Origin of the sequence: Streptomyces sp. NPDC056296, from assembly GCF_042268605.1 — a bacterium.
Classification (GTDB): domain Bacteria; phylum Actinomycetota; class Actinomycetes; order Streptomycetales; family Streptomycetaceae; genus Streptomyces.
Window position 1 is genome coordinate 1 of the sequence record NZ_JBHJRX010000046.1, and the last position, 54,029, is coordinate 54,029.

58 protein-coding genes (1 of these 58 running past the window's edge) are annotated in these 54,029 nt (G+C 70.8%); 22 read left to right on the forward strand and 36 right to left on the reverse strand.

Annotated features, from left to right (window positions below):
* Positions 1–45: 45 nt before the first annotated feature.
* From ACFCZF_RS29230 to ACFCZF_RS29255, 6 genes are all read right to left on the reverse strand, one after another.
* Positions 46–1,779 carry a DoxX family membrane protein gene (locus ACFCZF_RS29230; RefSeq protein WP_376674173.1) on the reverse strand — a complete coding sequence of 578 codons (1,734 nt, stop codon included), beginning with the start codon at positions 1,777–1,779 and terminating at the stop codon, positions 46–48.
* Between the two features lie 367 nt (positions 1,780–2,146).
* The gene (gene rlmB / locus ACFCZF_RS29235; RefSeq protein ID WP_376674174.1) at positions 2,147–3,088 is read right to left on the reverse strand and encodes a 23S rRNA (guanosine(2251)-2'-O)-methyltransferase RlmB; all 942 of its coding nucleotides are present in this window, start codon (positions 3,086–3,088) and stop codon (positions 2,147–2,149) included.
* Between the two features lie 156 nt (positions 3,089–3,244).
* The gene (cysS, locus tag ACFCZF_RS29240) at positions 3,245–4,645 is read right to left on the reverse strand and encodes a cysteine--tRNA ligase (RefSeq protein WP_376674175.1); all 1,401 of its coding nucleotides are present in this window, start codon (positions 4,643–4,645) and stop codon (positions 3,245–3,247) included.
* Between the two features lie 308 nt (positions 4,646–4,953).
* On the reverse strand, positions 4,954–5,499 hold the full coding sequence (gene ispF, locus ACFCZF_RS29245) for a 2-C-methyl-D-erythritol 2,4-cyclodiphosphate synthase (protein ID WP_376674176.1): 546 nt from the start codon (positions 5,497–5,499) through the stop codon (positions 4,954–4,956).
* Complete coding sequence (ispD, locus tag ACFCZF_RS29250; RefSeq protein WP_376674177.1) at positions 5,489–6,265, reverse strand: 2-C-methyl-D-erythritol 4-phosphate cytidylyltransferase; 777 nt, start codon at positions 6,263–6,265, stop codon at positions 5,489–5,491. The genes ispF and ispD overlap by 11 nt, the downstream gene beginning before the upstream one ends.
* A gap of 348 nt (positions 6,266–6,613) precedes the next feature.
* Positions 6,614–7,096, reverse strand: a complete 483-nt coding sequence (locus ACFCZF_RS29255; protein WP_003953493.1) for a CarD family transcriptional regulator — start codon at positions 7,094–7,096, stop codon at positions 6,614–6,616.
* 668 nt (positions 7,097–7,764) lie between these two features.
* Between ACFCZF_RS29255 and ACFCZF_RS29260 the strand changes: the two genes are divergently transcribed.
* A complete protein-coding gene (locus ACFCZF_RS29260) occupies positions 7,765–8,538 on the forward strand; it encodes a DUF461 domain-containing protein (protein ID WP_376674178.1) in 774 nt (257 codons plus the stop codon).
* A gap of 94 nt (positions 8,539–8,632) precedes the next feature.
* On the opposite strand, the gene ACFCZF_RS29265 is transcribed toward ACFCZF_RS29260, so the two are convergent.
* Both ACFCZF_RS29265 and ACFCZF_RS29270 read right to left on the reverse strand, forming a co-directional pair.
* Complete coding sequence (locus tag ACFCZF_RS29265) at positions 8,633–9,313, reverse strand: response regulator transcription factor (protein WP_310872655.1); 681 nt, start codon at positions 9,311–9,313, stop codon at positions 8,633–8,635.
* Positions 9,310–10,581 (reverse strand): sensor histidine kinase, encoded by a 1,272-nt coding sequence (locus ACFCZF_RS29270; RefSeq protein WP_376674179.1) that lies wholly within the window; start codon positions 10,579–10,581, stop codon positions 9,310–9,312. The genes ACFCZF_RS29265 and ACFCZF_RS29270 overlap by 4 nt, the downstream gene beginning before the upstream one ends.
* 223 nt (positions 10,582–10,804) lie before the next feature.
* On the opposite strand from ACFCZF_RS29270, the gene phoU reads away from it, so the two are divergent.
* From phoU to ACFCZF_RS29300, 6 genes are all read left to right on the forward strand, one after another.
* The gene (gene phoU, locus ACFCZF_RS29275; RefSeq protein WP_375924736.1) at positions 10,805–11,494 is read left to right on the forward strand and encodes a phosphate signaling complex protein PhoU; all 690 of its coding nucleotides are present in this window, start codon (positions 10,805–10,807) and stop codon (positions 11,492–11,494) included.
* Positions 11,495–11,643: 149 nt separating this feature from the next.
* Positions 11,644–11,799: a hypothetical protein gene (locus ACFCZF_RS29280; RefSeq protein WP_375924738.1), complete on the forward strand. Its 156-nt coding sequence runs from the start codon at positions 11,644–11,646 to the stop codon at positions 11,797–11,799.
* 89 nt (positions 11,800–11,888) lie between these two features.
* Positions 11,889–12,137, forward strand: coding sequence for an SCO4226 family nickel-binding protein (locus ACFCZF_RS29285; protein ID WP_375924740.1), 249 nt, complete (start codon positions 11,889–11,891; stop codon positions 12,135–12,137).
* 112 nt (positions 12,138–12,249) lie between these two features.
* Positions 12,250–12,609 carry an SCO4225 family membrane protein gene (locus ACFCZF_RS29290; protein ID WP_376674180.1) on the forward strand — a complete coding sequence of 120 codons (360 nt, stop codon included), beginning with the start codon at positions 12,250–12,252 and terminating at the stop codon, positions 12,607–12,609.
* Positions 12,610–12,745: 136 nt separating this feature from the next.
* A complete protein-coding gene (locus ACFCZF_RS29295; protein ID WP_376674181.1) occupies positions 12,746–14,224 on the forward strand; it encodes an ATP-binding protein in 1,479 nt (492 codons plus the stop codon).
* Positions 14,225–14,336: 112 nt separating this feature from the next.
* Positions 14,337–14,726: a RidA family protein gene (locus ACFCZF_RS29300; protein WP_376674182.1), complete on the forward strand. Its 390-nt coding sequence runs from the start codon at positions 14,337–14,339 to the stop codon at positions 14,724–14,726.
* 7 nt (positions 14,727–14,733) lie between these two features.
* On the opposite strand, the gene ACFCZF_RS29305 is transcribed toward ACFCZF_RS29300, so the two are convergent.
* The 7 genes from ACFCZF_RS29305 to ACFCZF_RS29335 all read right to left on the reverse strand — a co-directional run bounded on the left by ACFCZF_RS29305 (position 14,734) and on the right by ACFCZF_RS29335 (position 19,818).
* On the reverse strand, positions 14,734–15,156 hold the full coding sequence (locus ACFCZF_RS29305; RefSeq protein WP_376674183.1) for a PIN domain nuclease: 423 nt from the start codon (positions 15,154–15,156) through the stop codon (positions 14,734–14,736).
* Entirely contained in the window at positions 15,153–15,368 is a 216-nt protein-coding gene (locus ACFCZF_RS29310; protein ID WP_375912409.1) for a type II toxin-antitoxin system VapB family antitoxin, read from the reverse strand. The genes ACFCZF_RS29305 and ACFCZF_RS29310 overlap by 4 nt, the downstream gene beginning before the upstream one ends.
* Before the next feature lie 57 nt (positions 15,369–15,425).
* Positions 15,426–16,538, reverse strand: a complete 1,113-nt coding sequence (locus ACFCZF_RS29315; RefSeq protein WP_376674184.1) for an ABC transporter substrate-binding protein — start codon at positions 16,536–16,538, stop codon at positions 15,426–15,428.
* A gap of 810 nt (positions 16,539–17,348) precedes the next feature.
* Positions 17,349–17,669, reverse strand: a complete 321-nt coding sequence (locus ACFCZF_RS29320; protein WP_376674185.1) for a hypothetical protein — start codon at positions 17,667–17,669, stop codon at positions 17,349–17,351.
* A complete protein-coding gene (locus ACFCZF_RS29325; protein WP_376674186.1) occupies positions 17,669–18,151 on the reverse strand; it encodes a hypothetical protein in 483 nt (160 codons plus the stop codon). The genes ACFCZF_RS29320 and ACFCZF_RS29325 overlap by 1 nt, the downstream gene beginning before the upstream one ends.
* Positions 18,152–18,730: 579 nt before the next feature.
* A complete protein-coding gene (locus ACFCZF_RS29330) occupies positions 18,731–18,919 on the reverse strand; it encodes a hypothetical protein (protein ID WP_376674187.1) in 189 nt (62 codons plus the stop codon).
* A gap of 257 nt (positions 18,920–19,176) precedes the next feature.
* Entirely contained in the window at positions 19,177–19,818 is a 642-nt protein-coding gene (locus ACFCZF_RS29335; RefSeq protein ID WP_376674188.1) for a hypothetical protein, read from the reverse strand.
* Positions 19,819–20,443: 625 nt separating this feature from the next.
* On the opposite strand from ACFCZF_RS29335, the gene ACFCZF_RS29340 reads away from it, so the two are divergent.
* A complete protein-coding gene (locus ACFCZF_RS29340; protein ID WP_376674189.1) occupies positions 20,444–21,277 on the forward strand; it encodes a DUF6602 domain-containing protein in 834 nt (277 codons plus the stop codon).
* An 859-nt stretch (positions 21,278–22,136) separates the two neighbouring features.
* Here the strand turns inward: ACFCZF_RS29340 and ACFCZF_RS29345 are convergent.
* On the reverse strand, positions 22,137–22,862 hold the full coding sequence (locus tag ACFCZF_RS29345; RefSeq protein WP_375912604.1) for a 5-formyltetrahydrofolate cyclo-ligase: 726 nt from the start codon (positions 22,860–22,862) through the stop codon (positions 22,137–22,139).
* 20 nt (positions 22,863–22,882) lie between these two features.
* On the reverse strand, positions 22,883–24,049 hold the full coding sequence (locus ACFCZF_RS29350) for a helix-turn-helix transcriptional regulator (protein ID WP_376674190.1): 1,167 nt from the start codon (positions 24,047–24,049) through the stop codon (positions 22,883–22,885).
* 179 nt (positions 24,050–24,228) lie between these two features.
* On the opposite strand from ACFCZF_RS29350, the gene ACFCZF_RS29355 reads away from it, so the two are divergent.
* From ACFCZF_RS29355 to ACFCZF_RS29375, 5 genes are all read left to right on the forward strand, one after another.
* Positions 24,229–24,780, forward strand: a complete 552-nt coding sequence (locus tag ACFCZF_RS29355; RefSeq protein ID WP_376674191.1) for an ATP-binding protein — start codon at positions 24,229–24,231, stop codon at positions 24,778–24,780.
* A gap of 134 nt (positions 24,781–24,914) precedes the next feature.
* The gene (locus tag ACFCZF_RS29360) at positions 24,915–25,058 is read left to right on the forward strand and encodes a hypothetical protein (protein WP_375912430.1); all 144 of its coding nucleotides are present in this window, start codon (positions 24,915–24,917) and stop codon (positions 25,056–25,058) included.
* Positions 25,059–25,073: 15 nt separating this feature from the next.
* Entirely contained in the window at positions 25,074–26,258 is a 1,185-nt protein-coding gene (locus ACFCZF_RS29365) for a cupin domain-containing protein (RefSeq protein ID WP_376674192.1), read from the forward strand.
* A 38-nt stretch (positions 26,259–26,296) separates the two neighbouring features.
* On the forward strand, positions 26,297–27,151 hold the full coding sequence (locus ACFCZF_RS29370; RefSeq protein ID WP_376674193.1) for an aldo/keto reductase: 855 nt from the start codon (positions 26,297–26,299) through the stop codon (positions 27,149–27,151).
* A 187-nt stretch (positions 27,152–27,338) separates the two neighbouring features.
* Positions 27,339–28,004 (forward strand): phosphotransferase, encoded by a 666-nt coding sequence (locus tag ACFCZF_RS29375; protein ID WP_375912437.1) that lies wholly within the window; start codon positions 27,339–27,341, stop codon positions 28,002–28,004.
* An 81-nt stretch (positions 28,005–28,085) separates the two neighbouring features.
* On the opposite strand, the gene ACFCZF_RS29380 is transcribed toward ACFCZF_RS29375, so the two are convergent.
* Positions 28,086–28,847 carry a phosphoglyceromutase gene (locus ACFCZF_RS29380; RefSeq protein WP_375912440.1) on the reverse strand — a complete coding sequence of 254 codons (762 nt, stop codon included), beginning with the start codon at positions 28,845–28,847 and terminating at the stop codon, positions 28,086–28,088.
* A 161-nt stretch (positions 28,848–29,008) separates the two neighbouring features.
* Between ACFCZF_RS29380 and ACFCZF_RS29385 the strand changes: the two genes are divergently transcribed.
* Positions 29,009–30,292 (forward strand): MDR family MFS transporter, encoded by a 1,284-nt coding sequence (locus tag ACFCZF_RS29385; RefSeq protein ID WP_376674194.1) that lies wholly within the window; start codon positions 29,009–29,011, stop codon positions 30,290–30,292.
* 60 nt (positions 30,293–30,352) lie between these two features.
* Here ACFCZF_RS29385 and ACFCZF_RS29390 read toward each other — a convergent pair whose 3' ends face one another.
* The gene (locus ACFCZF_RS29390) at positions 30,353–30,805 is read right to left on the reverse strand and encodes a DUF2000 family protein (RefSeq protein ID WP_376674238.1); all 453 of its coding nucleotides are present in this window, start codon (positions 30,803–30,805) and stop codon (positions 30,353–30,355) included.
* A 58-nt stretch (positions 30,806–30,863) separates the two neighbouring features.
* Here ACFCZF_RS29390 and ACFCZF_RS29395 point away from each other — a divergent pair, with 58 nt between their 5' ends.
* A complete protein-coding gene (locus ACFCZF_RS29395; RefSeq protein WP_376674195.1) occupies positions 30,864–31,679 on the forward strand; it encodes an AraC family transcriptional regulator in 816 nt (271 codons plus the stop codon).
* Between the two features lie 7 nt (positions 31,680–31,686).
* Here the strand turns inward: ACFCZF_RS29395 and ACFCZF_RS29400 are convergent, their stop codons facing one another.
* Together ACFCZF_RS29400 and mshA are read right to left on the reverse strand one after the other, a co-directional pair.
* Positions 31,687–32,190 (reverse strand): YbjN domain-containing protein, encoded by a 504-nt coding sequence (locus tag ACFCZF_RS29400; RefSeq protein WP_375912451.1) that lies wholly within the window; start codon positions 32,188–32,190, stop codon positions 31,687–31,689.
* Positions 32,183–33,556 (reverse strand): D-inositol-3-phosphate glycosyltransferase, encoded by a 1,374-nt coding sequence (gene mshA, locus ACFCZF_RS29405; RefSeq protein WP_376674196.1) that lies wholly within the window; start codon positions 33,554–33,556, stop codon positions 32,183–32,185. Before mshA ends, ACFCZF_RS29400 begins: the two co-directional genes overlap by 8 nt.
* Positions 33,557–33,744: 188 nt before the next feature.
* Between mshA and ACFCZF_RS29410 the strand changes: the two genes are divergently transcribed.
* The 3 genes from ACFCZF_RS29410 (at position 33,745) to ACFCZF_RS29420 (ending at position 37,585) form a co-directional block, all read left to right on the forward strand.
* Entirely contained in the window at positions 33,745–34,557 is an 813-nt protein-coding gene (locus tag ACFCZF_RS29410) for a class I SAM-dependent methyltransferase (protein ID WP_376674197.1), read from the forward strand.
* A 174-nt stretch (positions 34,558–34,731) separates the two neighbouring features.
* Positions 34,732–35,886: an NlpC/P60 family protein gene (locus tag ACFCZF_RS29415; RefSeq protein ID WP_376674198.1), complete on the forward strand. Its 1,155-nt coding sequence runs from the start codon at positions 34,732–34,734 to the stop codon at positions 35,884–35,886.
* Positions 35,887–36,157: 271 nt separating this feature from the next.
* Positions 36,158–37,585 (forward strand): PP2C family protein-serine/threonine phosphatase, encoded by a 1,428-nt coding sequence (locus ACFCZF_RS29420; RefSeq protein ID WP_376674199.1) that lies wholly within the window; start codon positions 36,158–36,160, stop codon positions 37,583–37,585.
* 145 nt (positions 37,586–37,730) lie between these two features.
* On the opposite strand, the gene ACFCZF_RS29425 is transcribed toward ACFCZF_RS29420, so the two are convergent.
* The 5 genes from ACFCZF_RS29425 to ACFCZF_RS29445 all read right to left on the reverse strand — a co-directional run bounded on the left by ACFCZF_RS29425 (position 37,731) and on the right by ACFCZF_RS29445 (position 40,762).
* The gene (locus tag ACFCZF_RS29425) at positions 37,731–38,066 is read right to left on the reverse strand and encodes a DUF2516 family protein (protein WP_376674200.1); all 336 of its coding nucleotides are present in this window, start codon (positions 38,064–38,066) and stop codon (positions 37,731–37,733) included.
* Positions 38,067–38,183: 117 nt separating this feature from the next.
* Positions 38,184–38,795 carry a hypothetical protein gene (locus ACFCZF_RS29430; RefSeq protein ID WP_375912468.1) on the reverse strand — a complete coding sequence of 204 codons (612 nt, stop codon included), beginning with the start codon at positions 38,793–38,795 and terminating at the stop codon, positions 38,184–38,186.
* Positions 38,796–38,871: 76 nt separating this feature from the next.
* Positions 38,872–39,372, reverse strand: a complete 501-nt coding sequence (locus tag ACFCZF_RS29435) for a helix-turn-helix domain-containing protein (RefSeq protein WP_376674201.1) — start codon at positions 39,370–39,372, stop codon at positions 38,872–38,874.
* Between the two features lie 140 nt (positions 39,373–39,512).
* A complete protein-coding gene (locus ACFCZF_RS29440) occupies positions 39,513–40,178 on the reverse strand; it encodes a maleylpyruvate isomerase family mycothiol-dependent enzyme (protein ID WP_376674202.1) in 666 nt (221 codons plus the stop codon).
* A 224-nt stretch (positions 40,179–40,402) separates the two neighbouring features.
* Positions 40,403–40,762 (reverse strand): winged helix-turn-helix transcriptional regulator, encoded by a 360-nt coding sequence (locus ACFCZF_RS29445; protein ID WP_376674203.1) that lies wholly within the window; start codon positions 40,760–40,762, stop codon positions 40,403–40,405.
* 50 nt (positions 40,763–40,812) lie between these two features.
* Between ACFCZF_RS29445 and ACFCZF_RS29450 the strand changes: the two genes are divergently transcribed.
* A complete protein-coding gene (locus ACFCZF_RS29450; protein WP_376674204.1) occupies positions 40,813–41,706 on the forward strand; it encodes an NAD(P)-dependent oxidoreductase in 894 nt (297 codons plus the stop codon).
* A gap of 121 nt (positions 41,707–41,827) precedes the next feature.
* On the opposite strand, the gene ACFCZF_RS29455 is transcribed toward ACFCZF_RS29450, so the two are convergent.
* The 5 genes from ACFCZF_RS29455 to ACFCZF_RS29475 form a co-directional block, all read right to left on the reverse strand.
* Complete coding sequence (locus ACFCZF_RS29455; RefSeq protein ID WP_376674205.1) at positions 41,828–44,053, reverse strand: HelD family protein; 2,226 nt, start codon at positions 44,051–44,053, stop codon at positions 41,828–41,830.
* A gap of 45 nt (positions 44,054–44,098) precedes the next feature.
* Positions 44,099–44,728, reverse strand: a complete 630-nt coding sequence (locus tag ACFCZF_RS29460; protein ID WP_376674206.1) for a TetR family transcriptional regulator — start codon at positions 44,726–44,728, stop codon at positions 44,099–44,101.
* A 10-nt stretch (positions 44,729–44,738) separates the two neighbouring features.
* Positions 44,739–45,845 (reverse strand): phosphotransferase, encoded by a 1,107-nt coding sequence (locus tag ACFCZF_RS29465; RefSeq protein WP_376674207.1) that lies wholly within the window; start codon positions 45,843–45,845, stop codon positions 44,739–44,741.
* Positions 45,846–46,004: 159 nt separating this feature from the next.
* Entirely contained in the window at positions 46,005–46,760 is a 756-nt protein-coding gene (locus ACFCZF_RS29470; protein WP_376674208.1) for an HAD family hydrolase, read from the reverse strand.
* Positions 46,760–47,608 carry a winged helix-turn-helix domain-containing protein gene (locus ACFCZF_RS29475; RefSeq protein WP_376674239.1) on the reverse strand — a complete coding sequence of 283 codons (849 nt, stop codon included), beginning with the start codon at positions 47,606–47,608 and terminating at the stop codon, positions 46,760–46,762. The genes ACFCZF_RS29470 and ACFCZF_RS29475 overlap by 1 nt, the downstream gene beginning before the upstream one ends.
* Positions 47,609–47,783: 175 nt before the next feature.
* Here ACFCZF_RS29475 and ACFCZF_RS29480 point away from each other — a divergent pair, with 175 nt between their 5' ends.
* On the forward strand, positions 47,784–47,972 hold the full coding sequence (locus ACFCZF_RS29480) for a hypothetical protein (RefSeq protein WP_345635879.1): 189 nt from the start codon (positions 47,784–47,786) through the stop codon (positions 47,970–47,972).
* Positions 47,973–47,995: 23 nt separating this feature from the next.
* Here the strand turns inward: ACFCZF_RS29480 and ACFCZF_RS29485 are convergent, their stop codons facing one another.
* A complete protein-coding gene (locus tag ACFCZF_RS29485; RefSeq protein ID WP_376674209.1) occupies positions 47,996–48,907 on the reverse strand; it encodes a winged helix-turn-helix domain-containing protein in 912 nt (303 codons plus the stop codon).
* A 153-nt stretch (positions 48,908–49,060) separates the two neighbouring features.
* Between ACFCZF_RS29485 and ACFCZF_RS29490 the strand changes: the two genes are divergently transcribed.
* Positions 49,061–49,246: a hypothetical protein gene (locus ACFCZF_RS29490; protein WP_003974784.1), complete on the forward strand. Its 186-nt coding sequence runs from the start codon at positions 49,061–49,063 to the stop codon at positions 49,244–49,246.
* 180 nt (positions 49,247–49,426) lie between these two features.
* Here the strand turns inward: ACFCZF_RS29490 and ACFCZF_RS29495 are convergent, their stop codons facing one another.
* The 3 genes from ACFCZF_RS29495 to ACFCZF_RS29505 all read right to left on the reverse strand — a co-directional run bounded on the left by ACFCZF_RS29495 (position 49,427) and on the right by ACFCZF_RS29505 (position 53,119).
* Complete coding sequence (locus ACFCZF_RS29495; protein ID WP_376674210.1) at positions 49,427–50,719, reverse strand: GNAT family N-acetyltransferase; 1,293 nt, start codon at positions 50,717–50,719, stop codon at positions 49,427–49,429.
* Positions 50,720–51,367: 648 nt separating this feature from the next.
* A complete protein-coding gene (locus tag ACFCZF_RS29500) occupies positions 51,368–52,408 on the reverse strand; it encodes an asparaginase (protein ID WP_376674211.1) in 1,041 nt (346 codons plus the stop codon).
* Positions 52,409–52,498: 90 nt separating this feature from the next.
* A complete protein-coding gene (locus ACFCZF_RS29505; protein ID WP_375912501.1) occupies positions 52,499–53,119 on the reverse strand; it encodes an aerial mycelium formation protein in 621 nt (206 codons plus the stop codon).
* Between the two features lie 183 nt (positions 53,120–53,302).
* Here ACFCZF_RS29505 and dtd point away from each other — a divergent pair, with 183 nt between their 5' ends.
* Positions 53,303–53,728, forward strand: coding sequence for a D-aminoacyl-tRNA deacylase (gene dtd / locus ACFCZF_RS29510; RefSeq protein ID WP_376674212.1), 426 nt, complete (start codon positions 53,303–53,305; stop codon positions 53,726–53,728).
* Positions 53,729–53,813: 85 nt separating this feature from the next.
* Here dtd and ACFCZF_RS29515 read toward each other — a convergent pair whose 3' ends face one another.
* On the reverse strand, positions 53,814–54,029 hold the end of the coding sequence (locus tag ACFCZF_RS29515) for a YgfZ/GcvT domain-containing protein (protein ID WP_376674213.1). 750 nt of this gene lie beyond the right edge of the window; the window shows 216 of its 966 coding nt (coding positions 751–966); the start codon falls outside the window, past its right edge; the stop codon is at positions 53,814–53,816.

The window sequence follows — 54,029 nt, forward strand, 5'->3', positions numbered from 1 at the left end:
CTCACCGCCTGTGAGTGGCCACAACTTCCCGGCCCTGGATCGGAGTCAGCCCAGGAGGCCGCCCACGAGGCGGCTGCCGGGCTCTCCGGTCGACGAGGATCCGCCGCCGTCGCCGTCGCCCGCGGTACCGCCGGTCGAGCCGCTGCCGCCGCCGGTCGTGCTGCCGCCGGCGGTCGGTCCGGCCGTGACACTAGGCGCCTGGCCGACCGGGGAGGACTGCTGCGGTGGGGCCTGGCCCGTGCTGCCCCGGGTCTGGCTGGGCGTGGTGCCGCCGGGAGCGGTGCCGCTGTCGCGGGTCGCCCCGGACGTGGCCGCGGCGTCCTCGGAGGGTGTGGCCGCGCCGCTGGTGGCGCCCTGGGTGGGTGAGGCGGAGGCCGAGGGGGTCTTCGGCTTCCGGGTGCCGGGCTCCTGCGGGAGCGGGGTGCCGGGCAGTTCGTTGCGCGGCGCCTCACCAGGGCCGGGGACGACCACGCGGTCGGCGTCCCGGACCGCGCCGCCGAGCAGCGAGCCGACGAGGAGGGTGACGCCGGTGACCAGGAACGTGATGAGGGCGCCGCGCCGCAGGACGTAGCGGCGCAGGTCCCAGATGTCGGCGCGGGGGCCGAGCCGGCGCCAGGCACTGCCGGCGAGCCGGCCGTCCACGGAGTAGACGGGGGCGCCGGCGATGATCAGCGGGGACCAGGCGGCGAGGTAGATGATGTCGGGCGCGTCGTAGACGGGGACGCTCTTCCAGCTGACGGTGACGAGCAGCGCGGCGGACAGGCCCGCGCCGATGATGGCGCCGACGCGCTGCCAGCAGCCCAGGACGGTCAGCACGCCCACGATCACCTGGAGGAAGGCGATGACGAGCCCGGCGCCGACGGGGTGGGCGAGGGCGAACTGACGCAGCGGCTCGGCGACGTCCCAGGGGTGCAGGGTGTTGAGCCACTTGACCATCGAGCCGCGTTCGCCGCCGTCGAAGTAGACGGGGTCGCAGAGCTTGCCCATGCCGGCGTAGATGGAGATGAAGCCGAGGAAGACGCGCAGCGGCAGCAGCACGACCCCGAGGTTCATGCGGCGGCCGGGGAAGTAGGCGTGCCGCGCGGGGTCGTCGGCGTGGCGCCTGGTGCGCGGCTCGGCCGGCTCCGCCTCGTCGTCGTAGCCGTCGTAGTCGTCATAGCCGTCGTGACCGGGGCCGGAGCCGAAGTCGTCGCCGGTGTAGGCGGGTTCGTCGTAGGTGCTGCCGACGGTGCGCATGGCGGGCAGCAGCCGGGTGCCGTCGGGGACGGGGCCGCGCTGGGCGCCGACGAGCGGGGTCTCCAGGGTCTGGGTGGCGGGCCCGTCGTCGTAGCCGTCATAGCCGTCGTGGCCCGGGGCGCCCCCGTCGATGTCGACGCGGGGGATGACCTGCGTGGCTCCGGCGTCGGCGACCGGGTCCTCGGCGTGGTGACCGGCTCCGGCCCGCACCGCCTGGAGCAGCCGGTGTGCGCCGGTGTCGTCCGGGTCGGACCGCCCGCTCCACACGAGGGCGCGACGGCGGGCGGCGGCCGGGGCGGCGGGGCCCGCGGCACCTGCTACGGGCATGCGGGCGGTGTCCTGGGTGGCGCTCAAGTGCCGCGCGATCCGCGGGGATTGGGTCCGCCGCGCGGAGGCACCGAACTGCACGCGGAAGCTCGCGTGATTGACGATGACCTGGGCCGGATCGCTCGGCACCTTCACCATGCTCAGCGCGGGAGCGTCGTCGATTCCCGACGAGCGGTCCCCCGTGGGTGTGCGGGGTGTTCTGGTGTCCACACTCATCTAACCGAGTGATGTGTCGTTAGGACACTGCCTTGACCGCCCTGAACTGTCCGGACCGCGTCAAGCCTGCCCGGACCGCCCGGAACACCCCGTGTGGGGGACCGAGTCGAACACTCGCTCCCCCTACGGCGACCGGCGGGACCTCGCGCCCCGCGCCCGCGTCAGCTCCGCCGACGCGCCGCCTCGTACAGCACGATCCCCGCCGCCACACCGGCGACCCCTCTGCTCTGCCGCACTCGCACGCTGCGCGGCTTCGCACGGCTGCGCCGGCCTCCGACCGGCGGGACACCGCGCCGCGCCCCACACCGACCCGAGGTCAGCTCCGACCCGAGGTCAGCTCCGACCGGGGGTCAGCTCCGACCGGGGGTCAGCTCCGCCGACGCGCCGCCTCGTACAGCACGATCCCCGCCGCCACACCGGCGTTCAGGGACTCGGCGCCACCGGGCATCGGAATCCGCACCCGGAAGTCGCACGTCTCCCCGACGAGCCGCGAGAGCCCCTTGCCCTCGCTGCCGACCACGATGACCACGGGGCCGTCGAGGGCCGACAGCTCGCCGAGCTCGGCCTCGCCGTCGGCGGCGAGGCCCACGACCGTGATGCCGGCCTTCTGGTACGACTCCAGCGCGCGCGTGAGGTTGGTGGCGCGGGCGACCGGCGTACGGGCGGCCGTACCGGCGGACGTCTTCCACGCGCCCGCCGTCATGCCGGCCGCGCGCCGCTCGGGCACGACGACGCCGTGACCGCCGAAGGCGGAGACGGAGCGGACGACGGCACCGAGGTTGCGCGGGTCGGTCACGCCGTCGAGGGCGACGATCAGCGGGTCCGCGCCCTCGTCGTGGGCGGCGGCGACCAGGTCCTCGGGGTGCGCGTACTCGTACGGCGGGACCTGGAGGACGAGACCCTGGTGGTTGAGCCCGTTGGTCATCCGGTCCAGCTCGGGACGCGGCGCCTCCATCAGGTTGATGCCGCCGCGCTCGGCCGCGAGCTGGAGCGCCTCGCGCACCCGCTCGTCGTTGTCGATGAACTGCTGGACGTAGAGCGTCGAGGCGGGCACGCCGTCGCGCAGCGCCTCGAAGACGGGGTTGCGGCCGACGACGAGCTCGGACGTCGACCGTCCGCCGCCACGCCGCTGCGGGGCGCGTCCCGTGGCGCGACGCGCCTTCGCGTTGGCGACGCGCTGCTTGGCGTGCCCCTTGCGCATCTCGGCGGGAGGCGTCGGCCCCTTGCCTTCCAGGCCCCGGCGTCGCTTGCCGCCGCTGCCGACCTGCGCGCCCTTCTTGCCGGACATGCGGCGGTTGTTCGCGGCCATGAGTTACCTGTCTCCGCTCTCTACGGGAGTGTGCGTAAAACGTGCGTCTTATCGTGCGTCTTATGCAGTGTGCCGCCCGGGAGGCCGGGCGGCACAATCGATCTACGGAACCCGCGCGACCGATGGGCCCCGGGCTTCGGTGAACCGGGCGGGGGATCAGCGGGAGCCGAGGCTCCAGCGGGGCCCCTGCGGACCGTCCTCGATGACCAGACCGGACTGTCCCAGCTGGTCGCGGATGGCGTCCGCGGTGGCCCAGTCCTTACGCCCCCGCGCGGCCTCCCGCTGGTCGAGGACGAGGCGTACGAGGCTGTCGACGACGTGCCGCAGATCCTCGCCCTGCTCCTGCTCCCCGGCCCAGTGCGGGGCCAGCGGGTCGAGGCCGAGCACCCCGAGCATCGCACGGACCTCGGCGAGGCGGGCGACCGCGGCCTCCTTGTCGTCGGCGGCCAGCGCGCTGTTGCCCTGCCGGACGGTGGTGTGCACGATGGCCAGCGCCTGCGGCACGCCCAGGTCGTCGTCCATCGCCTCGGCGAAGGCGGGCGGCACCTCGGCGCAGGGCTCGACGGCCTGGCCGGCCAGCTCGGTGACGCGCTGCACGAAGCCCTCGATGCGCGCGTACGCCGACTCGGCCTCGCGCAGGGACTCCTCGCTGTACTCGATGGTGGAGCGGTAGTGCGGGGTGCCCAGGTAGTACCGCAGCACGACCGGGCGCCACTGCTTGACCATCTCGCTCACGAGCACGCTGTTGCCGAGCGACTTGGACATCTTCTCGCCGCTCATGGTGACCCAGGCGTTGTGCACCCAGTACCGCGCGAACGCGTCGCCGAACCCCTTGGCCTGGGCGATCTCGTTCTCGTGATGCGGGAAGATCAGGTCGATCCCGCCGCCGTGGATGTCGAACTCCTCGCCCAGGTACTTGTGCGCCATGGCGGAGCACTCCAGGTGCCACCCCGGGCGCCCCCGCCCCCACGGCGTCTCCCAGCTCGGCTCCCCGGGCTTGGCCGCCTTCCACATGGCGAAGTCCCGCGGGTCCCGCTTGCCGACCTCGCCCTCGCCCGAGGGCTGGCGCAGCTCGTCGAGGTCCTGGTTGGACAGCGACAGGTACCCGGGCAGGGACCGTACGTCGAAGTAGACGCTGCCGTCGGCCTCGTAGGCGTGCCCGCGCTCGATGAGGCCGCGCATCATCTCGACCATCTCGGTGATGTGGCCGGTGGCGCGGGGCTCGTAGGTGGGCGGCAGGCAGCCGAGGGCGTCGTAGGCGTCGTTGAACGCGCGCTCGTTGTCGTACCCGATGGACCACCAGCGGCGTTCCTGCTCGGCCGCCTTCCAGATGATCTTGTCGTCGATGTCGGTGACGTTGCGGATGAAGGTGACGTCGTAGCCGCGGTACGCGAACCAGCGGCGCATGATGTCGAAGTTCAGCCCCGACCGGATGTGCCCGATGTGCGGGGCGGCCTGCACGGTGGCACCGCACAGGTAGATCGAGACGCAGCCCGGCGTGAGGGGGGCGAAGTCACGAATCTGCCGGGCGCTGGTGTCGTACAGGCGAATAGTCACGACTCCAGGGTAGTAGGCGGCGGGCAGTGCCACGGGCGCACGTGCCCGCTTGTTACCGCGTCCTGCCCGACCGAGCCCGCGAGACAAGCCCGGCCTCTCGCCCGACCGAGTCCGCGAGACAAGCCCGGCCTCTCGCCCGACCGAGCCCGCGAGACAAGCCCGGCCTCTTGCCCGACCGAGTCGGGTGGTGGGTGGGCATAGGCCGGGGTCCAGGGGCGGAGCCCCTGGCGGGGTGCGGGGCGGAGCCCCGCGCGGCACGCCCGACGCCGGCGCGACACACCCCCGGCCCAGGACACACCCCACCCCGCTCACCCCACCCGCACGACCAACGCCGTGGCCACCGCCATCAGCCCTTCCCCCCGCCCAGGAAATCCCAGCCCGTCCGTCGTGGCCCCGGACACCGACACCGGCGCCCCCACCGCCTCCGACAAGACCTTCTGCGCCTCGTCCCGCCGCTTGCCGATCTTCGGCCGCGCTCCGACCACCTGCACCGCGACGTTCCCGATCCGGAACCCCGCCGCCCGCACGATCCGCGCCGCCTCCGTCAGCAGCGTCACCCCGGACGCCCCGGACCACTCCGGCCGTCCGGTACCGAAGTGCTGCCCGAGGTCGCCGACCCCCGCCGCGGAGAACAACGCGTTGCACGCCGCGTGCGCGACGACGTCCGCGTCGGAGTGCCCGGCCAGTCCGGCCCCCTCGCCCTCCCACTTCAGCCCGGCGCACCACAGGTCCCGCCCGTCCTCGAAGGCGTGGATGTCCGTACCGATGCCAACCTGGGGCAGCACGGGCAGCCCGTCCGTATCAGAAGTGCCAGTGTCAGAAGTGCCAGCAGTGCCATAAATGTCAGAACCCATCGTTCAGCCTCCTGCGCGCCAGCACGGCCTCCGCCAGCACCAGGTCGAGCGGCCGCGTCACCTTGAACGCCTCCTCGTGCCCCGGCACCACCATCACCGTGAGCCCGAGTTGCTCGACCATGCTCGCGTCGTCGGTGACATCGCCGGTCACCGTCTCGTGGGCGCGCACCAGCGTCCCCCGGTCGAACCCCTGCGGCGTCTGCACCGCGCGCAACCGCGCCCGCTCCGGTGTCGCCACGACCGGTTCCGGTTCACCCGGCACGGCGGCGGGCTCGACCTGCTTGACCGTGTCGGCGAGCGGCACCGCGGGCACCACGGCCGGCGCGCCCTCCCGTACGGCCTCGATCACGGCGTCCACCGTGTCGACCGGCACCAGCGGCCGGGCGGCGTCGTGCACGAGGACGGTGTCGTAGTCGGCCGGCAGCGCGTCCAGGCCGAGCCGTACGGACTCCTGCCTCGACTCGCCGCCCGGCACGACGAGGAAGTCCGTCCGCTCCGGCAGCGCGTGCGCGTCGAGCAGGCTCTTGACCTCGGCGGCTCCGTCGGGCGGGGCCACGACGACGACGAGGGAGACCGCGCGGGAGGCGGCCATCGCCCGGACCGCGTGGACGAGCATGGGCGTGCCGCCCAGCGCGCGGAGGGCTTTCGGAGCGCCCGGACCGAGCCGAACGCCCCGGCCGGCGGCCGGAATCACGGCCGCGGTTCGGGTGTTCGCACGGGTACCGGCGGGCATCTCGGCGGGCGAGGGACGCGATTCGTCAGACATCGGTTCCTGTCAGGTTTGTGTGCTCGACCTAGTTGGGTATGGCCTCACCGTGCCGGGCGCGACGCCTTGACCGGACCCTTCCGTGACCCTGGTCGAGCCAGCAACCCGGGCCCGGCACGCCAAGACCACTCAGGCCCTGGACCACGCAGACCCAGGACCACGCGGACCCGGGACCACGCGGACCCAGGACCGCGCAGACCGGGGGAAGTCTCCCGGAGTGATCGTACGAGGACTCGATCCGGGTACGAACATGCCGCAGCGCCCGGCGACAGCAAAGGATGTCATCGGGCACCGCGGCATGTCAGTGCGCTGAACCGAGCGGGCGGGTCTGCGCCTCGCCTCAGAGCCTCAGGAGGCGAGCACCTCGTCGAGCAGGGCCTCCGCCTTGTCCTCGTTGGTGTTCTCCGCGAGAGCGAGCTCGCTCACCAGGATCTGGCGGGCCTTGGCGAGCATGCGCTTCTCACCGGCGGAGAGTCCACGCTCGCGCTCACGACGCCACAGATCGCGTACGACTTCCGCGACCTTGATGACATCGCCGGAGGCGAGCTTCTCCAGATTTGCCTTGTAACGACGCGACCAGTTCGTGGGCTCCTCGGCGTACGGCGCGCGCAGCACCTCGAAGACCCGGTCCAGCCCGTCCTGACCAACCACATCACGCACGCCGACGAACTCCGCATTGTCCGCTGGCACACGTACCGTCAGATCGCCCTGGGCGACCTTCAGCACCAAGTAGGTCTTGTCCACGCCTTTGATCTGGCGAGTTTCGATAGCCTCGATCAGCGCGGCCCCGTGATGGGGATAGACCACGGTGTCGCCAACCTTGAACGTCATGTGACAGGTACCCCTTCCGTGGCTATCCAGGGTAACACGGATACGGCGTCTTCTGAATGGCGTTTTCGCAGGTCAGGGCATATCTCGGGGCTTGACAACAGCGACAGGAACGTGCTGCGCCGGGCGAGCGGAAGAAAGAATTCGCAGGTCGGAGCAGCTCTTCAGGCCGGACGAAACGCGCACGTCACACACATCCGGAGGCCCTCCCACCTGTCCGAAGATCCCCATATGTCCGGTTCCAGGCGTGCGACTTCCGCTACTCCGTTCGGTGACCGTGGCGGGCTTCCGGACGAATCCGGAATTGATCACGAGGTGCCCCGACCGACCCTCCGATGATCAATTTCCTGGCCGCCCGCGCATTCCTTCACGGAAAATTCGTGCGCCGATCGACCACCGGTATGCCAGTCGGCTTCTTATGTGAATGACGGACGAGTACGAGCCACAAAGCGACACGGGAACCGGTCACGGAACGAGCGCGCCGCCCACCCCGTCCGCGCACCCCGTCCGCGCGCCGGCCCTACCGCCTGCCGGGCGAAGCGGGGCGTCTTGGGGGAGGGTCGGGTGCGGCGGCCCGGGAACGGCTCGGTAGCCTGAAGCCGCTGACAGACACTTAGGGCGGCTTTATCCGTTGCCGCCACCCCGCTCGAGTCCAAGGAGTTGCCGCCGCCGTGAGCAGCAGCCTTCGACGCGGTGCCCTCGCCGCCGCCGCCATCGCGTTCTCGATCGCCTCGCTCGCCGCGTGCGGTGCCGGTCACAACGCCCAGACGCTGGAGATCAAGCCGGACAACGCCGCGACGACCGTCGGTGACCTCCAGATCCAGAACGCGATCGTCATCACGCAGCCCGACCTGGAGTCGACCGGCCCGGCCGTGGTCTCCGCCACCCTGTTCAACAACGGCAGGTCCGACCAGACGCTCGAGTCCATCACCGTGGCCGGCACCGGCAAGTCCGCCGAGCTGAAGCCCGCCGAGGGCGAGCAGGGCGGCAACGGCGGCCTGACCGTCCCGGCCGGCGGTTCCCTGGTCCTCGGCGGCGAGGGCAACGCCTCCGCCGTCCTGCCCAGCAGCCGCGAGGCCATCCAGGACGGCAACGCACAGAAGATCACCTTCACCTTCAGCAAGACCGGCGAGGTGAGCCTGCGCGCCTTCGTCGTCCCCGCCGAGAGCTACTTCTCGAAGTGGGGCCCGAGCGACGTCCCGGCGGCCCCCGGCGCGTCGGCGGAGCCGTCGCAGGAGGCCTCCGGCGAGCCGTCCGACGGCCAGACCTCCGGCGCCCCGACCGACGGCACGACGGACCCCGCGACCGGCGAGTCCGCCGATGCCGGGGACGGGACCGATGCCGGGGACGGGACCGAGGCCGGGGACGGGACCGAGGGCGGCACCGACGCCGGTACGGCGACCGACGGCACCTCGCAGGGGACCGGCACCGACGCCGGCCACTGAGCACCGTACGACGAAGGGCGGGACCTCTCCGGAGGTCCCGCCCTTCGTCGTACCACGTGCCGTCGAGGGCGCAGGCGACGCGCGCCCGGCCGCTCTACGGCTCGAACTTGTAGCCGAGCCCGCGCACCGTCACCAGGTACCGCGGCGCGCCCGGGTCGGGCTCGATCTTGGCGCGCAGCCGCTTGACGTGGACGTCGAGGGTCTTGGTGTCACCGACGTAGTCGGCACCCCAGACCCGGTCGATCAGCTGCATGCGGGTCAGCACGCGGCCGGCGTTGCGCAGCAGCATCTCCAGCAGGTCGAACTCCTTGAGCGGCAGGTCGACCTTCGTGCCGCCCACCGTCACGACGTGCCGGTCGACGTCCATGCGGACGGGGCCGGCCTCAAGCGCGGCGGGGGTGACCTCCTCCGGCTCGCCGCGGCGGCGCAGTACGGCGCGGATGCGGGCGACCAGCTCGCGGGAGGAGAAGGGCTTGGTGACGTAGTCGTCGGCCCCTATCTCCAGCCCGACAACCTTGTCGATCTCGCTGTCCTTGGCGGTCACCATGATCACGGGGACGTTGGAGCGGCCGCGCAGCTGGCGGCAGACCTCGGTGCCCGGCAGGCCGGGCAGCATCAGGTCGAGGAGCACGAGGTCGGCGCCGTTGCGCTCGAACTCGTCGAGTCCGTCGGGGCCGGTGGTCGCCACGGCGACCTCGAAACCCTCCTTGCGGAGCATGTACGACAGGACGTCGGAGAAGGACTCCTCGTCCTCGACGACGAGCACACGGGTCACGGAAGGACCTCCGGGGCGGGAAGCGTTTCGTACGGGGAAGTATGGGGGGATGAGGGGGACCGCTCGGTCTCGGCACTGAGTCCGGCGCGGTCGGGGCGCCGCTGTGCGCGGTCGCGGGCGGGGCCCGACTCCGGCAGTCGCAGCGTAAAGGTGGAGCCCTGGCCTTCGGCACTCCACACCGTGACCTCCCCGCCGTGCGAGGCGACCACGTGCTTGACGATCGCGAGACCCAGACCGGTGCCTCCGGTGGCCCGGGAACGGGCCGGGTCGACGCGGTAGAAGCGCTCGAACACGCGCTCCTTGTCCTTCTCCGAGATGCCGATGCCCTGGTCGGTCACGGCGATCTCGATCTGATCGCCGCCGGGGGCGTTGACGCGGCGGGCGGCTATGCCGACGCGGGTGCGGGCGGGCGAGTAGTTGACGGCGTTCTCGACGAGGTTGCCGAGGGCGGCGGCGAGCTGGCCGCGGTTGCCGCGTACGTGCAGATCCGCCGTTCCTCCGGCGGCCATGGTGATCTGCTTGGTGCCGGCCGCGTGCCGGCAGCGGTCGATGGCCTCGGCGACCAGCTCGTCCACCCGGACGGGCTCGGCGTCGTCGAGGGGGTCGTCGTTCTGGACCCGGGACAGGTCGATGAGCTCCTGCACCAGGTTGGTCAGCCGGGTCGCCTCGATCTGCATGCGCCCGGCGAACCGCTCCACGGCCTCCCGATCGTCGGAGGCGTCCATCACGGCCTCGGACAGCAGCGAGAGCGCGCCCACCGGCGTCTTCAGCTCATGACTCACATTGGCGACGAAGTCGCGGCGTACGGCCTCGATGCGGCGGGCCTCGGTGAGGTCCTCGACCAGCAGCAGCACCAGCCGTGACCCGAGGGGCGCGACGCGTGCGGAGACGGCCAGCGCCTCCCCCCGCCCGTTGCCCCGCCTCGGCAGATCCAGCTCGACCTGCCGTATCTCCCCGTCCCGCCGGGTGTCCCGGGCCATCTGCAGCATGGGCTCGACGGCGAGCTTGCCGCCCCGGACCAGGCCGAGGGCGTACGCCGCCGAGCTGGCCTTGACCACCGCGTCGGCCTCGTCGAGGACGACCGCGGAGGAGCGGAGCACCGACAGGACGGTGTCCACGCCGGGCGGCAGCACGGGGTCCGTGTGCAGCGAGGTGCGCGTGGGGCGCTTCTGATCGCGCTCGCTCCAGCGGAACGCCAGCATGGCGATGACGCCGGTGAGTACTCCGGCGATCGCTGCCGCTGCGGCGACCGCCGCGTTCACGTCCATGCATCCAGGTTAGGCATGCCGAACGGCCCCGCCCCAGCCATCGGACTGCGACCTCGAACACTCGTCGCCCAGAGTTCACCTTGGAGCCAGGGATGGTTCATTTGTGATGCCGGAAACGGACGCGTACAGGCCGGAACGTGTAAGCGTGGGGGCACGGCAAGGGGTGCGAGCCGGTTGCGAGCAAGTGCGAGCCCCCTAAACGGACGTACGAGAGGGAACCCTGATGCGGGACGCGTACCACGAGGAACTGGACTCGATCGGCGACAGCCTGGTGGAGATGGCCCGGCTGGTCGGGTCGGCGATCGGGCGCGCCACGACCGCCATTCTCGACTCGGACCTGAAGCTGGCCGAGAACGTGATCGAGGGCGACCAGAAGGTCGACGAGCTCCACCACGAACTGGAGGCCCGGGCGATAGCCCTGCTGGCCCGGCAGCAGCCGGTCGCCACCGACCTGCGGATCGTCGTCACGTCGCTGCGGATGTCGGCCGACCTGGAGCGCTCGGGCGACCTCGCCCAGCACGTGGCCAAGCTGGCCCGGCTGCGCTACCCGGAGCGGGCGGTCCCGAGCGACCTGCACGCGACCATCCTGGAGATGGGCCAGCTCGCCCAGCGCCTGATGGCGAAGGCGGCCGAGGTGATCATCACCAAGGACGTCGACCTGGCCCTCCAGCTGGAGCAGGACGACGACGCGATGGACCTCCTCCACCGCACGCTCTTCCAGCACCTGATGGACGACCGCTGGAAGCACGGCATCGAGACGGCCGTCGACGTCACCCTCCTCGGCCGCTACTACGAGCGCTACGCCGACCACGCGGTCTCGGTCGCCAAGCGCGTCGTCTACCTGGTCACGGGCGAGCACGTGAACGACCTCCAGGCGGACATCCAGCCGCCGACGCAGGTCGAGGGGGCCTAGCACCCCTCCGGGCGGGAGGGGCCCGGCGTGGGACAGGGGCGCGCGCGGTCACCCCAGTGCGCCGTTGATGCGACGGCCACCGGGGGCGTGCAATGGGCCCAGGCACCAGCCGTGCAACGGGCCCAGGCACCAGCCTCCAGGAGGAACCCATGGCCGATTCCCCCAGCACCAAGCCCGCCCCCACCGAGGAACGCCGGACCGAGCAGCCCGCCGAGCCCCGCAGCCTGCCCCTGATCGCCGCATGCGGCTGCGGCTCGGGCTGCGGCTGCGGCTGCCAGTCGGGCAATCCGTGCCAGTGCGGCTGACGCACCGGCAGCACTACGGCGGCCGGGTTCGCCCCGGCCGCCGTACGGGCGCACCCTGGAGGAAAGACCCTCGAAGGGGGTGCGAGGCCATGGCTCACTTCATGGACGTGCACCACGGGATGCACGGCATCACTTCGGACCAGCTCCACAAGGCCCACCAGGCGGACCTCGCCATCGAGAAGGACGAGGACGTCCACTTCGAACACGCGTGGGCGGACCCGGACTCCGGCACCGTCTACTGCCTCTCCGAGGCCCCGTCGGCCGACGCGGTCCAACGCGTCCACGAACGCGCGGGCCACAAGGCGGACGAGATCCACGAGGTCCCGCTGACGGTATAGACCATCCCCTGGGTGTCGCGTCGCCCGACTTGAGTACGGGTACTCAGGCCTGGGCGCCCGCCCCCGTCCGACCCTGGGACACAGGACGCCGACCAAGGGGAGACGACACCCGATGAAGACCAACCGGACCAGCCGGATACGCACCCTCACTCGCCTGACCGTCGCAAACCGCGCCTCGGCGGCCTACCTGACCCTGGTCGGCGGCGCGATGACCGTCGCCGCACTGGAACCCCTCTTCACGTCCGCCCCGGACGCGTCACTCATCTGGGTCTGGCCGGCCCTGTTCACCTTCCCGGCCTTCGGCTTCGTCGCCTGGCTCGGCGAGGCGGGCTGGGGCGGCGACGCCCCGACGTGGTTCTTCATCGGCGGCATCGTGCTCTCGGCCCTGGTCCAGTCGCTGGCGCTGGGCGCCACCTGGAGCGCCCTGCGAGGGCGGCGGGAGCGCCGGGGGCGGCTGACGACGGCGAGCTGACGCGGGGCGCCGGGGCAGCCGGGCTAGGTATACGCACGGCGGGCCGAGGCTGCGCCAGGCCGCTCACCGCTCGCCGCTCGCCGCAATATATAGGGGTACAGTTTATAAAAACGTACCCCTATAACTTGAGGCGCGGATGAAGAAGCCCGTCGACATGTTCGACCGCGACTACGAGTGGGCGGCGCTGACCCGGTTCGTCACCGACACCCAGCCCGGCGCGACGTTGGGTGTGGTTTCCGGAAGGAGACGACAGGGCAAGACCTTCCTGCTCGAGGCGGCCTGCGAAGCGGCAGGCGGGTTCTACTTCGGCGCGACGGAGGCTGCCGACGCCGAGTCACTGCGCCGACTGAGCGCGGCCCTCACCGCACATGTCCGGCCGCCCAGCCCGTACCACTTCGCCGACTGGCACGAAGCGGTGGACGCGCTGCTTGCGCTGGGCGCCGAGCGGCCAGTACCGGTCGTGATCGACGAGTTCCCCTACCTGGCCAAGGCCAACCCGGAGCTGCCGTCGATCATCCAGAACGCGTTCCGGCCGCTCCGGGAACAGCGCACCGGCTCCCGGGCTCGCCTGCTGCTCTGCGGTTCCGCGCTGTCGTTCATGGGCGGGCTGCTGTCCGGAAACGCGCCGCTGCGCGGCCGGGCGGGCCTTGAACTCGTCGTCCGCCCCCTGGACCACCGGCTGGCCGCGGACTTCTGGGGCATCACGGATCCACGCCTCGCCCTGCAAGTGCACGCCATCCTCGGAGGAACCCCCGCCTATCGCAGGGAGTTCGCACGCGGTGACAGCCCGTCCGGCCCGGACGACTTCGACGACTGGGTCGTCCGTACCGTGCTGAACCCGGAGACCCCCCTCTTCCGCGAAGCCCGCTACCTACTGGCCGAGGAACCCGACCTGCGCGACACCGCGCTCTACCTCTCGGTACTCGGTGCGGTCGCGGAGGGCAACACCACGCGTGGCGGCATGGCCGGATACCTGGAACGCAAGGCCACCGACATCGCCCACCCGATCAACGTCCTGGAAGACGCGGGGCTGCTCCAGCGCGAGGCGGACGCGTTCCGCACCAACCGCTCCACCTACCGCATCGCCGAACCCCTGATCGCCTTCTACCACGCGGTGATGCGACCGGTCTGGCCCCAACTCGAACGCCCCGGCAACGCCGCCCGAGTCTGGCAGGCCGGCCGCCGGCGCTACGTCGCCAACGTCCTCGGCCCCCACTTCGAACAGGTCTGCCGCGAGTGGGCGCTGCACCACGCCGACCCCGACCTGCTCGGAGGCCTCCCCGCACACGTCGGCCAGGGCGTCGTCAGCGACCCGTCCGCACGTACGTCGCACGAGGTCGACGTCGCCGTCATCGGCGTGGCCGACGGAACCAAACCTCCGCTGCTGGCGATCGGCGAGGCCAAGTGGAACGACACCATGGGCATCGCCCACATCGACCGACTCCGCCGCATCCGGGACGTCATCACCCGCACCGGCCGTTACGACACCAGCCGCACCCAACTCCTCTGCTTCAGCGGCGCCGGCTTCAACGACAAGGCCCACCACGCCGCCGCCACCTCACCGGACGTCCAACTCATCGACCTGTCGACGCTGTACGGCGGCACCGGGGCCTGACCGACCCCGCGTTGCGCTCGATACCATCCGGGACCCAACCGACGGTCGGCCCCAGTCGATGACCAGGGAAAGACCTGCCAGCGCCGGCCGCGCACCCCTTAATGTGCCGTGCATGACAGAGCGACGTTCCATCCTCAGCGGCTCGACGTTCGAAGAGCAGATCGGCTACGCCTGTGCCGTGGTCGACGGCGACTGGGTGCACGTGTCGGGCACCACCGGCTTCGACTACACCACGATGACGATCTCCGAGGACGTGGTGGAACAGGCCGAGCAGTGCCTGCGCAACATCGAGGCCGCCCTGACCGAGGCGAAGTGCACCTTCGCCGACGTGGTCCGGGTCCGCTACCTGCTCCCCGACCGCACCGACTTCGAGCCCTGCTGGCCGGCACTGCGCCGCGCCTTCGGCGAGGTCCGCCCGGCCGCCACCATGCTGATGTGCGGCCTCGCCGACCCCCGCATGAAGATCGAGATCGAGGTGTACGCACGGCGGCGCACCGCGTAGCGCGCCCTTACTTGCCGGCCTCGGGCCCGTACCACTGGAGCGCTTGACCGGTGACGGCGGCGACGCACTCGAAGTCACGGTCGCGGTGGAGGAGGGTCAGCCCCTGCAACTCGGCGGTGGCGGCCACCACGAGGTCGACGGGACCGGCACTGCGGTGCTGCCCGCGTCGGGTGAGGATCTCCTGGACCTGCCAGGCCCGGTCGTAGGCACGGTCGTCCACCGGCACCGACCCGAAGAGCACGCGCAGGTCCTCGACGCCCTGCGTACGGTCCGCGGCGGAGCGCGCGCTGTAGAAGAACTCCAGCTCAGTGATGGGACAGGTGGCGATGAGCCCGGCGGCGGCCGCCTGGTCCCATCCGTACTGCTCGGCGTCGCCCCGCAGCAGGCGGGCGAGTGCGCTGGTGTCGATGAGGAACTGCGCGGCGTTCACCGACGGTAGTTCCCCTTCTCATCGAAGAGATCCAGGTCGAAGGCGCCCGCCGCCGCGGCGGAGCGCAACCGGGTGAGCGCCAGCGCACGACGCCTGTTCTCCAGCACTTCACGCAGGGCGGTGTTGACCGTCTCCTTCTTGGTGCTGGTGCCCAGCGCTTTGGCCACGTCTGCGACCAGTTGATCATCCAGGTCGATCACGGTCCGGCTCACCGGCGACACCTCCACGTATATCAAAGATGCGCTCCAGTATATACGCCCGGTAGTCGCTCAGCCGGCGTGGAGGACCCGAAGGCGATCCGGCTCCGCCGGGTCCCGGTCGACGACTCGGACGGGCGTCCAGGCCCACTGCCAGACGCTGATGTCCGGCGTGCGGGAGAACCGGATCGGCCCACGGGTGCCCTCGACCTCCACGCGCGGCCATGACCCGGCGATGGCCGCCCGGTCCGTGCCGTGGGAACGCAGCACCTCGGCGAGGACGGCGACGGTGTCCCAGCCCTCATAAGCGACGAAGGAGGGCGCCTCGCCCAGCCGTTCGTGGAGTTCCTTCCCGACGCGTTCGCCGAGCGGACCGAGGCACTCGGGCAGGTAGCGCAGGAACGGGATCCCGGCGCCGTCCTCGCCCAGCTCCGCGGCCCATTCGGCGAACTCCGGCTGACCGGCCGGAGCGCCGATCAGGAGCCCCGCGAGCCGCCGGTCGCCCCGGACGGCCCTGACGATCGACACCGCCGGCTCCGGGTGGCCGACCAGCAGGAGGAGTGCCGTCGCGCCCTGTTCGACGAGCGCGTCGCTCAGGGCCTCGGGGGTGAGCGCGTTCGTGTCGAGTTCGACGACGGTGCCACCGCGGGGAGCGAGATGGTCCCGCAGGACGCGGGTCCCGGACGCCCAGTAGACGCTCGGCTGGGTCGCCACCGCGATCCGGCCCCGGCCGGCGCCGAGGAGGAAGTCCGCATAGATCCGCCAGCCGTGGGACTGGGCCGGGGCCAGGCGCGCGACCCACTCCGTCGGCTCCTCGGTGAGCGCGTCGAGCACCGCGGACGAGCAGAGGAACGGCACCCCAAGGGCATCGGCCCGGGCGGCGGCGGCGCGGGCGACGACACTGTGGTACTCGCCCGCCACAGCGGCCACGCCCAGGCCGGCCAGTTCCTCCACGGCCGCCGCGGCCCGCTCAGGATCGGCCGCGGTGTCCCGGACCACCAACTCCAGCGGCCTGCCCCCGATCCCACCGGCGCCGTTGACCTCGCGCACACCCAGCTCGAGTCCCGCGAGCAGATGCCGACCCGCCTCGACCCAGCCGGGCCGCGTCAGCGGGACGAGAGCGCCCAGCCTGACGGACGACCCGCCCGCGTGCTCGGCTCCGGACGGCGATGGTGGCGTATTCATGAGTGGCGTCTCCCCTGGGACGATGCGGTCACGGCCCGCCCGGACCGCTCGCCGGCCGGGGCCGGCCGAACGTGCCCGGGGGACGCTCAACGCCCCCTTACCCGAGCCCAAGGGCGCGGGTAAGGGTCGTTATCGGAGAACCTACTTCTTCTTGCCCTGGGTCTTGTCGGGGATCTTGGTGGCCCGCGTCTTCGCTGTTCAAGGGAGGTGGTCTCGTGCGCCTGGTGGTCGTCGTTGGTCGTCATCGGCCACTGTCGAGCGTCTTCGGACGGCCCAAAGACGGCCCAGCCAGCACCGTCATGAGCGTCGGCTTACCGCGTTACGCAGCGCCTCGAACCAACCCATGAAGAGCCACCTCAGCCACCAGAACCACCCTCTGCGCCTGCGTCGCGGCTGTGGTTCCGGACGCGCCGGCATGCACGGAAGTCGGGGAGGAGTAGAGACACGTGGGCTTCGGCTTCGTCGGCCTCCACCACCGTGCAAATGGCAGTAGCTGTTCCGTCCGGCCGGGTTTCCGCACGCTCGTCCCTGCCGTATCACCCCAGCGCAACGCCCCATGAAGCGAGGCTGGCAGAGCCTGCGCGGGCAGGGGGCGACTGTGGGGCAACTGCTTGCGGAAGCTACAGGTCTCACACGCGGAGCCATCAGCTTGGGAAGCTGCGGGCATTTCAGGGCGACTCGGGCGCCGACCTGGACAAACGCCCCGTTTGCCCCTCCTCATGCTGAGCCGCTTTCACCGTGATTCCCCGCTGTTCCCCGCTCTATCTGGTGCGCTGGCGGTGCAGCGGAGGCCAAGGGCGCGAGCGTCCTTTAGTCAGTCACATCGTCGGTTCGCGTGAGAGGCACCGTGGGTGTGCTGCTGGCCTGTTCCTGCGACGCTGACGGCATCTCATTATCGATGATTCTTCTTAGTTCAGCGAACTGATCGCTAGTAAGGAGATGGGCATCGGAAATATTGATCACCCGCCCATTTCCTTCAATCGTGATGTTTGTCCTCTGCTCTCTGAAACTTGCTTCCTCGGCATACCGTCGTGATCGGCTGGCAATTCGAAGGGTGGTATAGGCGAACGCTGCAGCCAAGACGGAGCCAGTGGCTGCTCCCACCACGGCAATAAAGTCAGTAGCTTCCATCACTCTTCCACCTCAGCAAGCACGGTGCTAGCACCTGTAGTGATCAGGGTGATCGCGAAGAACCAAAGGGAAAGTTCCGCCATGACATCGCGACGCACTTCAGGGTCATTCGCAGCGTTCGGAGCCACCGCATCTGCATACAGAAAAGACGTCAGAAAGAATAGGCCGATGTTCGTGAACGTCAAAATGGCATGAAGGAAACGGTGTTTGTTGCTCTTTTTCATGAAAGATTGTCCGACTGCCGCCGCAGTTAGACCAGCAGACACGATATAGAGCTCACCGTGGCTGATGAGGTCGGAGAACGACCGGTCTCCCTGGCGAGTAGCGTCAATTAAGTAGCCAGCTGCAATTGGAAGTACGGCGAAGATTACGCTGAAAAACGCCCAGTGAAGAACCTTCATCCAGGGGTCATGCGCGCTGGTAGTGCTGGCGGTCGTCGCTGCACCGCTCGTCTGCGGAGTCTCGCCGTCTGCGGTTGTCACAGTGATGACTGCAGACGGCTCCCCCGTAGCCGGGTGTGAGCCCCCTGCGGAAGCTTGCGTCGCCTGAGTTGGCGGAGTTGGGCTAGTCATCGAGGCCCACGCATCCTCTGGGACCTAGTCCGAACGTTTGACGCACAAGCGTCCCCCCATCTCCCTCAAGTCAGCGCAAGAGGGGCCCAGTTCAGAGGCTGAGCAAGGAGTCTACCCGCAGGGCTGACTGCCAACGGGCATCGTTCTGGCGGGCACATACACCAATGTCGTCAAGGTCATTACGGGCGCCTGAACATGGACGCACGCTGGGGCGAGCTTCGGTGCGTGAAAATGGCGAGGAGATCGGCGTGCAGCTTCTCGCCGACAGGACCAAACCTCCAGCCATTCCTGCCGACTCGTGATGGCAGGTTCCGAGACCTAAGCTTGGGAAGCTGCGATCATTTGCGGCCGGTTCGGGCGCTGACCTGGGCGAATGGTAGAGGCGCGGCCTCGTCGGGCTCGACTGCTTCCCCTGGGGTCCCCCGCTGTTCCCCACTAGATCTGGTGCGGTTATGGTGCGCGCCGCTCGTCATCCACGCTCTAGGCCACCTACCGCTTCTGCGCCCGGTAGCGCTTCATCAGCGCAGTGATCCGTGCATAGTCCGCCTGGCCGTTGAGCTCGGCCACGAGATCGTCAGGACACAACTCGTAGAGATCGCCCCACCAACGACGTCCCCGGTTGTCCCAGATCCGGTAACCACCCGGCACGCCCCGGGCGACGTAGCGTCTTCTGCTCACGGTTCCCCGTTTCCGGCCCACCCTCGTGCCGTCCTTTAGCGAGTCATCCCTGAACGGTCGTGAACGGCGCCGAATGGGACGGAAACTGAGACGGCGGGGGACAGGCGAGTCCTCCCGGGTGTTGCTCATCCTGCCTGTGTTTCGTCCACCTGTGCGCCGAGGTCAGCGGTGCCTGCGGACGGTGGTGCCTTGATGGTCGCCGGCTGGTTAACGGCGAGGAAGGTGAAGGTCAAGTCGAGGGGTTCGCCGTCGACAAACTAGAGCGGCTTGCCCTCGCCGCTCCGTGTGGCGTATGTATCGCCCCGCATGCGGAACTGCCTGGTGTGGTTGTCGTCGCCGATCCACAGATCCATGGTGAGCGTGCCCTCGATGCGTAGCGCTGTGAACTGATCAAGGCTGTTGATCTGGCGCTCCCGAGCCGCCTCGCTGGCGGCAGCATCACGGGCGGCGCCGATGCCGCTACTGGTGACCGTTCCTCTGTAGTGAGTGGTCCGGGTCCCGTCGATCGCCTCCGTCCCAATGCTTCGCACGTCCTTGGATGCGGTCAGGATCGTGGACTGCACGGCTGGGTTGCCTTCGATCTGACGCGGCAGTATGCCGTAGGACTGGTTGTCCACCGCGCTGCGTCCCCATACAGCCGGGTCGGCGCTGAACCAGCTCTTGCCGTCCAGCTTCTCGAAGTCGATCGCACTCCCGCTTACGTACATCACTTCGTCGACGAACCGGACCTCCATCTGGCCGTCTCTACCCTGGTCGGTCGCGTTCATCTTCATACTCATGGTCAGGGGTTCCGTGTTCATGGATGCCTCGGCCTCCAGCCGGCCCTTGTCCGGCACGGTCCCGGTGACCCGGTAGTGGAGCGACGTGATGCGCTCGGAGTTCGTCGCCGCCTTCGCCACGGCCGTAGCGGGCGTCACCCTGGGCGAGCCCTGATTCGGAGAGTTACTCGCCGGGCCCTCTCCGCAGGCACTCGTTCCCCCAGCGAGCAGCACAGCGGCGAAGGTCGCGCTCGTCACTCTGAGTGGTACACAACCACGCGATGAAATCGTCATAATTCCCCCCGGAACTGAGGTGGCTGACCCAAGCCAAGGCCGTGAGCGTATCCCGGCGTGTGTCCGGTGATCCGCTGGGTTCTGGTGGGTCATGCGCGACGGACCGACCCGCCTGCCAACGCGAGCTTCTGGGGCCTCAGGCTTTCAGCTTGGGAAGATGCGATCACTTGCGGGCAGTTTGTGCGCTGACCTGGGCGAACGGTTGGGCTGAGAGCGGCGACGGCTACGGCTGCTTTCACCGTGATTCCCCCTGTTCCCCGCTCGCTCTGGTGCGCTTGCGGTACGGCCGTGGTCCGGAGGTGGCACTCCGGAACCGCCTTGTCTGCAGCTCTGGCCGGATTGCTCTACGGCAGCCATAGCAGTCGCGTTAAGGTCTCACAGGAACGCTGCCTGTCGGCCTTAGCTGCTGTGCTCCCTTACGCACCCACCTCGTGGGCTGCGGCTTCAGCACGACTTGAGGGGCACGGCGAACATGGCGTTCGTCAGAAAGGGGTGCGAGATGTTGAACCGCAATCTGGTAGCAATGCTCAAGGCGCAAGATAAGAAGCTTGCCGCAGCGCTCGATGAGAGTCGCAGCAGTTTCCAGCACGCTGGCCTTCGTGGCGACGCAGTTGAGAGCGCATTCCGGGATTTCCTCAGCAAGCATCTACCGCGTCACTTTACTGTCGGCACGGGGGAAGTGATTGACCTTGGAGACCATACGTCCTCCCAGACCGACGTCATCGTCGCCAATGTTGACCAACCCTTTCAGACAGGGCTACACGAGCCAGGGATCTTTCTGATCGAAGGCGTGTCGGCCGCAGGGGAGATCAAGTCGAAGCTCACGCTGAACGATCTCAACGACACGCTCAATAAGGGCGCAAAGTTCAAGACTCTGCGCAACACCACTATGAACGGGACGCTCACTTTCACCAACCCGTCTGACGAGTCAAGGTTCTATCGCTGTCCGCCATACTTTCTGTTTGCGACGGAAAGCGTCGTCGCCCTCCAGACACTCCAGCAACGCCTCGAAGCAGCGATGCCAGTTCCTTCGGCAAATGGAGAAGGTCCGGATCTCCCGCCCTTGGACGCCGTGTTTATCCTCGGCCGGGGCGCTGCACTGAACCTCGGCGATGGTGAGGGGGATCTCAAAGCCAGCCGCTCTGACGGGACGCGTCTCACCGGCTGGACATGGGTCGAAGGTGAATCTGTGATTGCGGAATTCCTTATCTGGCTGACCGCTGTCGCGCCTCGGCCCATCCGCAATCTGTCACCTGCCACTGACTACCTCCTTCGACACAGGGCGTCGCTGAAGGCGATGCGCTGACTGCGGCGTTAAGCACCAGTCTTGAAGATCGCGTACGGATCGGGGCTGTGTTGGCAGGACGCTGACCTATGCGGTTGTGAGCCAGTTGCCACCGCTCTCCGTTGTTCCCCGGTGATCGTTCCGCATCGGACACGTGAGGGCACCCCGGTGGTGCTAGCCTTGGGTCGCGCATAGCAACAATATGTGCTGCTCGGCCTGGTGCGAATGAGTCCATCGGACTCGCCCCTGATCTCAGGCCGACTTACTTGGCGCCGGACGGCGCCTGGTTTGTCGTGCCCGTTCTCAAGATCTTTCCCGAGGGGTTTTCGTGCCTGAGATCGTCATCGTGTGCCTCATCTTCGTCTACCTGCTCTTTGGGCTGGTGGCCTTGTCGCGGTGCTCGCCGGAGGACCTCCGTGAGATCCTCCGGGTCCTCCTTCGCCGACGGATGTAGCGCCTGTGAGCGCCAAGGTCGATGGAGCGACTTTGGCCTGGAGCTGCTTTGGCGCGAGTGATCATGGCCCCGGAAGCTTCCGGCGCGTCGGGCAGTTTGTGGACCTGTCCGGTCAAGCACGACGTTGGGGCGATGATCTGCGAGGCTCGCGCCAAGGTGGCTCGCGGAGCAGACCGCCCCAGCCACGCCGTACCCCTTTTCTGGCGTCAGACGGCTGATCGCTGAGTGCGCGGTACGGGCGCCGGCCGGGCTGGAGCGGAGCGGAGACAGGAGCGCAGGCCCGGCCGGGGGCCGGGCCGCGCGCGGGGAGCGGAGCGAGCCGCCTTGAACCCGTGAAGAAGGTTGTAACTCAGGCATCATCTGGGACCCGACACATCGTCTGAGACCCGACACCGTGGCATGGGATCGGGCCCTCCATCTCGGTGGTCAGGCGCGCTGCCGTGCCACGAGCGCCGGGATCGCTGCGATCTTCTCCGCCGTAAGGGCGGACCAGTCGACTCCCGACGGGCGATGAGGGTTCGGGCAGGCGATGGTCTCGTCGGGGGTCACGATCAGGTCGACGCTGGCGTCGTGTTCGGTGGTCGGGATTGAGGTCTCGGTCACCTGGAGTGCGTGGACGGTGGTGACGACGATGGTCTCCGGCGTCACGAGGCCGGCCTCGGTGAGTAGGGCGAACTCGATGTCGGAGTAGCCGGCGCCCTTGCCGATGCGGGCGCCGTCGCGGTTGACGGCGACGCTGCCGAGGATGATCAGGTCCAGCGGGCGAAGGGCGTCGACCTCGACAGTGGGGGCGATCTTGGCAGCGGTGCGGCTGGCTGCGGCCTCGGCAGGCGGGACGGTGAGGGTGGCCGGATCGAGGAGGTAGAAGGGTTTGAGGGTGGCCAGCTTCGGCACTGCCATGTAGACGGTCTTGCCGTCCTCCAAAGCCCGTACCCGCACCGGCAACTGAGCTTTGTCGGGCACTGCCTTGACGACGTCCGCACGATGCCAGGCGGGATGTTCCGCGAGCCGGTCCGCAGCTTCCCCAGCGCCCTTGAAGTTGGGGATACGACCGTGAACGGAGGGGTCGTGGACAGCATCTGCGGCGGTCAGGGTGTCCCAGACCTGCAAACGTACCGCCTGTTTGGCGCGGTCCAGGGAGTTGGCTGCCACCACCACTGTCTCCTTTTCTCCTACGCTGCCGTCATCAGGCCGAGCAGTCTGTCGTGGACCTCGGCGACAAGGGGCTCCTGGCGCCAAGGGCGAAGTTCGCGGGCGGCTCCGAAGACAAGGTTCATACCTCCGCCACCGCGTGTGGCCTCCAGCTCGACGATGGCTTCGGTGAGGCTGGCCACCCCGGCTTCGACGTCGCGTTGGCGGATACGGGCGAGCGTAAGGTTCCCCAGCACGATCGCGCGGGACTTTCGCCTGTCTCGTAGCTTCTCCGCAGTTCCAGCCAGCAGGCGCTCGGCCCGTTGGTTGTCTCCGAGGGAGAGGTAGCAGGAGCCTGCGAGGCGCCCGAACTGCGCGGGCGACACCAGGTCGGCCGCAGCGTCACCAAGGTCCACGTGGTCAAGTTGGCGTTCCGCGCTGGCAAGGGCGCGTTCACAGTCCCTGGCCGAGCGCAGCATGGCGTGTGCCTCGGCAGCGTGCAGGAGCGCCAGTCCGGACAGGGCGGGACTCGTGCGCGCGGCGATATCGGCCGCTCGCTGCGCGAGCGCCAACCCGGACTGTGCGTCGTGTGCGCCGTACAACGCTACGTAGCAGGTACGCAGAAGGGCGTGGGCTTCGAGAGTGGTGTCCCGTAAGTAGCGAGCGAGGAGTGCACTGCGCTCGTAGTACGACTTGGCCGTGGTGTGGTCGCGGCGCTGGGAGGCGTCCCAGACCAGCTGCCCCATGAGTGTGCACGCGTCGGCATGCAGCGCGTGGAGCTCCCGTTGCACGCGTCCGCGGGCTGTACCGGAGGCGAGCTGGTCGATGCGGTTGAGCTGTGCTGCTGCCTCTGCGATGAGGCCGGCCGATGGCACGCGGTCGTATCGAGCGGCGCAGTCGTCGAAGCACGTGCGAAGTGTGGCGACGGCGGGGAGATCAATGCGCCCCGGGTGACTCAGCGCGTGATCGAGGGCGTCTTGCCCCTGTGTGCCACATAATGGACGACCGGTCAGCAGGACGTTGAGTTCCTCGGCATTGACGCGCAGAAGGCGGGCCAGCCGTGGGCGCATCCAGGGTTGTGGGGCAGTGCGGCCTGATTCCCAGCGGGCGATGGTGGAACGGTCTACCTGCATGTGCTCCGCGAGAGCCTCTTGGGTGAGGCCCACGGTCCGACGGCGTCCTGCGAGACCGTTGCGGTGATACGCCATGACGCTGTCTCCCCGTTTCGCCTGCCCTGCCAAGGACTGCCGGTCTGCGCGACTCCCCAGGCCAGGCGTGGGTGTGCCGCGCGGATGCCGCAATGGTGCGTCCATTCTGCTCTGGGTGCCGCCTGCTGTGGGCGGTTGTGTGGAACTCCGACGCACACAGCCAGGAAGGTTCGCGGTCCATGCCGTTCCGAACAGCAACTTCGAAGTCCTCGTCCCTCCGTGTCCCGCCCGACACCGGCGCCGTGTCTTCCGCTCGTCGCTGGGTCGTCTCGCTGGTCCATGACTGGGACCTGCCGCTTGTGGAGGACACGGTCGAAACGCTGGAGTTGCTGGCCGGCGAGGTCATTGCGAACGCCTTGGTGCACGCGGAGAACGGCTGCCAGGTCACGGTGTGCTGGGACGGCACCCGCGTGCGTCTGGAAGCCGAAGACGGGGAGACCGGCGCCCTCCCTCAGGTTGCGGCGGCCAGCCTGGAGGACGAGAGCGGGCGCGGATTGCAGTTGATCGATGGGCTGGCCCATGCCTGGGGATCCCGGCCGACGGTAGACGGAAAGGCCGTTTGGTTCGAGGTTTGTAGTGGTTCGCCCTCGACGTACCGCGCGTCTCCCGCAGCATGCGAAGTCGACTTCCTCATTCAACGGCGTACTGCGGCCGACAGCCGTTGCCGAGCCGCCGAGAGCGGCCTGCTCAGCAGTTCACGCGCCGCTGTCACCCGACCACTGACGACCTGACTCCGGAGCACGAGCCCCGAAGTCAGGGTCGGCGCCCCCACCCGGGTCTCCATCGCGTGGTGGACCCCCGGAGGCGCGCCAACCAGGGGGCAGGCAACCGGCTGGCTCCCGCCTACACAGAAGGAGGCATCTCCATGCCCGAGCAGAACGCCACCACGAACGGCGGTCAGGAAGATCAGGGACTGCTGGTCGCCCGTCGCCGGATCGCCGCCGCCCGTTCGCGGGCCGAGCAGCCCTCGGACGGCGGCTCAACCGGTCGTTCCGACGGCAACGACTGAGAAAGGGCGCCATAAATGACCACCGACGCAGCTGCGGTGGTCGCGCACCTGGGTGAGGACTTCCTCGCCCAGGTGTACGGCCGCACCTACCGCCACTTCCCGGGCGATCCAGGCCGTTTCAGCGGTGTGCTCGGCTGGGACGATCTCAACTCGTTGCTCACCCATCATCGGCTCGAACCGCCCCGCCTACGTCTCTCGACGGGTGGCGAAGCGCTGCCCCAACACGCCTACTCGACGCCCGTCACCACCCGTCGCAGCACCGTGTGGCACCGCCTCAAGCCCGCCGACCTGCACCGCCGACTCGCCGAGGGCGCCACCCTCGTCCTGGACGCGATCGACGAGCTGCACTCGGGCGTCGGGCACCTGGCCCAGCAACTGGAACGGCACCTGCGTACTGGCGTCCAGGTCAACGCATACGCCTCCTGGACCCCCGAGGAAGGCTTCGGAGTCCACTGGGACGACCACGACGTACTCGCCCTCCAGCTCGACGGCGTCAAGAAGTGGCGCATCTACGGGCCCACGCGGCAAGCCCCACTGCACCGGGACACGGACATCCCCGAACCGCCACCGGACGAGCCGATGGTCGAACTGGTCGTTCAGGCCGGGGACATGCTGTATCTGCCGCGCGGTTGGTGGCACGCGGTCGCCGCTTCCGAAGGCGTCCATTCCCTGCACCTCACCTGCGGCATGCAGCCAACGACTGGCGCCGATCTCCTCCAGTGGCTCTCCGAAGACCTGCGACGCGAGCAGTCGGTACGCAGCGACCTGCCGCGCTTCGGATCCGAGGAGGAGAAGGCGGAATTCGTGCGGTCCCTGGGCGACCTCGTCTTGAAGGAGTGCGGTGACGCTACGCTCCTCGACCGCTTCCTCGCCGTGAGGGACGCCACCGATCGGGCTCGCCTCGTTCCCTCATTGCCGTACGTCGAGGGTGTGCCGCCCGACCCCGCCCTCGCCGTGCACCTGGTCACCGCCCGCGCCCGGCTGCAGAGCGACGGGGGAGGCAATGCGGTGCTGACGGCAGGTGGAGAGGAGTGGACCTTCGCCCCGCAGGCCGCACCGCTGCTGTCCCTCCTCGTGGCCGGAGGCCACCATCGCCTGGACACACTCGCCCAGGCGGCAGGACTCCGTATCGGGCAGGTCGCGCTGCTCGTAAGCGAACTGGTCGACGGTGAGGTCGCGGCCGTGGGGCGGGCCGGATGAGCGCCCAACTCGCGGCCGGTACATACCGTTGCCGTGACGTGTCCCAGTCGGTGACTGCGGCTGTGGACGCCGGGGCGACGTGGATCGACACAGCGCCGAATTACGCGTCGGGCTCGGCCGAGGCCCTACTACGGCCGGTACTGGACGGGCACTCGCGCGTGCGCGTATCGACCAAAGTGGGTTTCGTGCCCGACTCCGACCGGGTGGCGGCTCGGGACGCCGGCGTACTGCCGCTCGGCGGCGATCAGAACCACTGCCTGTCACGTCCGTACATCGCCTGGCAGCTCGCCCGCAGTCGCGTACGCCTTGGGCGAGTCCCGGATCTGGTCTTCATCCACAATCCAGAACACGACCGTACGGACCCGGCCGATGTGGCGCGGACGCTGACTGCCGCGTTCGAGGAACTGGAGAGTGCTGCGGACGCCGACGAGATCTGCGGCTACGGCGTCGCCACCTGGGCGGGCTTGTCGAGCGGCCTGTTCGCCGTCCCCGAGCTCACGTCTCTCGCGGAAACCGTGGGCGGGCCACGCCACCACTTCCGCGCCGTGCAGTTCCCGGTCTCGCTCATCCACCTCACCGTGGTGGCGGACGCCCTTGACGGGCGCGGGGCACTCGCCGAGGCCCGAGGTGCGGGACTCGACGTCTTCGCGTCGGCGCCCCTCGGAGGTGGTGCACTTCTCGCCGCAATGGCGGACGATCTGGTGCGCGTCATCGATTGCTCCGCCTCCCCTGCGCAGGCCGCCCTCCTGGTCGCTCTGTCGGCGCCTGGAGTGTCGCGTGTCCTGCTGTCGGCAAGCACACCGGCACACTGGGCTGACGCTCAGGGCGCTGAGTCCCGCGAGTCCTTGTCGCCGGTTCGTTTGAGAAGGGTCATTGATGCCGTCGGAACCTGATGACCCTGAGGTCACCGTGCGCATGCGCAGGGCTCACTCCGTGGCATGCGGCGTTCTCGGGGCGGTTTCTTCCCCTCGGCCGTTCGGAGGAGGGGCGCATGAGGCGTGGGGCTGGAGGGGACGCACACTGGGCCGACCCGTCACCGGTCCCTACGGGGCGGGATGGCTGCGCGTCGTCCACGCGCCGTTGGGCAAAGCGAGGGGCAAGCTGTGGACGGGACCGGAGGAAGCCGAACGACTGGTGCCCCGGCGGCTGCCGCGTCCTTGCCTGCGTCTCATACACCAGTGGACGGAGGGAGCAGTCGCGTACAAGGCGGAGCTGTACGACCACATCGTCGGCGACATCCTGTCGCCCACTCCGGCACTCCTCGCTACCGCACCTCAACTGTCGGCAGTCTGGTGGAGCGACCTGCGCACGGCTCTCGGCCGTCTCTCGCCGGTCCGCACCGACCGCGTTGCCGTGCGCCAGGCGTACCTGGACCGGGCCATGCCGAAGTACCTCGCCTTCCTCGGCGGGACCGTCCCCACGACACCGTCCGCGTGGTCCACCGCGCATGGCGACCTGCACTGGGCGAACCTCACCGGGCCCGGACTCGGCATCCTGGACTGGGAGGGCTGGGGCATCGCCCCGGCCGGTTACGACGCCGCCTTGCTGCACGCCTACAGCCTCGGGGTTCCCAAGGCCGCCGAGCACGTCCGCCGCGAACTCGCCACCGATCTCGACAGTGAGCACGGCCGCTTCGCAGAGCTGGTCGTGATCACCGAACTCCTGCAGAGCGCAGAACGCGGGGACAACTCAGACCTCGTTCCCGCTCTGCGGCAGCGGGCAAAAGAGGTCTTGCCCCAGGTGTAGCCCCGCAAGTCTCTGGGCCCATGGCACAAGAACGCCCCTCACCTGCGGAAAAAGTGCAGGTGAGGGGCGTAATCACGCAACCTACTTCTTCTTGCCCTGGTTCTTCACGGCCTCGATCGCCGCCGCCGCCGCGTCCGGGTCCAGGTACGTGCCGCCCGGGTTCAGCGGCTTGAACTCGGCGTCCAGCTCGTAGGAGAGCGGGATGCCGGTCGGGATGTTCAGGCCCGCGATGTCGGCGTCGGAGACGCCGTCGAGGTGCTTGACCAGGGCGCGGAGCGAGTTGCCGTGCGCCGCGACCAGGACCGTGCGGCCGGTGAGGAGGTCGGGGACGATCGCGTCGAACCAGTACGGGAGCATCCGGACGACGACGTCCTTCAGGCACTCCGTCTGCGGGCGCAGCTCCGGCGGGAGCGTCGCGTAGCGGGCGTCGGAGAACTGGGAGTACTCGGCGTCGCGGTCCAGCGCCGGCGGCGGGGTGTCGTAGGAGCGGCGCCACAGCATGAACTGCTCCTCGCCGAACTCGGCGAGGGTCTGGGCCTTGTCCTTGCCCTGGAGGGCGCCGTAGTGGCGCTCGTTCAGGCGCCAGTGGCGGTGGACGGGGATCCAGTGGCGGTCGGCGGACTCCAGCGCGAGCTGGGCCGTGCGGATCGCGCGCTTCTGGACGGACGTGTGGACCACGTCGGGCAGCAGGCCGGCGTCCTTGAGCAGCTCGCCGCCGCGCGTCGCCTCCTTCTCGCCCTTCGGGGTGAGGTTGACGTCCACCCAGCCGGTGAACAGGTTCTTCTCGTTCCACTCGCTCTCGCCGTGGCGGAGGAGGATCAGCTTGTACGGTGCGTCGGCCATGGTCCCGAGCGTAATCGAACCCTCTGATCCCCCGCGCGGTGCGCCCGCCGGTCGGACAGTTGACGAGAAGTGTTAATCGACTGGCCTCCGACGGCCTCCCGTTCGTAAGTTGTGCCTACCGCCAGAGCCACTTACAGCCGCTATTCGTTCACGGGGGTCCCATGTCAGTCGCCGGAGTGAGACGTGCCGTGCGCGAGTCCGTCTCCGGGCTCCCCCGCGAGTTCTGGTGGCTGTGGACCAGCACCCTGGTCAACCGGCTCGGTGCCTTCGTCGCCACCTTCATGGCGCTGTACCTGACCATCGACCGCGGGTACTCCGCCTCGTACGCCGGGCTGGTGGCCGCTCTGCACGGGCTCGGCGGGGTCGTTTCCTCGCTGGGGGCCGGGGTGATGACCGACCGGCTCGGGCGGCGGCCCACGCTGCTCGTCGCGCAGGTCTCCACCGCACTGTCCGTCGCGCTGCTCGGCTTCGTGCGGGACCCGGTCGCCATCGCGGCCGTCGCCTTCCTGGTCGGCATGGCGAGCAACGCCTCCCGGCCCGCGGTGCAGGCGATGATGGCGGACATCGTGCGGCCCGAGGACCGTATCCGCGCCTTCTCGCTCAACTACTGGGCCATCAACCTCGGCTTCGCGATCTCCTCCATGGCGGCCGGGTTCATCGCCGAGGTCAGCTACCTCGCCGGGTTCCTGATCGAGGCGGGCATGACCATGGCGTGCGCCGTCCTGATCTTCATCAAGCTGCCCGAGTCCCGCCCGCAGAAGGGCAGCGCGGAGGGCCAGGCCGCCGTCGAGGGCCCGCCCGTCTCCCTCGGGACCGTCCTGCGCGACGGGCGCTACATGAGCGTCGTCGGGCTGTCCTTCCTCATCGCCCTGATCTTCCAGCAGGCGTACGTCGGGCTGCCGGTGGCCATGGGCGAGGCGGGGTTCACGCCCGCCGACTTCGGCATGGCGATCGCCGTCAACGGTGTGCTGATCGTCGTGCTCCAGATTCCCGTCACGCGGTTCATCGAGCACCGTGATCCGCGGCTGCTGCTCGTCGGCTCGGCGCTGCTGGCCGGGTACGGCTTCGGGCTCACCGCCTTCGCCGGGTCGGTCGGTATCTTCGCCCTCACCGTGTGCGTGTGGACGCTGGCCGAGATCGTCAACGCGCCGACCCAGACCGGTCTCGTCGTCCGCCTCTCCCCGGTGCACGGGCGCGGGCGCTACCAGGGCATGTACACCATGTCCTGGGCGGTCGCCGCCCTCGTCGCCCCGCTGATGTCCGGATTCGTCATCGACCACTGGGGCGCCGAGTGGCTGTGGGGCATCTGCGCGGTCGTCGGCACGGTGGCGGCGGCGGGGTACTGGGCGCTCATGCGCGGGCTGCCGGAGGAAGAGGCGGTCACCTCCGAGACCGTCCCCTCTGGGGCCTCCGCACCCGCCAAGCCCGAGGTCAGCGCGACCTGACGGCCATCCGGGGGCAGCGCGACCTGACGGCCATCCGAGGGCAGCGCCGCGCCCCCGACCTCACGGGTGCATCCGCGCCCCCTTCAGCACCTTGTCCACCGCGTTCTTCGGGCCGTACACCGCGAGGCCGACCAGATCCAGTCCGGCCGTGGGCACGGCCCGTACCGCCGCCCGGTTGTCGCGGTCGTTGCCCGTGGTGAAGAGGTCGGACGTGAAGAGCGCGCGGGGCAGGGCACGTGACAGCACGCGCGCGTGGGCGTTCGTCAGCGTCTCCTTGGTGCCCTCGAAGACCAGCACCGGCTGCCGGAACATCGGCAGGTAACCGACCGCGTCGGCATCCTCGTACGGCTCCCCGATCACCTCGGGGAACTGCGCGCCCAGGCCGCTGACCAGGAAGGCGGTGACGTTCAGGCGCTGCCAGGTCTCCAGGTCCTCGCGGAGCAGTACGGCGATCTTGGTGTCGAAGCGGACGGGGCCTGCGGGGTCTGCGGGGTCTGCGTCGTGCGTGCTCATCGTGCTCATACGGTGAGACTGCCGGTCGGCGTACGGCCCGGTCTTGTACGTTTTTTGCATGGCCGACCAGGACCGGCGGCGGACCGTCTCCGCCTGGCGACCCCCCGTACCGGGCGTCGTCGAGGTCTTCCACGCCCACTTCACCGAGTACGCCTACCCGATGCACGTCCACGAGGCGTGGACGCTGCTCATCGTCGACGACGGGGCCGTACGGTACGACCTGGACCGGCACGAGCACGGCACCCCGCACGACACGGTGTCGCTGCTGCCGCCGCACGTGCCGCACAACGGCTCCCCCGCCACCCCGGACGGCTTCCGCAAGCGCGTCCTGTACCTGGACGCCTCCCGGCTGGGCGACGACCTGATCGGACGGGCCGTCGACGCCCCCGACCTGCGTGACCCGGTGCTGCGGCGGCGGGTCGGGCAGCTGCACTCCGCGCTCGCCCTGCCCGGTGACGAACTGGAGGCGGAGAGCCGGCTGACGCTGATCGGCGAGCGGCTGCACGGGCATCTGCGGCCCCGGGGAGAGGAGGGCCCGGTGCGCCGTCGGGACCCCGTCCTCGCCCGCCGGCTGCGGGAGCTGCTCGACGAACGGGTCGTCCAGGGACTCGGCCTGGACGAGGCGGCCGCGCTCGTGCCCGCCCATCCGGCCCACCTGGTACGGGCGTTCAGCGGCGCCTACGGCATCGCGCCGCACCAGTACCTGATGTCCCGCCGCGTCGACCGGGCCCGGCGCCTGCTGCTGGCGGGGCGCTCCCCGGCCGACGTGGCCACCGCGACCGGGTTCTACGACCAGGCCCATCTGACCCGGCACTTCAAGCGGCTGGTGGGCGTCACGCCCGGGCGCTACCGCGTCAGCGGAGGAGCGGTCTGAGGACGCGTCAGTCCCCGGTGCGCTCGATCAGGTGCTGGAACGCCTCCAGGTTCCGCGTCGACTCCCCGCGCGAGGTGCGCCACTCGTACTCCTTGCGGATGGCGGACGCGAAGCCCAGCTCCAGCAGGGTGTTGAAGGCGCCGTCGGCGGCCTCCAGGACCTGGCCGAGGAGGCGGTCGATCTCGTCGGGGGTGACGGTGGCGAGGGGGAGTTTCGCGGTGACGTAGATGTCGCCGAGGCGGTCGACGGCGTAACCGACGCCGTAGAGCTTGAGGTTGCGCTCCAGCAGCCAGCGGTGGACGGCGGGTTCGTTCTCGTCGGGGTGGCGGATGACGAACGCGTTGAGGGAGAGGGAGTGCCTGCCGAGGAGGAGGGAGACCGTCGTCGAGAGCTTGCGGGTGCCGGGGAGCTTGACGACGTAGTTGCCGGGCTCCGGGCTCTCCCACTCCAGCTCGGCGTCCCCCAGCGCCGCCTCGAGCACCTGTGCTGCCTTCCGCGCTGCCTCAGCCATGGTGGGAGCGTACGCGACGGCGGTGGGACTGGATCGCGGCCGTGTAGGCGTCGGCCGTGGCGGCGGCGGCGCTGTCCCAGCCGAAGGACTGGGCGTGCCGGGCGGCGGCGTCGCCCATCCGGGGCGTCAGCTCCGGGTTGTCGGCGAAATCGCGCAGTACGCGCGCGTACGCGGCGGGATCGTGGCCCTCGACGAGGCGGCCGGTGTGCCCGTCGCGCACGGCGACCGGGAGGCCGCCGACCGCGGCCGCGAGCACCGGCGTACCGGCCGCCTGGGCCTCTATGGCGACCAGGCCGAAGGACTCGCTGTAGGACGGCATGACCAGCACGGACGCCGCCCGGAACCAGTCGGCGAGCTGCTCCTGCCCGACGGGCGGGCGGAACCGTACGACGTCGGCGATGCCGAGCCGCGCGGCGAGTTTCTGCAGCCCCTCGGGCTTGGCGAGGCCGCTGCCGCTGGGGCCGCCGACGACGGGGACGACGATGCGGGAGCGCAGGTCGGGGCGCTCGTCGAGGAGTACGGCGACCGCGCGCAGCAGGACGTCGGGCGCCTTCAGCGGCTGTATGCGGCCCGCGAAGAGCGGGATCAGCGCGTCCTGCGGCAGGCCGAGGCGGGCGCGGGCGGCGGCGCGGGCGTCCCGGGCCTCCCCGAGGGCGGGCTCCGAGCCCTTGGGGAAGGGGCGGAAGCGTTCGAGGTTCACGCCGGGGTGGACGACGGCGACCTTGGCCGGGTCGGCGGCGTAGTGCCGGACCAGCTCGTCGGCCTCCTCGGCGGTGTTGGCGATCAGCCGGTCGGAGGCGGCGACGATCTGCGTCTCGCCGATGACGCGGGCGGCCGGTTCGGGGGTGTCGCCGTCGGCCAGGTTGGCGTTCTTGACCTTGGCCATGGTGTGCATGGCGTGCACCAGGGGGGCGCCCCAGCGCTGGGCGGCGAGCCAGCCGACGTGGCCGGAGAGCCAGTAGTGGGAGTGGACCAGGTCGTAGTAGCCGGGGCGGTGGCCCGCCCAGGCCTGCATGACGCCGTGCGTGAAGGCGCACAGCTGGGCCGGCAGCTCCTCCTTGGCCAGGCCCTCGTACGGTCCGGCGTCGACGTGGCGGACGAGGACGCCCGGGGCCAGTTCGACGGAGGGCGGGAGCGCGGCGGTGGTCGCGCGCGTGAAGATCTCGACCTCGATGTTGATCGCGGCGAGTCGCTGCGCCAGCTCGACGATGTAGACGTTCATGCCGCCGGCGTCGCCGGTGCCGGGCTGGTGGAGCGGTGAGGTGTGCACGGAGAGCATGGCGACGCGACGGGGCCTGCGCAGCAGCCGGAGCCGCGGGGAGGCCGCCGCTGAGCGACGCCCGAGCCTGCTGACGTACTGGCTCACGAGCCGTCCTCCTCGCTGCGGGCATGCCGGTCGGAGGACACGCGCCGCCCTCCAAGGGGTGGAACACCGGATGGCGGTGCTCCATTTCCGGTTTCCCGACCTTTGCCGAATCATTACCGCTGATCGCTCAACCGTTCGAGCACTGGATGCGTCAAAGAGAGCGGGCCGGGCCGCATACCCTCGTACGCATGCCCTCCCGCGCCACCCCCCGCCCTGTGGGCACCGTCACGCGCGGGACGACGAATCCGAACCGGCTGCGCCGCATGGACCGCTGGATCGCGGCCACCCACGGTGCCGAGCTGCGCCGCGCCGCCGATCCCGTCGCCGTCGACCTCGGCTACGGCGCCGCCCCCTGGACGGCCGTCGAGCTGCTGCACCGCCTGCGCACGGTCGCGCCGCACGCGCGCGTGGTGGGCGTCGAGATCGACCCGGCTCGGGTGGCGGCGGCCGAGCCGTACGCGCGCGCGGGGCTCGCCTTCCGGCACGGCGGCTTCGAGGTCCCCGTCCGCCGGCCCCCGCTGCTGATCCGCGCGGCGAACGTGCTGCGCCAGTACGACGAGGGCGAGGTGGCCGCCGTCTGGCGGCGGCTGTGCGCGCGGCTCGCGCCCGCGTCGGAGCACTCGCGCGGCGGGCTCCTGGTCGAGGGGACGTGCGACGAGATCGGGCGTCGGCACGTGTGGGTGGCGCTCGGGCCCGAGGGGCCGCGCACGGTCACCCTCGCGGCCCGGCTGGGCTCCCTGGACCGCCCCTCCGACCTGGCGGAACGGCTGCCGAAGGCGCTGATCCACCGCAACCTCCCCGGCGAGCCCGTGCACGCCTTCCTGCGCGACTTCGACCGCGCCTGGGCCGCCGCCGCGCCCTACGCCTCCTACGGCGCCCGCCAGCGCTGGATGCGGGCCGTGCGGGACCTGACGGCCGACTGGCCGGTGACGGACGGGCCGGTGCGGTGGCGGCAGGGCGAAGTGACGGTGCGGTGGGAGGCGTTGGCGCCGCGCGCGTGAAGCGGCACCCCCCGTGCCCGGGACCGATGGGCGGGAACGATCTCCGTGCGGCGTTCGTCACACAGCGGGGGAATCGCCGTGGGAAAGCACGACCTCTGTCGCTTTCCACGCCGGCATGGCACGATCCCCCAGGCGACCTATGTTACTGACGGTTAATCAGTTTGGGGGCGAGGTATGCGTACGGGGAAGCATGGCTTGATGACCGCTGCCGTGACCGTGGTCTGCGCGGTCACCGTGCTCGCGGCACCGGGCACGGCGTTCGCGGATCCCGGGCCCACGCCCTCACCCGGCACCCCGAGCGCTTCACCGTCCCCGGCCGCCACACCCGGCAAGGACCTGGAAGCCGTACGCAAGAAGCTCGACAAGCTCTACCGCGCGGCGGCCTCCGCCACGGACGAGTACAACGCCGCCGAGGAGAAGGCGGACAAGCAGTCCGCCGAGATCGTCGAACTGGCCAAGAAGATCGTCAAGGGCCAGGAGAAGCTCGACGGGCTGAAGGAGCGCGCGGGTGCCGCGGCCCGCTCCCAGTACCGCACCGGCGGCCTGCCCGACGAGGCCAAGCTGCTCCTGAGCGACGATCCCGAGGAGTTCCTCGACGGCACCGGCCGGGTCAACCAGGGCCAGCGCGCGACCAAGGGCCTGCTCGGTGAGATGACGCGCACCCAGGAGGACCTGAAGGCCTACGCGGCGGACGCCTCCGCCCAGTTCAAGAAGCTGGAGGCGAACCGCAAGGCCAAGGCCACCGCCCAGAAGAAGATCGAGAAGCAGGTCGCGGCGGCCGAGAAGCTGGAGTCCGAGCTGGAGAAGGAGGAGAAGGAGCGCCTCGCCCGGCTGGAGCGGGAGGCCCAGGCCAAGGCCCAGACCGCCTGGCTCGACTCCGGCATCCTCAAGGACCTCGACACCAAGGCGACCGAGCGGGGCCGGAAGGCCGTCGAGTACGCCACCGCCCAGATCGGGAAGCCGTACCAGTGGGGCGCCGAAGGCCCGAAGGCCTACGACTGCTCCGGCCTGACCTCACAGGCCTGGGTGTCGGCCGGGCAGTCGATACCGCGCACCTCGCAGCAGCAGTGGAAGCAGCTGAAGCGCGTCGACATCAAGGACATGCGCCCCGGCGACCTGATCATCTACTTCGACGACGCCAGCCACGTCGGCATGTACGTCGGCGACGGCTCCGTCGTGCACGCCCCGCGCCCGGGGCGCTCGATCACGATCGCGGGGGCGGGCACGATGCCGATCCTCGGCGTCGTACGTCCGGACACGGGCGCGGGCACGGGCTCGGGCACGGGCTCGGGCACGGGCGCGGGCGCGGGCGCGGCACCCTCGGAGTGACACGGGCCACGCGCCTCGCGGCGGGGGCGTGAGACGGGCCACGTGACCCAGTCCACGCCCGGCGCCCCGCCCCGCGTGACGTTCGTCATCCCCGGCCCCCGGTCGACGTGTCCAACTGCGGTACGGAACGCGGCATATGACAGTGGCCGAGCGCCGCCCGGCGTGTTCTTGACCATTCCGCAGCGGCACCGTCACCCGCTATGGTCCCCGTCGGTGGGTCGAGGTCCCTCGCCCCGCCATGCCCTCGGGGGGAGGGAAGGAAACCAAGACGATGCCCGTACCCGTACCGCGGCAGAGGGCGATCCCGGCCGCGGAGTGTGGTCAGGCGCCCGCCGCGTCCCCGGACAGCGGCCCTTCCACGGAACAGGCCCCGCCCGGGACGAACCCGGCCGAAAACCCCACCGCTCGGCGAGAGAACCCCACGGAGAAGCGCGAGAAGACCACGAACGAGACCACGGACCGGCACGAGAGCACCACCCCCACCAACCTGACGCTGCTGCTGATCGAGGACGATCCGGGCGGCTCGCCGATCGTGCCCGACCTGCTCGACCAGTCCGGCAAGCCGATCCGCGTGCGCACGGCCCGCAACCTCACCGAGGCCGAGCGGCTGCTGACCGACGACGTCCACTGCATCCTGCTGGACCTCGCCCTGTCGGCGCCCGCCCCGTCCCCGGCCCGCGCGAGCGCCGACGGCAACGGGGACGGCGACGGTGACGGGAGCGGGAACGACGAGCTGGCGGTGCTCAGGCACGTGCTGGAGCTCGCGCCCCGGCACGCCGTGCTCGCGCTGACCTCCTCCAGCGACGCCGAGCGCGGCGCGGAGGCCGTGGCGGTCGGCGCCCAGGACTACCTGTTCCGCGACGAGCTCGACGGCCGGCTGCTGAGCCGGGCGATCCGCTACGCCGTCGAGCGCAAGCGGTCCGACTCGGCGGAGCGGCGCCTTGCCGAGGGCCGGCTGCGCGCCCAGGAGAACCGCCGTCTGGAGCGCGGCCTGCTGCCGACGCCGCTGCTGGCCGGCTCCTCGCTGCGCTTCGCCGCCCGCTACCGCCCGGGGCGCTCGCGTGCCCTGCTCGGCGGCGACTTCTACGACGTCGTCCGCACCCCGGACGGCACCGTGCACGCCATGATCGGCGACGTCTGCGGGCACGGCCCGGACGAGGCGGCGCTCGGCGTGGAGCTGCGGATCGCCTGGCGCGCGCTGACCCTGGCCGGTCTCTGCGGCGACGAGCTGCTCGGCACGCTTCAGCAGGTGCTGGAGCACGAGCGCTCGGACGACGAGATCTTCGCGACCCTGTGCGCCGTGGACATCGCCCCGGACGGCCGCCGCGCCGGCCTGTGCCTGGCCGGGCACCCGTCGCCCCTGGTCGCCGGCCCGGGCACGCCCGCACGGCTGCTGCCCTACGACAACAACGGCCCGGCGCTGGGCCTGCTGCCGGGCGCCCGCTGGCCGCGCATGCAGGTGGAGCTGGGCTCCGAGTGGAGCCTGATGCTCTACACCGACGGCCTGATCGAGGGCCACGTCGGCGAGGGCCGGGAGCGGCTCGGCCAGGACGGCATGGTGGAGATGGTCCGCCGGCAGTTCGCCGAGGGACTGCAGGGCGAGCAGTTGCTGCGGGCGACCGTCAACGAGGTCCGCGAGCTCAACGGCGGCGAACTGGCGGACGACGTGGCAGTGGTGTTGCTGGACCGGACGCCCTGAGCGGGGCGGACGCGACGCCCGCGGTACGGATTGAGCGCCGTATGTACGCATCGCCGTACGGATGACCGTCGCGCCCCGCCTGCCGGTGCGTTGTGGCTGGTCGCGCAGTTCCCCGCGCCCCTTGGGCCCGGGGCGCGGCGGCGTCTCAGCGGCCGCCGTTGTACGGGCCGTAGGGGCCGTCGCTGCTGGAGCCGCGGTGGCTGCTGCGGCCGCCGCCCGGCAGGCCGCGCAGCGCGGGCCGTACGTCGACCACGTACACGATCGTCGCGATGAGCCCGATGATCGGCAGGAACGACAGGATGTTGAAGATCAGGTTCACCACGAAGGCGATCCCGAGGATGATCAGCCAGAACGGCTTGGTCTTCTTGTCCGCCGCGCGGTAGGCGTCCTCACGGCGCACGGCGGCGTCGACCAACGCGAAGCCGCTGAAAAGGATCAGGGCGATGCTCAGCAGCCACATGAAGCCTGCGAACCCCTGCATCAGCACAACGTCCACCACCAGACTCGGATCGTCTCTACGCGGTCACCGTACCCGGAGAACGGGCCGGACACCCCAAGGGTGCCCGGCCCGTACCGTACTCGTGCCACCCGTCGCCGGTTACTTGGCGGGCGGCGTGGTCTTCTTTGCGGTGCCGTTGGTGCTCTTCTTGGCCGGAGCCTTGCGCGGGGCGGGGGTCTTCTTCGCCGCGGCGGTCCTGTCCTCCGTGACCTCGACCGCCTCGGACTTGGCGGGCTTGGCCGGCTCGACGGCCACGGCGAACTCCTCCACCTCCTCGGCGATGTCCTCGATGCCGTCGGCGGCCTGGCCGCGCCAGGTGCGGACCGCGTGCTCGCCGCGCTCGGCGACCTTCTCGTAGGTCTCCCGGGCCTTGACGGCGTACTCGGCGGCGACGCCGACCGAGCGCAGCGCGAGGTCCTGGGCGCTCTCGCCGAGCTTCTTGAGGTCGGTGTCGAGGGAGCCGAAGAGCTCGTTGGCCTTGGCCTGCAGAGTCCCCTGGGTCTCCTTGACGCGGGCCGTCGCCTTCTCCTGGACGGCCTTCGGGTCGGTGTTGCGCACGGCCTCGATACGGGACGGCGCCTCGGCCCGCAGCTGCTCCACCAGCACCGGCACCTTCTTGGCCTGCTGGAAGGCCAGGTCGGCGGTGCCGGCGGCGAAGTAGAGCGGGGTGGGGTCGCTGAGGGTCTTGCGCAGGTCGTCGGTGATGGCCATGGTGATGGTCCTCCGGTATTGCGTTCGGCTGAGGGTTTCGTGGTGGTCCCGCGCCGGGCCGGCTACTCGCTCCCGCTCATCCGGCCGTCTGCTGCGGGCCGGCGTCACTGCCGCCGGTCGTACGGGGGCCGAGGCCCGATATGGAGGCCCCGCCTTCGGCGGCGTCGCCCGCCGTCGCGTCCTGAGCCGGCACCTCGTCGTCGGCGTCGGAGTCGTCGGCGTCGGTGCCGAATCCGTTCTCCTTGCGGAAGGACTCGTAGATCTGGAGCAGCACCTGCTTCTGCCGCTCGTTCAGCGAGGGGTCGGCGAGGATGACCGCACGCGTCTCCACGTCGTCCCGGTCGCGCTCCGCGTCGAGGATCCCCGCGCGCACGTACAGCGTCTCGGCGGAGATCCGCAGCGCCTTGGCGACCTGCTGGAGCACCTCCGCGCTCGGCTTGCGCAGCCCGCGCTCGATCTGACTCAGGTACGGATTGGACACGCCCGCGGCGTCGGCGAGCTGCCGCAGCGACAGCTGCGCGTTGCGCCGCTGCTCGCGCAGGTACTCACCGAGATTGCCGACGTTGAGCGATGCCATGCCTCCACGATGCACCACGCCGCTAACTATTGCAAGCATGCGCTTGCAATAGTGTGCCTCCGGGGGCCGGACGGCGCACCTCCGGGTGCCGGACCGCGCACCTTTGGGTGCCGGACCGCGCACCATTGGGTGCACGTGGTTCACACTGTCTCGCAGCGACCGCGAAGAATCGCCGCACCGTCGCCCGCGAGTTCGTCGCAGTACGTCGCGCGGCCGGTCATGGCCATCACCAGGGCCAGGGTGGGGCCGGACACGAGCGGCCCCGAACCGGTCGCGAAAGGGCCGTCGTCCGCGACGAGCCGCAGGCCGCCGACGCGTCCCTTGGCGACGACCACCAGATCGGAGCCCCGGTAGTACTCGGCCACCCGGGTGAGGATCTCGACCGGGTGGTCACGGCGGATGCCCAGCGGGCGCCGGATGTCCTCCCCGTGCACGACCGTCTCGCCCAGCATGGCAATGGCGGGCAGCGCAGGCTTGGTGGTGCTCGGGACGATGCGCCGGAACCGCTCAAGGGTCTCGGCCGGGGTCGTGCCCAACTGCTCGGCCAGCCGCATGGCCACCTGCTTGTCGAAGTCGAACCGGCAACGGATCACCCCCGCCATCCAGCGCACGGTGTCGAGGCTCGCCCCCGCGGTGAGGTGGGCGAGCACCTCGCGCACCGTCAGGCCCGCGCAGAGCGAGGGCGTTTCCCACCGCTCGTCGGTCATGTCCCCGAGATCGGCCGCCAACGCGGCTCGCTCGGCGCGGATCAGGGGCCAGACCCCGGCCCCGCGGCCGCGGGACGCTGTCACTGCCGGATCAGTCATACGACGGTCTCCTCACTGGGCGTACTCAGAACATCGCGCCCGGGCCGCGTCCGGCACGGGCGTTCGTGAGGAAGACCGACGCCCCGGACCAAAGTCATCGCCCGCGACGGATGTCGCTCCGCGCTACCCGGACCCGTCCGGCAGGACCGGCCGCCCCTACCCACTTTTTTGTGCGTACTTGGCAGCGCGCCCCCCTCGGCCGAAGCTGAAGGGGCGGGTGATCGTCAGGAGGCCGCGCGGGTGGCTGCCTCCGGTCCGGCCAGCCTGTCCAGGCGCCGGTGGCCCCAGTCGGAGAGAGGAGAGAGGGCCTCGGCGAGGTCGCGGCCGAACGCGGTCAGGGAGTACTCCGTCTTCAGCGGAAGCACGTCGTACACCCTCCGCTCCACCAGTCCGTCCGCCTCCATCTCGCGCAGCGCCTGGGTCAGCACCTTCTCGGTGAGGCCGGGCACCTGCCGGCGCAGTTCGGCCGGTCGCCGCGGGCCGGACTCCAACAGCCACAGCAGCGTCGTCTTCCACTTGCCCTCGATCACGGCGATCGCGGCGGTCACTCCGCAGACGTTCGGATCCTGACGCCGGTGCGCCATGCCGTGCCCCTTTCCTCAGCAATCGCTCGTTACGTTACGGGAGTTGAAACATGTCCGTGCACACCGATCAGTCTGCCGCCGCCGTCACCGTCCTCGGTCTCGGTCCGATGGGCCGGGCGCTGGCCGAGGCGTTCGTGGCCGCCGGGCTGCGCACCACCGTCTGGAACCGCACGCCCGGCCGGGACGCCGACCTGGTCGCCCGGGGCGCGGTCCCGGCGGGCTCGGCGCAGGAGGCCGTCGTCGCCTCCCCGCTGACCGTCGTCTGCGTGGTGAACTACGACGCCTCGGACGCCGTACTGCGCCAGGACGCCGTCGCCGCCGCCCTCAAGGGCCGTACGGTCGTGAACCTGAGCGCCGACACCCCCGAGCGGGCCCGGGACACGGCCGAGTGGGCCGGCCGGCACGGCGTCCGCTACCTGGACGGCGCGATCATGACGCCGACCCCGACCATCGGCACGGACGACGCGGTGTTCCTGCACAGCGGCCCCGAGGAGCTGTACCGGGAGCACCGGCCCGTGCTGGCGGCGCTCGGCGGCACCCACACCCACCTCGGTGAGGACGCCGGGCGGGCCGCGGCCTACGACATCGCGCTGCTCGACATCTTCTGGACGGCGATGGCGGGCTACGCGCACGCCCTCGCCGTGGCCCGGGCGGAGGGCGTCACCGGCGCGGAACTCGCCCCCTTCGCCCAGGGCATCGCCGCGATCCTGCCGCCGCTGTTCACCGAGTTCGCCGCCGACACCGACGCCGGTTCGTACTCGGGCGACCTGAACCCGATCACCTCGGCCGCGTCGACCATGGCGCACGTCGTCCACGCCTCCGAGGCGCACGGCATCGACGCGAGCGTGATGCGCGTGATCGAGGGGCAGGCCCGGCGGGTCATCGCACTCGGGCACGGCACGGACGGGTTCACCCGCGTCGCCGAGGTGATCGGCCGCCGCTGACCCGCGCGGGGAGCGGCCGACCCGCGCGGGGAGCGGCTGACCGCGCGCGGGGAGCGGCTGACCGCGCGCGGGGAGCGGCTGACCGCGCGCGGAAGGCCAGAGCTGACCCGCGCGCGGAAGGTCAGAAGGGCAGGGGCCGCCCGTGCACCACGTCCAGTCCGGACACCGCGCGGGTGAGCACCACGTACAGCCGGTGCAGGCCCCGCCCCCCGGGGCCCTCCGCCTCCGCGATCGCCGCCGGTTCGACGGCGACGACGTGGTCGTACTCCAGTCCCTTGACGACACTCGCGGGCACCACGGCCACCCGGGCGCCCAGCGCCTCCGGCCCCGCCGCCGCGATCCCGGCGGCGGCGAGGGCGTCCCGCAGCCGGGGCACGTCCGCGTCGGCGGCGACGACACCGACGGAGCCCTCCCGGACGAGAGCGTCCCGTACGGCGTCGACGACGGCGCCGACGACCTCCCCGGGCGTGGTCGGGCGCATCGTCAGCTCGCCGTCCCCGCGCAGGGAACGGGCCGCCGGTACGTCCACGTCCAGCCGCGCCAGCAGCCGGTTGGCGAGGCCGACGACCGCCTGCGGCACCCGGAAGCCGGTGGTCAGCGGCGTCACGGTCGCGTCCGGCCGGCCCAGGTGCGCGAGGGCCGTCCGCCATGACCGTGCCGCCCACGGCGTGGTCCCCTGGGCCAGGTCGCCGAGGACGGTGAGCGAACCGAAGGCGGCCCGGCGGGCGATGGCCCGGCACTCCATCGGGGAGAGGTCCTGAGCCTCGTCGACGACGATGTGCCCGTAGCCCTCGGGGTGTTCGAGGAGCCCGGCGACCTCGTCGAGGAGGACCAGGTCGGCGGCGGACCAGCGGGCCGAGCGCCACGTCCGCGGTGCACCGGCCGCCGGCCACCGGACCGCCTTCTGCTCGTCGTCGTCCAGCAGCCCGTCGGCGGCCCGCGCCAGCGCGCAGGGGTCGCCGAGCAGCCGCGCGACGACCTCCTCGGGACGCACCCGGGGCCAGACGGAGTCGAGGTACGCGCCGACCGGCCGGGACCGTTCGATCCGGCGCGCCCAGGCGCCCGTCCGCGGCCCGGCGCGCCGCTCGGCCAGATCCTGGACGTACCGCACGATCCGGGCCCGCACCCGCTCCCGCCCGACGGTGTACGGCGGTTCCTCGTCCCGTACGTCCGCCACGATCCGGGCCAGCTCGTCGGCCGGGACCCGCCAGCGGTAGGAGCCGTCCGGTACGGCGAGGGAGTCGGCGGCGCCGACGGCCACGCGCGCGTACAGGGCGCGGCGCAGCACCTCGGCCGTCCGGGCGTCGTGCTTGACGGCGGCGGCCCGTTCGCCGTCGGTGCCGGTGACCGGGTGCCGGGCGATCTCCTGCGGGAGCGTGGACTGCCGTACGGCGGTCTCGCCGAGGGAGGGCAGTACCTCGGCGATGTAGGAGAGGAAGGTGGGGTTGGGGCCGAGGATCAGCAGTCCGCCCCGTCGGATGCGCTGCGGGTGGGTGTAGAGCAGGTACGCGGCCCGGTGCAGTCCGACGGCGGTCTTTCCCGTGCCCGGGGCGCCCTGGACGCAGACCGTGGCGGTGAGGTCCGCGCGGACGAGGTCGTCCTGCTCGGGCTGGATGGTGGCGGCGATGTCCCGCATGGGTCCGACGCGGGGCCGTTCGATCTCGCGGGCGACGATGTCGCCGGCCCGGGACTCGCCGCGGCCGAGCCGCTCGTCCTCCAGCCCGGTGAGGTCGGCCGAGTCCCCGCGGCTGCCGGGCGCCCATCCGAAACGGCGGCGGACGGCGACACCGCGCGGGTCGCCGGCGGTGGCCTGGTAGAAGGCCCGGGAGACGGGGGCGCGCCAGTCGACGACGAGGGGCGGCGCGGCGGGGTCCTCGGTGATCCGCAACCGGCCGACGTGCAGCCCGGCATGATCGCCACCGGCGTCCGCGTCCTGAGCGACGGCGTCTTGAGGCGCGGGGACTTGAGGCGCGGCGTCCTGAGCCACGGCGTCTTGAGGCGCCGGGTCCTGAGGCACGGCGTCCTGAGCCACGGCGTCCTGAGCCACGGCGCCTTCAGCCTCGATGTCCTGAGCGACGGCGTCCTGCCCCACGACGCCGTGCGGCGCGGCGAAGTCCAGCCGTCCGAAGAACAGCGGTCCCTCGGGCAGTTCGCGCAGCGCCTTGGCCCGGCTGCGCAGCCGGTGTCCGAGCACCTCGGCGTCGGCACCGGAGGCGGAGACGTCCTCGCCGGTGACCACGTGTTCCCGGGCGCCGTCGACCATGGCGGCGAGGGCGGTACGGCAGTGGTCGTGGTGGGCGCGTTCCTGGGCGAGGGCGTGCTGGAGGGCGGAGTCGGATGACGTCATTCCAGCGAGCGTACCCGAATAGCGTTACCGGGTTACATTTTTTACTCATACGCGAGAACCGGGTTCCGGCAGGGCGAGCCCCGGCAGCCCCGCCGCCAACCTGCCGAACGCCCGCTCCGCCGCCGCCACGGCATCACCCCGCACGTCCGCCACACCCTCCCCGGCCGCGATCCGCCGCCAGTTCTCCTGCGCGAGGACCCGCCGCACGGCGATGATCTGCCCGGCGGCCAGTCTGGCCTCCAGGTCGCCGCCGAGGGCCTCGGCGAGCGCGGCCTCCGACCGCTCCAGGTGCGTGTACAGCCGGGCCACGAGGGCGGGAGTGCCGTAGAGCAGCGTGTGGAAGGCCAGTACGTCGGGACGATCGCTGAGCCCGGTCACCGGGTCGGCCCGCTCCAGCCCCGCCAGGAAGTGCCGGCGCAGCGCCTCGATCGGCGCCGGGCCCTCCCCCGCTACCCGTGCCGCCTCACCCTCGTGGTCGGCGATGCGGTGCAGGACGAGGTCCTCCTTCGCCGGGAAGTACCGGAAGAGCGTCGGCTTGGACACCTCGGCCGCGGCGGCCACCTCGGCGACGGACACCGCGTCGAACCCCCTCTCCACGAAGAGGCCGATGGCGATGTCCGACAGCGACTGGATCGTCCGCTGCTTCTTGCGCTCACGCAGACCGGGGTCGCTCATGGGGGCGAGCCTAAGGCCTGTCCGGCACCTGCCGGGCGTCCGCATGCGTACGGCTCCACCGCACCAGTGCCGTGCCGATGGCGGTCGGGCCGGGGACCGACTCCAGCCCGAGCGGCAGGGCCGCATCGGCCAGTACCCGGTGCAACCTGGCCGCCGTGTGCACGAGTCCGGGACCTGGCGAGTGCGCCTTCTGCCCCATCGAGAGCGCTTCTCGAATGACATCGGTGAAGACCGACTGGGCTCTCTTGTAGCCGATGAGCAGTCTCAGGTCCTGCTGCCAGCCGTTCGAACCGCCGGGCCGCACGGCCTCGACCACACGCCGCCACTCCTCCGTCACCCGGCGGCCCTGCCACAAGGGGTAGCGCATCAGATGCAGATGGGTGGCCAGGTCGTAGAGCGGATCGCCGACCATCGCCAGTTCCCAGTCGATCGTCCAGAGTCTCCGGTCCATGTCGACGATGAAGTTCTCGCGGTGCAAGTCGGCGTGCAGGAGACAGAAGGGGCGCTCACGAAGCCCGGATACATGCTTGCGCAGCCGTTTGAACGAGTCGCCGTCCAGCCCCAGGTCCGCGAAGAGGGACTCGAACTCCGGCAGGTTCCGTGCGTAGACGCGTTGCTCGGTGAAGCAGATGAGGCGCTCCAGGAAGCCGGCGGTGTCGCCGTCCGCCGGGCGGTCCACCGGATGGCACCGCCTGTGCACCGGGAGAGTCTCCGACGTCACGGCCGCCAGCTCCCCGAAGAGCTCGACGATCTGCCGCGCGAGCCCGCGGGACACCGCCTGGCCCGCCCCGTGGAGCGCCCCCAGGGTCTGCCCCTCGACAAAGCGCTGCAGAGCCAGCCCATCGACCTCGAAGACATCCGGTACGCGAGCGATCCGGCCCTGCAGGGACCGCAGCAACTGCTCCTCCGAGGCGAAGCACCGGCGGTCGAACCACAGCAGATTCTCTCGCGGCTCCCTGCACTTCCACCGCGCCGCACCGCCCGCCCCGGTCACGCCGGGCAGCGGAATCACGTAGGTCTCGTGGTGATATCCGCACAGTGGTCCCTCGACCGCGCTTTCGTCACCGCTCACCTCGACAGCACGAAGCCGAGCCATGGAAGCTGATTCGGGCGGCATTACCGTTCTCTCACCTTGGGCCCTTGCAAGGGTGCAAGAGTGGAAGCACGGTACTCCTGTTGTCGTCGGCACGGCCGCAGAACCCCTTCGAGCCTCGCCGCCCCGTCCCACGGCACGGCGAACGAAGGAGCATCTGTGCGACGCTCGTCCCCTGATGCCTCAGGCGTGACCCCGCCCCCGGACGCCCTCCCACAGCAGCCTCAGTACCGGCTCCAGTGAGTGCACGACCGTTTCCGCGCCGGCCTGTCTCAGGAGCTTCGCCTTCTCGTCGTTGCGCGCGTAGCCCAGGAACGGGACACCGGCCCGCCGCGCGGCGGTCAGATCGGACGTGGTGTCGCCGACCATCAGGGCCTGGCCGGGGGCGGCACCCATCGCCCTGAGGGCCCGGTTCAGGCAGTACGGGTCGGGCTTGAGCAGGTGCAGGTCCCGGGTGCGGCCGTAGATGTGGGGGGCGAAGCAGTCCAGCAGGCCCCGCGTGGCGAGGTACTCGCCCACCACGCGGGGCGAGTTGTTGGTGGTGACCGCCAGTCCGACACCCAGCGCGGTCCAGGTGCGGATCAGGGGATCCGCGTACGCCGTCGGCCGCGCGGTCGGCACGGCGCGCAGCTCCTCGCGGGTCAGCCGCTCCTCGAAGTCGGCCGCGAGGTCACTGCGGTGCCGCCTGCGGTCGACCGCTCCGAGCAGGACGTGCGGATCCGGATGGACCTGCTCCTCCTCGCTCAGCAGCTCCTTGAGGCCCAACCGCTCCAGCCAGTCCACCAGTTCGCCCGCGACCCGGTCCGCGGAGTAGCCCGCGAACAGCCTGCAGACGGGGCCGTCGAAGTCCCAGAGGACGACCCGGGCGCCCGAGACCAGTTCCCTCAGGCCATCGGCCCGCTCGGCCACCGGTTCCGTCTGATCCGTATCAGAAGTCACTAGGAGAGTGTCATGTCCGAGGTGATGGTTTCCCAGAGGGCGTCGAACCACTTCTGTGATTCCTCCACGAACACCGCGTCCCGGTGACCCGCCCGCTTCAGGAAGGAGAACAGCAGCGACTGGGAGCCGAGGGCGTCGTACATCTCCAGCGTCCGGCTCTCGTACTCCTCCTCGCGCCGGGTGAGCATGTAGTAGCCGAGGAGCGCCTCGTCGCCGTTGAGCAGGTAGAGCTTCATCGGCGGGGTGAAGGGCAGTGCGCGGAAGGCGATGTGCACGTCGACGCGGTGGGTGGAGCGCACGGCGTGCAGGTTGTGCTGGAGCACGCGGGCCTGGGCGTTGCGCATCTGGAGCCAGCGCTGGTGGACCGGGTCGTCCTCCGCGTCCTCGACCAGGACGGGGAAGGCCAGTGCGATGTCGCGCGACGGCATCAGGACGCGGAAGTCGATGGACTCCGGGTGGATGCGGCCCTCGTGGATCAGGCGGAGCGGCTCGCTCAGGGCCAGCATCAGCGTCTCCGAGGTGTGGCACACGACGTCGACCCGCACCCGCGGCGCCGAGAACGCCTCCGCCAGCCGCGGCCCGAGCGCCACCATCGTCGGCTGCGGCTCACCCCTGGGCGTGGCGGGCTCGGCGATGCGGGGCGGGCTGCCCTTGCTGACGTTGGTGAGCAGGCCGTCCTCCTGGAGCGCCCGCAGGGCCTGGCGGACGGTGCCGCGCTCCACCTTGAACTCGTCGGCCAGCTCGGCCTGGGTGGGCAGGCGGTCGCCCGCCTTGAGGTCTCCCCCGCGGATCCGCTCGCGCAGGATCTCGGCGATCTCCTGGGACGAGAGCCTTCTGCTGCCGTTCACGGACACGTTCTCCTGAGTCACGACCAAACGCTACAACTTCGACCTACCTACAGGGAGTTGTTTGAAACTTGTTTATAGATAGCAGCCAAGTGGGGACAACATAGTCAGAGTTGGTTGCCAACTTGGTCTAGTTGGCGGAAGTTTTCCTTCCCAGACTTCCGAAGGGGGAAAGACCATGCCCGTTCTCGCCCTTGTCTCCGCGGTCCTCGTCGTCGCCTTCGAGCAGATCGTCCAGTGGAAGTACGGCGCCTCCGGCATCGTCGGCCTGCTCCTGCTCACCATCGGCATCAAGGCCAAGAGCCCGTCCGTCAGCTCCGTCGGAGCGGTGGTGCTGGCCCTGCTGGTCGCGGGTCCGGCGCTGTGACCGGGAGGTGATCAGGGGATGAGCTACGTGGTGAGCAGCAGCTCCGAACTGATCGTCTCCCACAGCGCGTCGAACCACAGCCGCGACTGCTTCACGAACACCCCGTCGCGCAGGCCACCGCCCTGCTCGAAGGCGAACAGCGTCGAGCGGATGCCCTCCGCGTCGTACATCTCCATCGGCTCGTGATCGATCTCCTGCTCGCGCCGGCTGAGGGTGTAGTACGCGAAGAGGGCCTCCGCGCCGTTGAGCACGTACAGCTTCACCGGCGGCGTGAAGGGCAGCGCGCGGAAGGAGACGCGCACGTCGATGCCGTGCGTGGCCCGCAGGCCCAGCAGGTTGTGCTGGAGCACCTGGCCCTGGGCGTTGCGCATGGCCAGCCACCGCTCGTGCACCGGGTCGCCGGCCCCGCGCCCGGCCACCGCCACCGGGAAGGCCAGGTCGATGTTCCGGCTCGGCAGCAGCACCCGGACGTCGATCTTGGCCGGTTTCAGTCGCCCCGCGTGGATCTGGCGCAGTGGTTCGCCGATGGCGAGGGTGAGGGAGACCGAGGTCAGGCACAGGGCGTCGATCTCGACGTGCGGGGCGGCGAAGGCATCGGCGATCCGGGGCGCGAGGGCGACCGTGGTGGGCATCGGCGGCGCCGCGGGCCCGGTCAGGGAGCCGTAGAGGTCGGGCGCGACGGTCGCGGGGCTCCCTTTGGACACGTTGGTGAGCAGCCGCTCCGACTGCAGGATGCGCAGGGCCTGGCGGACGGCGCCGCGCTCGACGCCGAACTCGTCGGCCAACTGGGCCTGTGTGGGCATGCGCTGGCCCGGCCGCAGCCGACCGGCCCTGATCCGGGCGCGCAGTTCGTCGGCCACCTCGCGGTGTGTTCTCTGTGGCCGCTGCGCTCTCTTCCGCCCGTTGACGGGGGCATGTTCCGGCTCCACGACCAAACACTACAACTTCTCGCCATCTTTAGGCAGTTCGCGGGAAGGTGGTTATGAGACGCGCCCAAGCGGAGATAAGTACAGTGAAGTTGGCAGCCAACTTGAGCAACGTGGTCGGACCTTCAGGGGGTTGGCCACCACGGTGACAGGGGGACCACCATGCCGCTCATCGCCATCGTCGTCGCCGCTCTGGCCATCGGGTTCGAGCAGCTCGTGCAATGGAAGTACGGGCCCATGGGCATCATCGCGTTCGTCGCGCTGTCCATCGGCATCAAGGCGAAGAACACCATGATCGGCGGTGTGGGCGCGGTGATCCTCGTGATGCTGCTCGCCCAGTCCGGCTGAACCGACGTACTGCTGTCCGGGCCCCCTTCCGGAGGGGAGCCGGGAGCCCGGCCAGTCAGTAAGCACCACGCACGAGAACCACAACCACAACCACAACTGAACACCGGCACTACAACCACAACCGAAGAGCACGCGCTACGGATGCGCACACCCACCCGTCACCGGCAGAAGGGAGCCACCTCAGAACATGTCCGGGCACCAAGGCCGCCTGGACGTACGCAGCAGGGCGTCGGCCACACGGGCGGCGCCCGCTCGTTCTTCCCGGACCCGGCCGAGCGCGGCCAGCCGTACGGCCGACTCGTCGCCCAGCCACAGCGCCGCCAGCTCGGCCACGTCGAGCACGAGGTGGGCGCTCTCGGTGGTCGGCGTGCAGGACGCCCCGCCCGCTCCCGCCTCCAGCCGCCACCGCCCGCCGGTCAGCCCTCCCCCACTCTCGGCTCCGCTCGAGCGGGGGGACCCCCATCGGTCCACGACCTCCAGCACCAGCGAGCCCTGCCCCTCGTACGTCCGCGCCTCCAGCGCCCGTACGACGTCCAGGATCCGCACCCACAGCCAGTCCGCCTGCGTGGTGATCCTGGCCGCGCGCGGATCCGGCAGGAGGTGCGGGAGCAGGTCGTCGGGGGCCCGCCAGCCGCTCTTCACCGTCGTGATCCAGTCGATCGAGCACAGGTAGTGCCACAGGGCGCGCTCGGCGTCCGGTGTCACGGCCAGCAGCCAGTCGACGGTCGCCGTGTTCAGCGGCTGCTTGGCGTCGCCCCACTTGTCGTCGGCCCGGTACGAGACCATGCCCTCGACCTCGCCGTCCGCCGCGCGGTACACGGCGTAGAAGGGCTCGGTCCACGGGGTGTCGTTGACGCTCGTGACCCCGGTACGGGTCTGCCACCACAGCTCGGCCCGGCTGACCGCGCCCGGCTGGGCCCGGCGCAGCCGCTCGTGCAGCTCAGGGCCGAGCCCCCGGACGTCCTCGCCGTCCACGAGGTCGATCCGGCCGCCGTCCTCCGGGGCCGCCCAGCGCGCGTCGAGACCGGCGCGCGGCACGTCGACCGTCCACTCGGTCATCGTGGTGGCGGGGCCGAAGCCGTACCGGCCGTAGATCGGGTACTCGGCCGCGATCAGGGTCGCGACGACGTCCCCGCGGTCCTTCGCCGCCGCGAGGTCCTGCGCCATCATGCGGGTGAGCAGGCCTCGGCGGCGGTGGGTCGCGGTGACGGTGACGTTGGAGATCGCGTCGGCCTGTACGAGCGTGCCGCCCACGGCGGTGACCTGCTGGTCGAAGGACCGGTAGGTCGCCACGCACCGCTCACCGTCGAAGGCGCCGAGCGACCGGCCGGGGACGAAGAGGTTGCGGCGGGCCTCCAACTGCTCCGCGCCGACGGCGGGCGGCTGCAGGAACCCGGTGTTCACGGCACGCTGCCAGTCGGGGAACTCGGCCTCGGTGATGGGACGTACGTCGATGTCGGTGCGGCGGGTCATGCGCTCACGGTAGGTCGACGACCGGGTCGGCGTCGCGCGGATTTGCCCGCGCCGGCGTCCCGCAAACCACCCGCCCTGGCACCTCGGAGGGCCGCTCGGTCCCGGCGGGACGCCGATCCCGGCGGGACGCCGATCCCGGCGGGACGCCGATCCCGGCGGGACCCCGACCCCGGCGGGACCCCGCCCCCGGCGGGACCCCGACCCCGGCGGGACCCCGACCCCGGCGGGACCCCGACCCCGGCGGGACCCCGATCCCGGAGGACCCCGGCCCCGGAGAGCTCCCGATCCCGGCGGGACGCCCGTTTCTCGGAAGGCCGCCCGTTCCCGGCGGGACGCCCGATCCCAGAGGGACCCCGACCCCGGCGGGACGCCCGTTTCTCGGAAGGCCGCCCGTTCCCGGCGGGACGCCCGTTTCTCGGAAGGCCGCCCGTTCCCGGCGGGACGCCCGTTTCTCGGAAGGCCGCCCGTTCCCGGCGGGACGCCCGATCCCAGAGGGACCCCGACCCCGGCGGGAGCCGTATCCCGGACGGACGCCCGATCCCGGAGGGCGGCCGGTTCTCGGAAGGCCGCCCGGCCCCGGAAACCCGCCCGCTCCTGGAAGACCACCCGACCCCGGCGGGACACCCGACCTCAGAAGCCAGCCCGACCTCAGAAGGCCGCCCGCACCACCCCCACCTCGCGCCCGCCGCCCAGCAGGGGCGTACGGCCGATGCGGTCGACCACCGGTCCCGCCACGCCCAGCAGCGTCAGGGCGCGGGCCAGTACCGGGCCCAGGGCGCGCGTCGCGCCGTCCTCGACCTTGAAGGCCAGGGCGCGGCCGTCCGGCAGGGCCACCGCCTGGACGGCCTCCGCGCCCATCTTGGAGAGCGTGCCGGGCACCTCGCGCATCAGCCAGGTGTCGGCGCGGCGGGTACCGGCGACGTACTCGGGGTGGGCGCGCATCGCGTCGGCGACCCGGCGCTCGGCCGACCCCGGCTCGGCACCGGCGAAGGAGCAGAAGGCGCGGGCCAGCCCGACCAGGCTGATCGCCATCAGCGGCGCCCCGCACCCGTCCGTGCCGACGGCGGCGACCGGCTCGCCCGCGGCGTCCTCCACAACCCTGTGGATGATCCGCTGCAACGGGTGCTCGGGGTCGAGGTACGACTCCAGCGGCCAACCCCGCTCGGCGCAGACGGCCAGCATCGCGGTGTGCTTGCCGGAGCAGTTCATGGTGACCCGGTCGGGCGCCGCGCCCGACGCCAGGTACGTCTCCCGCTCCTCCGCGTCCAGCGGCAGGTCGGGCGGGCACTGGAGCAGGTCCGGGTCGAGGCCGTACTCGTCCAGCATCCTGCGGACCAGGCCGCGGTGGAAGGGCTCCCCGGAGTGGCTCGCGGCGGCCAGCGCCAGCCGCTCCCCCGTGAGGTCCAGGCCCGCCCGCAGGACGCCCGCCGCCTGCATCGGCTTGTTCGAGGAGCGCGGGAAGACCGGCGTCGTCACCTCCCCCAGCGCCAGCTCCACGGCCCCGTCGGCGCCCAGCACGACCAGGCTGCCCCGGTGCCGCCCCTCGACGAAGCCGGACCGGACGACCTCGGCGAGGACGGGCGGTACGACGGGCGAGAGGGCGGACGTGGGCGCGGGCGGGGACGGCTGGGCCGTCGCGGGCGGGGACGGCTGGGCCGTCGCGGGCGGGGACGGTTGCGACGCGGGCATCGGCGGTGGCCTTCCGGACGGACGGCCCGCCGCGGCGACGGCCCGGGATCGCCGGGCCCCCGAGAGCGGCTTCGTACGCCGCCCCTCGTGTCACACGAGCAGGTCGTCGACTTGTGCTTCCCCCTCACGGTACCGGCGTGCGATCTCCGCGCTGCAGTCGTCGGCCGTGCGCTGCAGCCGCTGCCGCCGACGGGAGACCTGCTGCTCGTAGCGCACGAGCCGGCCCATCCCGGCGGTCAGCTCGACGTCGGTGCGGGCCGTCAGGTCGGACAGCTCCACCTCGCCGAGCATCTCCGCGGCCAGCCGCCGGCACTCCTCGCTCCGCGGAGTGCCGAGCGTCACGTGCCGGGCGGAGGAACGCTGCCGGGCCGGTGCGTCGGTCAGGATCTCCGACAGCCGCTCGACCACGGACCCCTTCGCCGCGGTGGTCACCACGGACGCCGGCCGGCGCCCCGCCAACTCCGCACGCAGGATGTCGATACGGCCCTGCAGCAGCCGCCGTACGTAGCTCAGGTCGGCCTCCTCGCGCTGCGCGTCCCGGCGCAGCGTGCGCAGCTCCGGCAGGCTCAGCGCGATCAGGTCGTGCCCCGGCGGATCCGCGGGCAGCTCCGGGCTGTCCGTGCGCTGCACGGGCGGCCGGGGCGCCTCCAGGCCACCCGGATATGTCAATGCGACAGTCCCAAGCGGCTGCCCCGTACTCGGTGTGCTCATGTGCCTCTACCGTCCGTCCCCTCGACCGGCCTCTGGAGAGCATCGTGCCACCCCAAGTGGCCGCTATGTGACCGAGTGCCCACGATCCGCCCCGATCGGCCCCAGATGGGGGGTTAGGGAGCGAAAAAACCCCGGTACGGGCCCGTGTGCCCACACCCTAGGGGCGCACGGCATCATGGCGGGATGCGTGCAGTGGTACAGCGGGTGGACGGCGCGAACGTCCTCGTGAACGGCGAGACCGTGGGAGCGATCGACGGCGAGGGCCTGTGCGTCCTGGTCGGCGTCACCCACGACGACACCAAGGAGAAGGCGGCGCAGCTGGCCCGCAAGCTCTGGTCGGTGCGGATCCTGCCCGACGAGAAGTCGTGCAGCGACATCGACGCACCGCTGCTGGTGATCAGCCAGTTCACCCTTTACGGCGACGCCCGCAAGGGCCGCCGCCCCACCTGGAACGCCGCCGCGCCCGGCGACGTGGCCGAACCGCTCGTCGACGAGGTCGTCGCGCAGCTGCGCGCGCTGGGCGCGACCGTGGCGACGGGCCGCTTCGGCGCCCAGATGCGGGTGTCGCTGACGAACGACGGCCCGTTCACGGTGATCGTCGAGGTCTGAGACGGCCCCGGGCTCCTCCCGGGCCCGGGACCTGTTGCTCTCAGGGCTGTCAGGGCTCTGACGGCTCTCAGGGCTATGACGGCTGTCAGGGCTCTACGACGGTCTCCTGGGCCGCCGCCGTGGTCTCCGCCAGCAGGCGGGCGTCCACCGGCACGTTCCGCTTCACCAGGGCGAGGGCGACCGGGCCCAGCTCGTGGTGGCGTACGGACGTGGTGACGAAGCCGATCTTCCGGCCGTCGGGACCGTCGTCCGCGAGGCGCACCTCGGCCCCGTTCGGCGGCAGGTGGACCTCGCTGCCGTC

Excerpts from the sequence above, each read along its gene's own strand:
- ACFCZF_RS29320 (WP_376674185.1), bottom strand. The coding sequence starts at position 17,669 with ATGGAAGCTACTGACTTTATTGCCGTGGTGGGAGCAGCCACTGGCTCC.
- ACFCZF_RS29285 (WP_375924740.1), top strand. The coding sequence starts at position 11,889 with ATGGCTCACTTCATGGACGTGCACCACGGGATGCACGGCATCACTTCG.
- rlmB (WP_376674174.1), bottom strand. The coding sequence starts at position 3,088 with ATGGCCGCGAACAACCGCCGCATGTCCGGCAAGAAGGGCGCGCAGGTC.
- ACFCZF_RS29420 (WP_376674199.1), top strand. The coding sequence starts at position 36,158 with ATGCCCGTACCCGTACCGCGGCAGAGGGCGATCCCGGCCGCGGAGTGT.
- ACFCZF_RS29400 (WP_375912451.1), bottom strand. The coding sequence starts at position 32,190 with ATGGCTGAGGCAGCGCGGAAGGCAGCACAGGTGCTCGAGGCGGCGCTG.
- ACFCZF_RS29300 (WP_376674182.1), top strand. The coding sequence starts at position 14,337 with ATGACAGAGCGACGTTCCATCCTCAGCGGCTCGACGTTCGAAGAGCAG.
- ispF (WP_376674176.1), bottom strand. The coding sequence starts at position 5,499 with ATGGGTTCTGACATTTATGGCACTGCTGGCACTTCTGACACTGGCACT.
- ACFCZF_RS29430 (WP_375912468.1), bottom strand. The coding sequence starts at position 38,795 with ATGGCCATCACCGACGACCTGCGCAAGACCCTCAGCGACCCCACCCCG.
- ACFCZF_RS29395 (WP_376674195.1), top strand. The coding sequence starts at position 30,864 with ATGGCCGACCAGGACCGGCGGCGGACCGTCTCCGCCTGGCGACCCCCC.
- ACFCZF_RS29440 (WP_376674202.1), bottom strand. The coding sequence starts at position 40,178 with ATGACTGATCCGGCAGTGACAGCGTCCCGCGGCCGCGGGGCCGGGGTC.
- ACFCZF_RS29380 (WP_375912440.1), bottom strand. The coding sequence starts at position 28,847 with ATGGCCGACGCACCGTACAAGCTGATCCTCCTCCGCCACGGCGAGAGC.
- ACFCZF_RS29465 (WP_376674207.1), bottom strand. The coding sequence starts at position 45,845 with ATGCCGCCCGAATCAGCTTCCATGGCTCGGCTTCGTGCTGTCGAGGTG.
- dtd (WP_376674212.1), top strand. The coding sequence starts at position 53,303 with ATGCGTGCAGTGGTACAGCGGGTGGACGGCGCGAACGTCCTCGTGAAC.
- ACFCZF_RS29460 (WP_376674206.1), bottom strand. The coding sequence starts at position 44,728 with ATGAGCGACCCCGGTCTGCGTGAGCGCAAGAAGCAGCGGACGATCCAG.
- ACFCZF_RS29360 (WP_375912430.1), top strand. The coding sequence starts at position 24,915 with ATGCCCGAGCAGAACGCCACCACGAACGGCGGTCAGGAAGATCAGGGA.
- ispD (WP_376674177.1), bottom strand. The coding sequence starts at position 6,265 with ATGTCTGACGAATCGCGTCCCTCGCCCGCCGAGATGCCCGCCGGTACC.
- ACFCZF_RS29270 (WP_376674179.1), bottom strand. The coding sequence starts at position 10,581 with ATGGACGTGAACGCGGCGGTCGCCGCAGCGGCAGCGATCGCCGGAGTA.
- ACFCZF_RS29490 (WP_003974784.1), top strand. The coding sequence starts at position 49,061 with ATGCCGCTCATCGCCATCGTCGTCGCCGCTCTGGCCATCGGGTTCGAG.
- ACFCZF_RS29350 (WP_376674190.1), bottom strand. The coding sequence starts at position 24,049 with ATGGCGTATCACCGCAACGGTCTCGCAGGACGCCGTCGGACCGTGGGC.
- ACFCZF_RS29415 (WP_376674198.1), top strand. The coding sequence starts at position 34,732 with ATGCGTACGGGGAAGCATGGCTTGATGACCGCTGCCGTGACCGTGGTC.
- ACFCZF_RS29480 (WP_345635879.1), top strand. The coding sequence starts at position 47,784 with ATGCCCGTTCTCGCCCTTGTCTCCGCGGTCCTCGTCGTCGCCTTCGAG.
- ACFCZF_RS29455 (WP_376674205.1), bottom strand. The coding sequence starts at position 44,053 with ATGACGTCATCCGACTCCGCCCTCCAGCACGCCCTCGCCCAGGAACGC.
- ACFCZF_RS29295 (WP_376674181.1), top strand. The coding sequence starts at position 12,746 with ATGAAGAAGCCCGTCGACATGTTCGACCGCGACTACGAGTGGGCGGCG.
- ACFCZF_RS29425 (WP_376674200.1), bottom strand. The coding sequence starts at position 38,066 with ATGCAGGGGTTCGCAGGCTTCATGTGGCTGCTGAGCATCGCCCTGATC.
- ACFCZF_RS29355 (WP_376674191.1), top strand. The coding sequence starts at position 24,229 with ATGCCGTTCCGAACAGCAACTTCGAAGTCCTCGTCCCTCCGTGTCCCG.
- ACFCZF_RS29385 (WP_376674194.1), top strand. The coding sequence starts at position 29,009 with ATGTCAGTCGCCGGAGTGAGACGTGCCGTGCGCGAGTCCGTCTCCGGG.
- ACFCZF_RS29340 (WP_376674189.1), top strand. The coding sequence starts at position 20,444 with ATGGCGTTCGTCAGAAAGGGGTGCGAGATGTTGAACCGCAATCTGGTA.
- phoU (WP_375924736.1), top strand. The coding sequence starts at position 10,805 with ATGCGGGACGCGTACCACGAGGAACTGGACTCGATCGGCGACAGCCTG.
- ACFCZF_RS29450 (WP_376674204.1), top strand. The coding sequence starts at position 40,813 with ATGTCCGTGCACACCGATCAGTCTGCCGCCGCCGTCACCGTCCTCGGT.
- ACFCZF_RS29230 (WP_376674173.1), bottom strand. The coding sequence starts at position 1,779 with ATGAGTGTGGACACCAGAACACCCCGCACACCCACGGGGGACCGCTCG.
- ACFCZF_RS29495 (WP_376674210.1), bottom strand. The coding sequence starts at position 50,719 with ATGACCCGCCGCACCGACATCGACGTACGTCCCATCACCGAGGCCGAG.
- ACFCZF_RS29255 (WP_003953493.1), bottom strand. The coding sequence starts at position 7,096 with ATGACGTTCAAGGTTGGCGACACCGTGGTCTATCCCCATCACGGGGCC.
- ACFCZF_RS29365 (WP_376674192.1), top strand. The coding sequence starts at position 25,074 with ATGACCACCGACGCAGCTGCGGTGGTCGCGCACCTGGGTGAGGACTTC.
- ACFCZF_RS29410 (WP_376674197.1), top strand. The coding sequence starts at position 33,745 with ATGCCCTCCCGCGCCACCCCCCGCCCTGTGGGCACCGTCACGCGCGGG.
- ACFCZF_RS29290 (WP_376674180.1), top strand. The coding sequence starts at position 12,250 with ATGAAGACCAACCGGACCAGCCGGATACGCACCCTCACTCGCCTGACC.
- ACFCZF_RS29390 (WP_376674238.1), bottom strand. The coding sequence starts at position 30,805 with ATGAGCACGCACGACGCAGACCCCGCAGACCCCGCAGGCCCCGTCCGC.
- ACFCZF_RS29315 (WP_376674184.1), bottom strand. The coding sequence starts at position 16,538 with ATGAATACGCCACCATCGCCGTCCGGAGCCGAGCACGCGGGCGGGTCG.
- ACFCZF_RS29445 (WP_376674203.1), bottom strand. The coding sequence starts at position 40,762 with ATGGCGCACCGGCGTCAGGATCCGAACGTCTGCGGAGTGACCGCCGCG.
- ACFCZF_RS29435 (WP_376674201.1), bottom strand. The coding sequence starts at position 39,372 with ATGGCATCGCTCAACGTCGGCAATCTCGGTGAGTACCTGCGCGAGCAG.
- ACFCZF_RS29500 (WP_376674211.1), bottom strand. The coding sequence starts at position 52,408 with ATGCCCGCGTCGCAACCGTCCCCGCCCGCGACGGCCCAGCCGTCCCCG.
- ACFCZF_RS29280 (WP_375924738.1), top strand. The coding sequence starts at position 11,644 with ATGGCCGATTCCCCCAGCACCAAGCCCGCCCCCACCGAGGAACGCCGG.
- ACFCZF_RS29505 (WP_375912501.1), bottom strand. The coding sequence starts at position 53,119 with ATGAGCACACCGAGTACGGGGCAGCCGCTTGGGACTGTCGCATTGACA.